Source organism: Kamptonema formosum PCC 10802, assembly GCF_000332335.1.
Lineage (GTDB): Bacteria > Cyanobacteriota > Cyanobacteriia > Cyanobacteriales > Oscillatoriaceae > Oscillatoria.
Genome location: NZ_KB235948.1, coordinates 2,730,440 through 2,788,110 on the forward strand (window position 1 = coordinate 2,730,440; position 57,671 = coordinate 2,788,110).

The window sequence follows — 57,671 nt, forward strand, 5'->3', positions numbered from 1 at the left end:
GGGCTTCAGCCCAAAAGTTCGTAGTTGGGCTTCAGCCCAAAAGTTCGTAGTTGGGCTTCAGCCCAAAAGTTCGTAGTTGGGCTTCAGCCCAAAGGTTCGTAGTTGGGCTTCAGCCCCACACCGCCGGCAACCCCACACCCCCTGGTCCCCAAACCCCCTACCCCTTCCGCCCCAATCTCAGTCATGGGGCTGATCAGACCGGCTGCAGGAACTGAATGCGACGAACTCAGCTGAGCGCACCGGCTCTCAGGGAAGCAGAAAATTTGATACAAATTTCGCTTAAGTTGCCATATTCGGAAACATTATAATATAATCTGCTGTCGGAGGGAACGCCATCTAAAGTTGAATACGATCCAGGCGATTGGAAATCGCGGCTATACAGACGAAGCCCGCCTACGCGGGCTTTCATAGTAGAGCTAGACTCTCAAAATTTGCGGGGTGTTTCTCTCGTTTGATTCTCGCCGGCTTATACTGGAAATAAGCAACTGTTGCCTTGCCGGTTTTGGCAGCCGTGATTTTCAATCGCCGGCATGTCCCCCCAGAAGCCTACGAGGTATAATTGCCGGAAGGAATTGGCAATAAGCAACCCGCGCAGGCGGGTTTTGTCTGTATAGCCGCGATTTCCAAGAGACTGTTGGCGAAGTGATAGGGGGTTTTACCCCACCCCCAACCCCTCACCGTTAACGGGGAGGGGAGCTTTCTGGGAACCCTTGTTCTCCCCTTTCTCGTCTTTTATCGAAAAAAAACCCGCACATTTTGAAAGTCTCGCTCTACTCTTAGCCCGCGTTGAGCGAAGAGTAGATCGATACTCTCAAAAATTGCGGGGTGTTTCTCTCATTTGATTCTCACGGCTCACATTCTTGTGATTTCACTTTTTCTTTATAAATCACCCGCCCACCGGCTCTCTCTTTCGGTAGAATTTAGTAGCCGGCTCTGACAAATGTAGCCGGAGATACAGCCAGTTAAATCAATATGAGCTATAATCATAGAAGCCGGCGCAAACAGGCGTTGCAGATGTGTGGGATGATGGGGTTCCCCGGTGGTCTAAGATGTTAATTACATAACAGCCCCTGACAAGATAAAACAAAGGAAATCTCTCTTATGGCAGATGCAATTGAAAAGCAGCCCCCTCACCATGTCGTGATTGTCGGAGGCGGTTTTGGCGGACTTTATGCGGCGCAGGCGCTCCGTCGCGCCCCGGTTAAGGTGACGCTGATTGACAAGCGCAATTTTCACCTATTTCAGCCCCTCCTGTACCAAGTCGCCACCGGCACCCTGTCGCCGGCGGACATTTCCTCACCGCTGCGGGCTGTGCTCAGCCGCAACAAGAATACCACAGTCCTGCTGGGTGAGGTGACAGATATTGACGCGCAAGGGCAAAAAGTTATCATGCGCGGGGGAGAGGTGAGTTATGATACCTTAATTGTAGCCACCGGCGCGAGCCACCACTACTTCGGAAAAGACGAGTGGGAGCCGTTTGCGCCCGGTTTGAAAACGGTGGAAGGGGCGCTAGAAATCCGCCGGCGCGTTTTCATGGCTTTTGAAGCGGCGGAAAAGGAAACTGACGCGGAAAAACGGCAAGCGTGGCTGACTTTTGCCATTGTGGGGGGTGGTCCAACGGGTGTGGAATTAGCCGGCGCTATTGCGGAACTCGCCCACAATACGCTGAAGGACGATTTCCGCAATATTGACACAACGGAAGCGGAAATAGTATTATTGGAAGGGACGGATCGGATTCTGCCGCCTTACCCGACGGCACTGTCAGCAGAAGCGGAACAAGCCCTGCACCGGCTGGGGGTGAGAGTGCGGACAAAAACCCTGGTGACGAAGATAGAAGGCGATACGGTTGCGGTGCGCGAGGGGGAGAAAGAAGAGGAGATAAAAGCGCGAACCGTGCTGTGGGCGGCTGGGGTGAAAGCTTCTAAGCTGGGACAGGTTTTGGCGCAGCGAGCCGGCGCTCAACTCGACAGAGTGGGGCGGGTGATTGTGGAGCCGGATTTGAGTGTGGGGGGATATGGGAATATTTTTGTGATTGGGGATTTGGCGAATTATTCCCATCAGGAGGGGAAACCGCTACCGGGTATCGCGCCGGTGGCGATGCAGGAAGGGGAATATGTGGCGAAGCTGATTAAAGAGCGGCTGAAAGGCAACAGTGCGCCGGCTTTCCGGTATGTGGATACCGGCAGTTTGGCGGTGATTGGGCGGAATGCGGCTGTGGTGGATTTGGGGTATGTGAAGCTGTCGGGTTTCCTGGCGTGGCTGATTTGGGTGTTTGTGCACATCTACTTTTTGATTGAGTTTGACAATAAACTGGTGGTGATGCTGCAGTGGGGGTGGAATTATTTCACGCGCAAGGGCGGCGCTCGCTTGATTACGGGGGATGAGTCTGTGGGGCGCATCGCCGTGGATGAGGGGGGGAATTATTCCGTGCCGGTGGGTAAGAAAGAGCCGGTGGAGGTGTAGTGGTAGGAGGATTTTAACCGCAGATGCAGGCAGATAAACGCAGATGAAGAGGATTATCTGCGTTCATCTCCGTTTATCTGCGGTTTGAAAAAGTCCCGCACAGTTATCTGTGCCACCATCGGGTGAGCCGGTTGAGGATAGATGGGCGATTGTGCCAAGCTTGATAAAATTCCGGGTAGGGCATAGTTTGGGCGCAGTGCAAGATGAGTTTGTACCACTTCTCGAATCGCTCATATTTCATTATCTAACTTATCATTTATGCTGCTTTTCTGCGGGTATATTTATCCCGTTCTGACTCGATGACTCGCACTAACGTCTCCATAGCTATTTGATTGCCGGTGCCACAAACTCCAAGTGCTGCAGCGCCAGCCGCAGGGTATTTTTCTTCATATCCTTGATGCGATCTTTGTCCAGTTCGTTTAGCGCTCGCCGCGATTCGCAGCGCCAAAAGAAACAAAATACAAAAGAGGCGGCTGTTAATTGTTAAGAAAATTTACTGTTATTACAATAAACCTTTAACAATTAACAAGCCACCACCTATTAGGCTGGGCGACGCTCACCCTACCTGCAGAATGCTTCTGCGTAAGTCCTGGTCAACTCAGGAATAAAATAGCCCTGCCTTAAAATCAAAGGGGTGGTTTGCCTACCGGGGTATATAATTGACAATTATGTCAGCTTTTAGCCAGCCTCGTCCCAAGTAGTCTACGATTATGCCGCCTATTCTTCTGACTCCCTTTCCTTGCAAATGGGCGTACACGTCCACACAATTTGGTTGTCCGGCAACAATCTCAATCTTTTCAAAATAGGAATAGCCTCCATCAGAAATCATTAAGGGGGGTTGCCAATTCACAATCTCGCGGGCTTCTGGAACGCAAAACCTTTGAACGACTTGGCGATTGTCTGTATGATCTACACGCACGTCAAAGCGAAAGGTTCGCTGTTGCACTGGTGGTGGGGGAGGTGGGGGAAGTGGGGGAGCATCATGAAAACTTTTGAGGTTAGGGAACTCTTCAAAAATAACCTTTGTGGGCACTCCATACCCACCTAAATTACTATAAATGTTGCGACTATCACTAATAATGCCGCACACCTTTCCGGTGTTTTCATTTAGCAAGGGTGAACCGCTGAATCCAGGAGCAGCTTGCCCCTCAGTGAATTTGATCAATTCTGGGTTTCTCCCGCAGACACCTTCACATTTATACGTTGCTGATTCCCCCTTGAAATGACTAATTTCAGTATAGCCATAGGTGGAAAAGGAGTCACCGACTTGGAAAGACTCATCCAAAGACACGCAAGGTTGTCTGGGAATACTATTATTTAACCGGATAAGTGCTAAATCAACTTTAGCAGTATCTTCCGCTCTTCCCACAACTGTGGCGGGGTATTCTTGATTTTGCCAGTAAACCGTGACCGACTGCTGATCCTTAACCACATGAGCGCAGGTGAGAATCAGCCCCTCAGCAGCCACAAAAAATCCTGTTCCGCTCTCTGTATTTGCACTTATCCGCACAGTGCATTGTTTCAACTGCTCGCACAGCTCGTTCAGATCCGTCATCCCCTTCTTGCCTCGCTAATAGCCAAAAACTACATGTTGACCTTCAGTTGCTTGAAGCATCGCGTGTTGGAATGTCTTCCTTTGCCCACTCCATAGTAATTTCTAGGTTTCCCTTGCTAGAGCCTTTTACAATCAGTGCTGTTAGCTGTCCCGACTCTAGTGCAACTTCTAACCCTAATTTTACACTCGTTTTAGTAGGCTTTACCTGCTGCAAATGGTTGACTATCGCAGCGGCAATCCCCTCAATTGAATTAGTTAAATTATCCAAAGATAAGATTTGAGATGAAGAGCTAATCTTCTGAGAGCCACCCAGCATCCTTGCTTCAATGTTTACCTCCTGGCCATTCGGAAGCTTAACTCGAACAATTTCTGTGCGTTCTGCGCCAGATTGCATAATTTCTTCTCCTTAGAGATTGAGGTATTGTTTTGAATCTGTCCGTGAGCCCCCCACCCAAACCCATCCAGCCGAGCTGGGGAACTCATCAGCCTTTTTCCCACCACCCTCACCGCCATCCGGAAACTTTTTACATTTCTTCATCAACGAGCCTCCGAACCCCCCCAGCACCGGCACCCAACTCACTCCCCTCCCCCGCCCCCAGAATGCCGGCACGCCAGAGCCCCACCGGCTAAGTCGCTGGAGTCTTCAACCGGATGTCTTAAAATATCTGCCTTAGCCCAAATCGCGTAAACTCTACGCTGAAAGCATTTACGCTGCTAACGCCCGCAAAAGATTGCGTATTTTCCGGCAGAATACATAAGCAAACGCCCCCCACCGGCAGGCTCGCTCGGCGCACCGGCAGCCGGTGTGTTGCGCCAAGTTGCCGGTGGCTTCCCCAGCACCCAATATAGCGGCAAAGCCGGTGTTGCACAGAGCTGAAGAACCCCGTGGGGTTAAATCCTGTTGCTGTAAACGCGACTCCCGACACTATCCCTCTTTATACAACAAGCAAATTAAAAGCGCAACCCCTTGCGATCCCCACCCCCACCAAACAGCTACAGCTTATTCCAGAGAGAGCTCGCAGCTCTCCTCACTAACCGGCACAGCCTCCGGAGCCAGCAAGTTAACTTTCACGTTTTGCCGGATAGGAATTTCAATTGCAAACTCCGCTCCCCGCCCGGGCGCTGAAACACAAACAAGCCGCCCGCCGTGTTTTTTCACCACAATCTGGTAGCTAATGGACAGCCCCAAGCCGGTGCCGCTCCCCACCGGCTTAGTCGTAAAAAACGGGTCAAATATTCTATGAAGCACATCTTCACTCATGCCCGGCCCATTGTCAATAATCCGGATTCTCACGCAGTCAAAGGAAGACACTTCAGTGCGAATCCGAATGCAGGGAAAAAACCCTGACTTGTCACGAGAGGAACCATCACCCCCCACTTGCGAATTCCCACACCCCATCCCTTCTTCAAGGGCATCAATCGCATTCGTAAGAATATGCATAAACACTTGGTTTAGCTCGCCGGCGTAGCAGGTAACTTCTGGAACATCCCCGTACTCTTTAACCACTTCGATATCAGCCAGACGCCCGTCTTTTTTGAACCGGTGCTGCAAAAATAGCAGCGTGCTGTCAATGCATTCGTGAATGTTCACCGGCTTGATATCCGATTCATTCAGCCGGGAAAAAGTCCGCAAACTCAACACCATATTGCGGATGCGATCGGCTCCCACTTTCATCGAATCCAGAATTTTTTGCACATCCTCAACCATAAATTCCAGGTCGATGCTCTCAGTAGCCGCTTTAATCTCCGGTGCCGGATTGGGGTAAGTTTTTTGGTAGAGGTCGAGCAGATTGAGCAATTCTTGAATATAGCTATTGATCGGGAACAGATTCCCGTAAATAAAGCTGATGGGGTTGTTAATTTCGTGGGCGACACCCGCCACTATCTGCCCCAAGCTGGACATTTTAGCCGCCTGAATCACTTGCGCTTGGGTGGCGCGAAGTTCCGAGAGCGTTTGTTCCAGCGTTTTTGTCAGAGTGCGCATTTTGACGTGCGCATTGATGCGAGCCAAAACCTCCTCTTGCTGGAATGGCTTGGTAATGTAATCCACTGCGCCCATAGAAAACCCCTTCACCTTATCCACCGTCTCAGAAAGAGCCGTCATAAAAATCACGGGGATGTCTTTCGTTGCCTCATTTGCCTTCAGCCGCCGGCAAGTTTCAAACCCGTCGATTCCGGGCATCATCACATCCAGCAAAATCAGAGCCGGCGGGTCGTATTGCACCTTGCGGATAGCACTTTCTCCATCTCGCGCTACCCGCACACCAAACCCAGCTTGATTCAAAACCGCAGAGAGCAAACTCAAATTGGCCGGGGTGTCATCGACGATTAAGATAGCAGCTATATCACCCTTTTTATCGTTCATAGTTATTTTTTTATCGCTGTTTTTTATTTGAGAAAACGGCTGAGCGAAAGACAACAAAGGAGGGGACGAAGTGAGCCGGCGGGTTGAGGGCTCGAAGTAAGTCTGCCTAGCAAACGCAGAACCTGCGACCTATTTTACCACCAGTCGTCCCAAGATTTGCCACTTGCTGCCGGTGAGCCCAACAATCTTTCCCAAAACTCCCACTGCAGCCATTTCCGCCCCCTGCCGGCGCTACATCGCTCCGTGCCGGTGCCGGTGCGGGTGTCTTCTGGGAACCGAATTGTGTGCCGGTTTGACTGTTCATAGTTCATTCAACCCCCTCAATCCAGATTGCGGGCCCACTCCCCAATGCGAGCCTGAGCCATTTTAATTTATCCTAATGAATTTTTCACCTCTACCCCTTCAATCTTGATTAAGATTTATCCGCAATCCCTGATATTATACCCTCACTTCTCACTTAAACCCGATCCCCCGGTACAATCCAGGAATTCTCCCCCGCTTCCCATCCGTTCTATCCGTTAAATCCCTGATATCCTGTCGTTGAACTGCCGCAATCTGAAACCAAAGCCCAAAGCCCCACGCCCAATGCCCGACCCTCAAGATATTACCGGCATTCAACCTGATATAATATTATATCCCTCATTCCTAGCCTTTATATCGCCCCTTAGATAGAGGAACAAAATTGAACCTATTACTTCGCGTAGTTGCGCAGCACCGGCACTAAATACTGCGCCAGCGTAAACGCATCGACCCCCAGCTGACTCCGCTCCTGCGCCGCCAGAATGCCGGCGCTCGCGTGCCACCACACCGCTAGTTTGCATGAGTCTTCAACCGGCTTTTCCGCAACAGCCGCCTGCGCCCACAAGCCCCCCATCAGCCCCGTAAGCACATCCCCGCTGCCGCCGCGAGCCAAAGCCGGCGTACTTTCCGGCTGCACCCACACCGTACCGTCCGGATGCGCCACTGCCGTTCGCGCCCCCTTCAGCAGCACGACAGCCCCAGTTTGCATCGCCGCCGCCCGCACAGCAGCAATTCTGCCTCCGTATCTCCCCTCTCCCTCAATGGGAGAGGGGTTGGGGGTGAGGGTGTCTTCTGGAAACAAACGCTTGAACTCACCGAGATGGGGCGTCAGCACTGCCGGCGCTCGCCGCTCAGTCAGTGTTGCAATCGCCCCCAGATGCGCCAGCACATTCAGCCCGTCCGCATCCAAAACCAGAGGGGGAGAGCTCTCCAGCACCGCCTCCACCACCGGCGCAGCCCCCACCGTCAGCCCCGGACCGCACGCGATCGCACTGTAAGAATTCAAATCGGCACCTGGCGGCAGACCTGCGATCGCCCCCGCCTCCGTTTCCGGACACCCGACAATCAGCGCCTCTGGCAGCTGCAAACTCAGCAGCGGCTTAACCGACTCCGGAACCGCCACCGAGAGCATCCCCACCCCAGACGCCCGCGCCCCCAAACCCGCCAAAATTGCCGCGCCGGTGTACTTGCGCGAACCGCAAACCAGCAGCAAGTGCCCCATCTTGTACTTGTGCGACGCCGGCGGGCGGGGGATGGGGAGGTGCGACAGCGCGACTGCCGGTGTGATGCGCCGGATTGCCGGTGGCTCGCCGAGTACCGCCCGGATATCCGCCAGCGGCAAATCAAAATCAACCAGCTCCGCCTCACCAATATACTCTAGCGCCCCATCTTGCAGGAACGCCAGCTTCCACAGCCCCAAGCAAAACGTCCGCGCCGCCCGAATCGCAGTGCCCAAAACCTCGCCGGTATCCGTGTGCAGCCCCGAAGGAATATCCACACTCAGCACCGGCACCCCCCAGCGATTCACCTCATCGATCGCCGCCGCAACCGCACCGTCGAGCGAACGCTCCAACCCAAAGCCAAACAGCCCGTCAACCAGCAAGTCACACCCTTGCAGCGGCTCAACTTCCTGATAGAACGGAATTCCCAGACTCGCCACATACCGGGCGTGCTGTCCCGTCAGTTCCTTAAGCTTAGAAAACGGCGAATACACCGCCACCTCAAAACCCCGCCAGTGCAGCTCCCTAGCCACAACCAAAGCGTCCCCCCCATTGTGCCCCGGACCAACCAGCACACCGGCACGCACCGGCTGCCGGTATAGCTCCTGAATCCGCTTCGCAACCAGTCCCGCCACCTTTTCCATCAGCGCCGGCACCGGCATTCCCGCCTCAAACACGCGCCCCTCAATCGCACGCATTTGCTCAGCCGTCACAGCAAACTGGTGAATCTGCTCAACCCTGTCCTGAATTCGCCCCACTGCTTTACCCGAACGCCAACATTTTTAACATATCAGCGAGCCGGTTGCGATGGGAATTTTATTAATGTAAAATCCCAAATCTCAAAATTCTGTCCTGTTCAGGTAAGCTGTGGCGCATTGAATTTGCCCTATCCACCTCTATCCCCTCGTTACCATGCTCTGCCTGGTAACGCCCCTCGGGAGGCTCTGCCTCCTTTCTGCAACAAGCAGATTAAAAGCTTAACAGCTTATCGCACAGAACCGAGCAACTCGAAGATCCCCCCTCACCCCCGGGGAAAAATGGGGCAAACCGGCCAGCCCCCCCTTTTTCACTGGGATTGGCGGGATCTAGCCCCTGTGCGAAGTCGGGGGCTCTCCAGCAGGCAACTCTAAAAATTCCCGTAATAAACCCGTGCGTTCTTCAAACCAAAATCCTGGAGATAGAAGTTCCAGCGCTCTGCCGTATCCCGGTCAGCAAATGGGCCCACCAGAACGTATGGCCCCTGCGGGCTGTCTTGCGGGCTGACCCCGAAATTCACCAGTCCCAGCAGGCGCACTTGCTCTGCAGTCGCCTGCAAGTCCCTCTCGCGAGCGGGGATAACCACAAAATAGCCGGTGCCATAACTGACGGGGGTCGGTGTGTCCGGTATGTTCGGTATGTTCGGGATGTCCGGCACCGGCGGTCTTGCCTGCCGGCTCTCGATTGAGGCAATCTCAGCCTTGATGTACTGCGCTTCCAGATCCCTTTCGAGCCGCTTAGCCCGATCTTTATCGTAAAAAACATTGGCTTGGACGACCACCCGCCCCTTGTACTCCACCAGCTGTGCCTGGGGCTCTATCCTGCGCACCTGTTCCAGCAGTAGCAGGCTGTTCCCATTGACATAAACCAAGTAGTACCTGTCCGACCTTTGGGCTAGTATTTGGGACTGCGCAGCCTCTGGGAGAGGGGTTTGTCCGAGAGGTTGAGCCCCGGCGGCGGTATTCCACGCCAGTAACAAACACCCCCCCAAAAGCAGCCGAGCGGGGGTGAGCACAGAGGGGACCGAGCTTTCAGGCATATCAGTCGCGGATTGACCAAAACGAGGGGACGCCTGTATATACTTATTTCCGGGGGGAGCGCCAGCAAAAGTGCTGAGCGTGCTGGCGCGGGCGTCGCGCCGGCAAAGCCGGCAACAGCCAAAAAATCGAGACAGCAATCCGGGAAATTCATTTGGTTGGCTGTGCTCAGGGGAGCATCCCGGTTGTGGGAAGAAGTCCATATCAATGCGACAGTGATTTCAGCAGGGGGTAGGAGGAGAAGATTTTTGGCCAGCTGAATCCCGGCAACGGGATTGAAACACTATACCGAACGGGAGCATCCCCGTTGTGCAAAGAAGCCCAAATGAATGCGACAATGATTTCAGCAGGGGGTAGGAGCGGATGATTTTTGGCCAGCTGAATCCCGGAAACGGGATTGAAACGATTTTTTTTCTCTGCCCCGCTCCCGAAGAACCCCTCTTCCCCCGCCACAACATTTTTGCTTGAGTGAGATTGTGCCGTGCTCTGCTCTCGCACGCACCCTTTGCCAATCTGCAGGTACTGTAACATAGAGTGCGACAGTTTTTGTTTGCCGGTGCTAGCTTAAAGATATAGCGAACTTCTTTGCACTTATTCAAACTTCGATGCACAAAGTTGTGGTGGGCCTCTCCGGTGGGGTCGATAGTTCAGTGGCGGCTGCAACCCTCCACCACCAGGGATATGAAGTGGTGGGACTGACTCTTTGGCTGATGAAGGGCAAAGGGCAGTGCTGCTCGGAGGGGATGGTTGACGCTGCCTACATCTGCGAACAGTTAGGCATCCCCCATCACGTCGTCGATATCCGAGAGGTCTTCCAAACCCATATCGTCGATTACTTGGTTGCCGGGTACAGTGCCGGTGTGACGCCCCTGCCCTGCTCGCAGTGCAACAAAACGGTAAAATTTGGCCCGATGCTGCAGTATGCTTCGGAAAAGCTGGGCGCAGACAGAGTTGCCACCGGCCACTACGCCCGCGTCAAATTTGACCCAGCCAGCGGGCGCTACCAGCTCAGCCGCGCCCTTGACCGCAACAAAGACCAGTCCTACTTCCTGTACGACTTGACCCAGGACTTGCTGGCAGGGTGCGTCTTCCCCCTCGGCGAACTTTGCAAGACCGAAACCCGCCGGCTCGCCGCTGAGTTCGGGCTCAAGACTGCTGACAAGCCAGAAAGTCAAGACCTGTGCTTGGTGGAAGCCAGCGGCTCCATGCGGGCGTTTCTGGACAAATACCTGGCCCCGGCAAAAGGCGACATTGTGGACTCGGACGGGCGAGTCCTCGGACAGCACGACGGCATCCACCACTACACGATTGGCCAGCGCAAAGGGCTGGGCGTCGCCGCTAGCGAGCCGCTGTATGTGATTGGGCTGGACGCCGCGCGCAACCGGGTGATTGTCGGCAATCGCGCCAGCGCCCACCAGTCCGAGTGCGGCGTCCACCGGCTCAATTGGGTGTCCATCCCAGACGCTTCCGCCCCCATCCGGGCCCAAGTCCAAGTCCGCTACCGCACCCCCGCCGTGCCCGCCACCGTCATTCCCCTGGAAGGTGCCGGTGCTCGCATCGTCTTCGACGAGCCCCAGTTCGGGATGACCCCCGGTCAAGCCGCCGTTTGGTACGACGGCGAGGTCCTGCTTGGCGGCGGCATTATAACACAAGCCTGATTAAACGTCAAGGGCGGCGCGCGACAGCGCGATTTGATTTTATAGCAGTAGCCAGTTAGGTTAGGACGTAGGACAGGCGTCTCGCCTGTCCCTGTCCTTACTAAAAAGTGAGATGCCCTGTCCTAAACTGACTGTGTGCTGCTGTATCGACAAGGGACAGGAACCGGGGTTCCAGAAAAGAAACCCGGTTTCTTTGGCGCTGCTGTCGCGAACGCCCCCAAGAGCAGTAGGATAAAAGATCGGGAAAATCGCAAAATTATAACCAGTCGCAGTCAACGCAAAGAGGGATTGCTTTGAGCTACCATCCAGACGGTATCGCGCCTCACGGGGGCCACCTGATCAATCGCACAGCCACAGCGGCTATGCGGCAAGAATTTCTCCAGCAAGCAGACGTTTTACCCCGCGTCGGGCTTGACGAGCGCAGTCTCTCGGATCTGATCCTGATCGCGATTGGCGGGTTCAGTCCGCTCACCGGCTTCATGGGGCAAGCGGACTACGCCTCAGTGGTGACTGACATGCGGCTAACCAGTGGGCTGCCTTGGTCTATTCCAATCACGCTCTCCGTCAGCGAAGAAGTGGCCCAAAACCTGAAAGAGGGGAGCTGGGTGCGCTTGGATGACCCCAATGGCCGGTTTGCCGGCGTCCTGGAGCTGACCCAAAAATATCGCTACAACAAAGCTCACGAGGCGATTAACGTCTACCGCACCGATGATTTCAAGCACCCCGGTGTGAGGGTCGTGTACGAGCAAGGGCCAGTCAATTTAGCCGGGCCGGTGTGGCTGCTGCAGCGGGACGCCCACCCTCTATTTCCGAAATACCAGATTGACCCAGCCGAGTCGAGGACGCTGTTCAAGCAGCGGGGGTGGAAAACAATCGTGGGCTTCCAAACCCGCAACCCCATCCACCGCGCCCACGAGTACATCCAGAAGTGCGCCCTAGAAGTGGTGGACGGCCTGTTCCTGCACCCGCTGGTGGGCGCGACGAAAGAAGACGACATCGCAGCAGACGTGCGCATGCGCTGCTACGAAATCATGCTGGATCGCTACTTCCCCAAAGACCGGGTGATCATGGCCATCAACCCGGCGGCCATGCGCTACGCCGGCCCGCGCGAGGCGATTTTCCACGCTATAGTGCGCAGGAACTACGGCTGCACTCACTTTATCGTCGGGCGCGACCATGCCGGTGTGGGGGACTACTACGGCACCTATGACGCTCAGAAGATTTTTGATGAGTTTGAGCCAGGAGAGCTGGGCATCGTGCCGATGAAGTTCGAGCACGCCTTCTACTGCAAGGTAACTCAGGGCATGGCCACCACCAAGACCAGCCCCAGCACCCCCGAACAGCGCATTCACCTGTCCGGAACAAAAGTGCGGGAGCTGCTGCGCCGGGGTGAGCTGCCGCCGCCGGAGTTTTCCCGTCCGGAGGTGGCCCTAGAGCTCGCCAAGGCTATGAACGTGATGACTTATGAAATCTGAAATCAGGGAAAAAGTCTCTTTCCGATACATTTTTGCTAACAACCTTTAACAGTTGCCAACAAATACTGTAGGGGCGGGTTTATCCAAAATGTCTCTGGGAAGTAGCTCCTGACTGAGCCGCTGCGCTATCAGATGCTGGTAAACCCGCCCCTACTTTAGCTCTCAACCAAGGCGTATCAACCAATGCCCACAGGTAAATCCCGCGAGCACAACAGCCAAGTTCATGATATTGCCTACTTGCTTTTAAGAAGAAGTCACTTGAAGCAGCTTGAAGGCCACTCATGCCTGAGTTTCAGGCTTTGTGGCATTTTTTAGAGCAGCCACAAAGCCTTTGCTTCTCAGGTTCAGATGACTGTCTTGAGCCTTTCAGATCAGCCACCCGCCTTTGGTTTTCAGGTTTGGGTGCCTGTCTTGAGTAAAGTATAGCATAGATTGGAAGATGTTAGCAAATCACTTGCTGTTGCCAACCTCTCTCGTTCCGATCCCGCGCCCGGTCAGGCCCGCACTTTGGGGGGCTGCCGGGCGGCGATCTCACAAGGAATCTCCTACCGAAAATCTATTAGTTTCCGGTAAATTCCGGTCAGCCAAGGCAGGATGCAAAGTCAGTCCCAGCAATGGGACTCCGTTGGGGAGAGCCCACAGATTATGAAGCGGCGGGAATTTTTGCAACGAACTGGCTGGGCGCTGGCAGCCCTGGGAATGACTGAGGCGGGCCTGTCCCGCTTGACCGATCGCTATTACCGAGCCCTGGCACAACCGAGCGCGCGCAAGTTGGCCCTGCTCGTGGGCATTAATCAATACGGCACCGGCAGCCCCCTCAGCGGCTGCCTCACGGATGTGGAGCTGCAGCGGCAACTTTTGATTCACCGGTTTGGCTTCAAGCCGGCTGATATCCTGACGCTGACCGACAGCCAAGCCACTCGCAAAAATATTCAGGACGCCCTCACCAGCCACCTGCGTGAGGCGGGTGCCGGGGATGTCGCTGTCTTCCACTTCAGCGGCTACGGTCGCGCCCTCAACTCGCCCCACTCCTCAGGGGCGGCTGGGGCGAGGCAAAATACCTTGGTGCCCGCAGATGGCGGGCTCGCCCCAGACGCGAACACCGCCAGCGACCTGCCGGAAGAAACCCTGCTGCTGCTGCTGCGCGAGCTGCCAGCAGAGCGGGTGCTGGCTGTCCTCGACACCAGCTACACCTATACCGGCACCAATTTGCTGGGCAATCTGCGGATTCGCTCTCGCCCCAGCCCGCCGGCGGTGGCCCTCGCCCCAGAGGAACTGGCTTGGCAAGAGCAGCTGCGGCGTCAAACCCCCGACCGGCGCAGCGGTGAGATGCCCGTCGCTATCTTTAGCGCAGCCCGGCCAAACCAGCAAGCCGCAGAAATGCAGTGGAATGGCTTCAGCTGCGGTCTGCTCACCTACGCCCTCACCCAAAACCTTTGGTCGGCCACACCGGCAGCAACCCTGCTTTTCACCCTCCAGCAGGCGGCTTGCTCCATTGAGCAAATGGCCGGTTTTGAGCAGCCGCCGCAGTTTATGGCGGAAGGCGGAACGCAGAACGCAGAATTCATTCCTGTGTCCTCCTTGCTATTTGACGCTTCTGATGTTGGGGCGGATGGCGCAGTGACTGCTGTGGGCGAGGACGGCAAAACCGCACAGCTGTGGCTGGGGGGACTCCCCGCCCAGGTGCTCGATTCCTACGGGGTGAATTCCCTGCTCAGCCCGGTTCAGGAGGCCGGCACTGCCGGTGCGCCGGCTCTCTCGCTCAGCGACACAAATCCCTCCGCGATCCTCCAGATTCGCTCCCGCACCGGATTGGCGGCGCAGGCGCAATTTTTGGGTGCCGGCAGCGCCACAAAGCCCCTGCAGGTGGGACAGTTGCTTCAGGAAGCTGTCCGGGTTTTGCCTCGCAATACCGGCCTGACCGTGGCCCTCGACACCAGCTTGGAGAGAATTGAGCGCGTGGACGCGACCAGCGCCTTTGCCAGCATTCCCTACGTCTCGCCGGTGGTGGGGGGCGATCAGCCGGCTGACTGTCTTTTCGGTCGCGCCCGGGAGATGCTGCTCGCCCAGACGCCCTCGGCTGCTCTGCCATCCCTCTCGCCGGCTAGCTACGGCTTGTTTTCTCTCGGTCAAGATTTAATCCCCAATACGGTTGGGGAGGGCGGAGAGGCGGTGCGCAGTGCCGTGCGCCGGCTCCTCCCGCAACTGCAAACCCTTCTGGCAGCTAAGCTGTGGCGCTTGACCGGCAATGAGGGCTCGTCGCGTCTGGGAGTGCGAGCCACTCTGGTGATGGTGGAGGGAAGCAAAGAGCGCGTGCTGGTAGAACGCGCCACTCTCCGGGGCACAGGCGAGGGCGCGGTTGCCGCACCGGCAGAGCAAACAGACTCTCCGGTTGGGCTCCTGACTGTACCCGCCGGCAGCCGCATCCAATACCGGCTGCGCAACGAGAGCAACCGCCCTATCTATTTTGTCCTTCTGGGCACAGACAGCAGGGGTCGGGCTCACGCCGGCTCTGGATCGGAAGCCATTGACCGGAAAGATGTAGCCCAAAACCTTCCGAGAAGCGAACAGAGTGCGATTTTACCCGGTGAAACGGTGATGATTCCCGCAGCAGCTTCTGCCTCGGCTTGGGTGATTGGCAGCACTGCTGGACTTGCGCAAACCCAACTGATCTGCAGCGCCGCCCCCCTCACCCGAACATGGGCGTCTCTGGCTGCCGCAATGCCCCAACGGGGTGACTACCGGTCTGTTAGTGTGCTGTCCAATCCTTTGCCGGTGGCGCAAGCTCTCCTGCAAGATTTGCACCAAGCCAGCTCGGGCGGCTCCCTCCAGGCTGCTATGCCGGCAGATGTCTACGCTCTCGATGCCAGCACTTGGGCAACTCTCAGTTTTATCTATCGGGTGGTGTGAGAAGTTATGAAATTTTAATTGTTAGAGCGCTCCGGTTTTGATCTGTGATTTCTTTGTTTATAAACCGCCAAGACGCCATAGACGCGCCAGCGGCTTGCCCGTTGGGGAGAGCGCCAAGGAAGAGGATCGCTAGAATTTCACAAATCAGTTAGGCCGGCTATAGAATTTTGAAGAAATTGAGAATGCCCACTTAAGAAGTGAGAGTTTTTCGATGAGTTCGCAATGGGATAACTTTTTGCAAAATCTTGGGGAGTGGCGGGGCTCTTTCACCAAAATCTCACCGGCAGGTGAGGTTTTGGGGAACTCTCCCACGATCCTTTCTCTGGAAGGTTTGGACTCAAACGAGACGGTTCGCCTGACGCTGCGCTATTTCTCGCCGGCAGATGAAAATTACGCCCAACCCCCGGTTAGGGAGCTAGTGCGGGAATACCGCTCTATCGGACGGGACATGCTGTATTTTGAGACCGGCGCTTTCTCTCAGGGCACGATTCAGCTGGCACCTTTTTCCGAGTTTGGCGGGGAGTTCTGTTTGATTGCCGGCAACCGCCGCCTGCGTCTGGTGCAGCTCTTTAACCCCGATGGGGAGTTGGCTTCTTTGACTCTGATTCGGGAAAAGCGAGCGGGATCTGATGCTGCGGAACGCCCGCCCCTGACTCTCGACGGGCTGCTTGGCGAGTGGCGCGGAGAGGCGATTACTCTCTACCCAGACTGGCGGTCACCTGACACTTATTCGACTGTACTGAAATTGCAGGATTTAGGTGCCGGTCGGGTGGCGCAGCAGCTGAGTTTCGGCACCGGCTCTGTCAGCTCGACGGGTCGGGTTGAGGGGAATATGATTAAGTTTGAGGACTTGGCTGCTGTGCCGGTGCGCGTGTTGCTGCTCCCGGATGGGGCTTCCGCGACTTGCCCGCAAAAGGTTCAGCTGCGCCAGCCCCTGTTTCTGGAGTTGGGCTGGCTGATTGAACCCAATCTCCGCCAGCGCCTGATTCGCCGGTATAGCGAAAAAGGGGAATGGGTTAGCCTGACTCTGGTCACTGAGCGCAAAGTGGGGTAATACTAATTTTGGATTAAAATAGCTATCAGCTATGGGCCAGTGGCGACTGGCCGGCGAGCCCTCAGTGAAGGAAGCACCTGCGTCTCAATGCTTTTTTGAGCAGGGTTTTATATTCTCGGTCGCTCACAATGTAAGATCCAAATCGCTCGAGATGGGGGTTGCTCATTTGGGCGTCGAAGAAGATAAACTGGCGCTCTCGCAGTCGCTCGACTAATTTCACCATTGCGACTTTCGAGCCTTCGGGAATCCGATAGAACATGGATTCGCCAATGAAGGCTCCGCCGATGACAATTCCCAGGATACCGCCGGCAAGTTCATTTCCCCGCCAGGTTTCAAAGCTGTGAGCTATGCCGGCGAGGTGCAGCTCCCGATAAATCTCTTTGAGTTCTGGGGATATCCAGGTCGTTTCCCGGTTGGCGCAGCCTTCCACTACGGCGGGGAAGTCCCGGCTGACCGCAACCGTAAAGCGCTCCTGGTTGAGGACGCGCTGCAGCGAGCGCGGGTAGCGAAATCGCTCGTCCAGGGGAATCAGCGCTCGCTCCCGGCTGGAATACCAGCCCAATTTGCCGTCAGAGCCATTGGCCATCAGGAAGTAGCCATGTGCGTACCCCTGGACAATCGCCGGAATGTCAAATTGCAGCATCAGACAAATATGGTATTATTTTTACAAAGTTCCAGTAACTTTATAGCGTTTCTCATATTACGTGAGGGACTGAGAAACCCGGTGAGCGTAGGGGCGGGTCCGAGTGCCACTGGTGTCAACTTAAGCTCCCGGCGATTGGAAATCGCGGCTACACAAACCAAGTCCGCCTGCGCGGACTTAAGAGAAGAGCTAGAATCTTAAAACCCAAGCCGAAGCGGGTGCAAGTCTGTATAGCTGCGGTTTCAACCGCCTAGAGACTGCGGGACACAGCTTAAGTTGACACCAATGGTCCCCGTGCCCGCCCCCTTCCGGGTTTCTGGGCAATAGTTCATCGAACTGAGAGCCGCTATCTCTATTAAACGCTATTTTGAAGCCATTCTGGGGGTCTATGGAAGAATTTGAGAATTGTCCGCTGCTTGAGAGTACCTTAAGCAAACTCCTCAATAAAACCGAAAAAAACTGGGGCTATCTACAGATTGAAAAAAAAGAGGAGAATATCTATGTCTTGCGCCTTGCTGGCAGCGACGAAAATATGCTAACCCTGTATTTTGATGAAAATCATCTTTTTCGTTTGTACTGGTATAGCAGCTCTCAGTCCTCAGTATCTGTAGAGGCTAAAATTAACAGATTTTATAACAAAACCACCGGAAAATATAGGACAGAAAAAGTATACAAGGTGGGCTATAAAGAAACCACCCATCCCATCCAGACTGCGATTAATAAAAGGTTCGCTCAACTCATCCGAGAGAAAATCACAGATTACTTTCGCTCTCAACTGTCAGAAAAAGACACTCAAAAAATCCCATCTGTTCTATTGGTCGCACTGTAATATCAGTAAGGCTACCCACAAGAGACACTGCCCTTGAAACAGTAAATTAAGAGGATGATTATGCCTGAAGCCATTCCACCCGTCACACTGCCTCCTGCTGAAAATCCCCAGCAGGAAGGCCAATGGTTGCAACATGCTTTGCATAACTGGCTCGACCGGGAGTTTATCCCAGAGGCAGTCAACCAGGAGATTGCCCGCCGAGCTGCCCAAATCTATGTCCGGCACCGGATGGAAGGGGAAAATGATGTTGGCGCTCTCACGATCGCGATAGTCACGGAAATGCAGGCGTTTGACTTTTCTAAAAGTTTCTATGGCGAGTTTGCCGTTGCCAATGCGGTGAGCGACTTGCTGCTGGAGAGCTTGGGCATAGACCGGTGCTGCGGACAGTAAGATTTTAGATTTTAGATTTTAGATTCCCAATCCAAAATCCAAAATCCAAAATCCTTGCATCCCAACTACCAGCTGGACTTGACAACGCCTGGGAGCAACCCTTTGTGGGCCATTTCGCGAATGGCGTGGCGGGAAAGGCCAAAGTCCCGATAGTAGCCTCTGGGCCGGCCACTGAGCCAGCAGCGGTTGCGCAGGCGGTGGCGGCTGCTGTTGCGAGGCAGCTGTTGCAGCTGCCGGTGCAGTTCAATTTTATCGTCCAGCGTTTCGGCTTGGGAGAACTGTTCCTTGAGATCTTCCCGCTTTTGAGCGTACTTCTCCACCAGTTTCTGGCGTTTCTTTTCCCGCTCAATCATGCTCTTTTTGGCCATGAATGACTTTCTCAGCCTCGATTAAAGACACCATTCTCTATGGTATCAGGTTTGGGGGGGTGATGAACCGCCCCCGTGAAGAGTCGCCAAGGAAGAGGAAGAGAGGGGGCGGGGGGAGCGGGGGTTTGGGCACCGGCACCTTCAGCGAAGGGCAGAGGGGCACAAATCAGCGAGGGCGCAAGTCTGGCAGGCCGGCTTGCGGGCGTTACAGACGGCTCGCCCGTGGTAAATCAGCCGAATTGACCAATTTTCCCAGTCTTCTTGGGGGAGAAGCGGCATTAAGTCTCGCTCGACGCGCACCGGATCGTCGTGTTCAGTCAAGCCCAAGCGCTGGCTGAGGCGCTTGACGTGGGTGTCCACGGTGACGCCCTGATTGATGCCGAAGGCGTGGGCCATCACCACATTGGCGGTTTTTCTGGCCACTCCGGGCAATTCCAGCAGCTGTTCCATCCGTTTGGGCACTTGACCGCCATATTTCTCAACAATCATCTGGCAAGCGCCCTGGATGTTTTTGGCCTTGTTGCGGTAGAAGCCGGTGGAGCGGATTAAGGTTTCCAGTTCTGCTAAACCGGCACCGGCAATGGCGGCGGCGTCGGGGAAGCGCGCGAAAAGTGCCGGTGTCACCTGATTCACCCGCTCATCTGTGCACTGGGCCGAGAGGATAGTGGCCACCAGCAGCTGCACCGGCGTCTCGTAGTTGAGCGTGCATGTGGCGTCTGGATACAGGCGCTTCAGGCGAATCAGGATTTCATTAGCCCGCTGCTTTTTTGCAGACCATTTATCAGTGACGCTCACTGGAATAACTTCTGAATTGCCTCCAACTGGGTGGTGTCGCGGATGATCAAAAAGATGCCCAACCCCAGCAGCAGCATTAATCCCGTCTGCATGACCCCGTCTTGAATGTGGGTGGGCAGGGGTTTGCCGCGCAGCCCTTCAATCAGCAGGAAGGCCAGCTGCCCGCCGTCCAGTGCCGGCAGGGGCAAGATATTGATAATCGCCAAGTTGACGCTGATAATCGCCGCAAACAGGAACAGGTTGCCGGTGTCACTTTGGGCGACTTTGGCACCTTCCTCTACAATTTTCACCGGCCCGGCGACCTGGCCGACGGTTTCTTTAAAGTGGGTGATCAGCTGGTAAAACCCCTGCACCGTGCCGACAACGATCGCCTGAAACCTGTCAGCGGCCAGGCTCAACACCTCGAAAGTGCTGTTGGCCCGCCGGTAGGTGGCCGTGCCGTTGGGAGCGAGCTGGACACCAATGCGACCTGTGCCGTCTGGTGCCGGTTGCGGCGTCACCCTCACGGACAGCTTGGCCTTGTTCCGCTCCAGGGTCAGTTCCAGAGGCCGGTCGGCATGGGATTGGATGGCTTCCTTCAGGACGGGGATGGCCTCTTTGGAGGAGCCCAGTTCCTTCCCGCCCACTGCTATAATAATGTCTCCTGATTTAATCCCCGCTCTAGCTGCAGCGGAGTCTTGCGAAACCACTTGGGGCACGAGAACCCCAGGCTGGTAGTTAAATCCCGCCGGCACGCCGTAAGTGCCGAACTGAGCGACTAGCACCAGATAGGCAAAGATTAAATTGGCAATCACCCCAGCGCTAATGACAATGGCTCGGTCTAGGATGGGCCGGTTGCGCAACAGATTGGGGTCATTTTCAGGAATGTTGCTCTCCTCGGGATCGTCATCCGGGAAGCCGACAAAGCCACCCAGAGGGATCGCCCGAATCGCATACTCGGTTTCTGGCCCTTGATATTTCCACAGAATGGGGCCAAACCCGATAGAGAAGCGATTGACGTGAATTTTCTGCAGGCGAGCCGCCATGAAGTGGCCCAGTTCGTGTACCACAATCAAAAGCGCCAGAACCGCGATCGCTGCCAAAACTGACATGTACTAATCCAGTGATACTACGCTATATGTGCTGCCGGCTCCCGCATTCGGGAACCTTTAATTATTGTGACGTATTCTACGGTTCTGCGCCTGTTTCCAGTCCGGACAGACTAAAGAAGGGACTATAGCATATTAATGTTCTTTTGTCAAGGGATTTTTTTCTCGTTCCCAGGCTTCCCGTAAGGGTGCCTGGGAACGAGGGGAATTTCTTGACCGGCGTTACAGCACCTCGCGCCCCATTGTCGGCTGCAGGGCTTCCGGGATGCGGACTGTGCCATCCGGCTGCTGGTAGTTTTCCAGGATCGCCGACATGGTGCGCCCGATGGCCAAGCCAGAACCGTTGAGGGTGTGCGCGAACTGGGTGCCCTTCTTCCCGGCTTCCTTAAAGCGAATATTGGCCCGTCGCGCCTGAAAGTCGCCAAAATTCGAGCAGCTGGAAATCTCGCGGTATTTGCCGGCAGAGGGCAGCCACACTTCCAGATCGTAGGTCTTCTGCGATGAGAAGCCCAAGTCGCCCGCGCACAGTTCGATCGTCCGGTAGGGCAACTTCAGGGCTTCCAAGATAGCTTCGGCATCTCGCACCAGGGTTTGATGCTCCGCCTCAGAGGTGCTGGGGTGGACAAATTTCACCAGCTCAACTTTATTGAATTGGTGCAGGCGGATTAGCCCCCGCGTGTCTTTGCCATAACTGCCGGCTTCCCGCCGGAAGCAGGGGGTGTAAGCGCAGTGATAGATGGGTAACTGTTCTGCGGGGAGGATTTCATCCCGGTAGAGGTTCGTCACCGGCACCTCAGCGGTGGGAGCGAGCCACAAGTCATCTTGGGCGCATTTGAAGCTTTCTTCGGCAAATTTGGGCAACTGACCGGTGCCGGTGAGGGAAGCGGTGTTAATCAAGATCGGCGGCAGCACTTCTATATAGCCGGCTTGGATCTGCCGGTCGAGCATAAAGCTAATCAGAGCTCGCTCCAGCGCCGCACCGGCACCGATCAGCGTCACAAACCGGCTTTGCGCCACTTTCGCCGAGCGCTCAAAGTTGAGGATGCCCAGCTTTTCGCCGATTTCCCAGTGGGGGAGGATGCCGGCATTTTGGGGGATGTACTCGTCACCCCAGCGGCGCACCTCCACATTGTCATTTTCATCTTTGCCTGCCGGTGTCGAATCGCTGGGCAAGTTAGGGATGGACAGCAGCAGCTCATCGATCTGGGATTTCAGCTCTTTTTCCTTTGGCTCCAGTTCGCCTAGCTGGGATTTGAGCTGGTTGCCTTCCTCTTTCAAGGCTTGAATTTCTGGATCGTCCGGCTTAGCACCGGCCTTCATTTTTTGGCCCACCAGTTTGCCAATTTCGTTGCTGCGAGCTTGCAGCTTGGAGCGCGTCGTCTCCAGTTCCCGCTGCTGGGCGTCAATGCTGAAGAGCGGCTGTAAATCGTAGTTTCCGCCGCGCCGGTTGAGGCGCTCCTGCACTGCTTGTGGATTTTCCCGGATTTGCTTGATATCGAGCACGGATGTTCCCCAGACTCTCTCAAAGAGTGTTTTTCTGCTTCCTTACAAGGATTATCGTATCGCGCCTGCCGGCGGACCCTCACGCCCCGCTCGCTCAGGATGGGACGAGCCGGCAGGCAAGCCGGCTTCCGGGGCTCCCACGAGATAATAACCCATTTTGGGTTTATCCCGCATTGGGTTTTAGCATCGAATTCGCACATTAGTCAGCCAGAGGGACGCGCCCGCTATCGAAACCGAGGAAACCGTCGCGGCAAACAAGGCATCCGTCAAGTGACCAAATCTGTCTTTAGCGAGGAATACTACCGGTTTCGCCGCCTGCTTATCGAGGCTCGCCAAGCCGCTCAGCTCACCCAAGCCCAGCTTTCCGCCAAGCTTTCGCGTCCGCAGTCCTACGTTTCCAAGTATGAACGCGGCGAGCGCCGGCTAGATTTAATCGAGTTCTTGGAAGTGGCACAAGCCCTGGAGCTTGACCCGATAAGGTTCATCGAAAAATTGCTTAGAGAAAAAGAGGGTGAGTAGCCATGCTCATTCAGTTTACAGATTTCAACAATGCCGATCTAGTCATCAATACCCACTGCAACGCTGAATGGAATGATATTGAAAGCGTACTAACCGCCATGCCATTACACCTTAAAGCTTCCCGTCAGGCTGGGATTGAGGGAAATCCAGTCTTTGACCCCGTAGGAACGAACCAATACATCAAAGCTGCCTTGGTCAAGATCGGGTGGCAATCTAACCTGCCGATTCCAGCACCATACAGATTTTTGGGCACAGACATTGACCTTGGCAAATCGGGTGTGCTTGTCGAGGTTCAGTTTTCCCACTAAGCGTTCCTGCCAAACAACACCTTACGCTCCGAGTTGTTTTTCAACGCTCAGACCCTACTAACAGGGCAGCCCACTAGGCTTGTGGTTCTGATTGCGAAAGCCCAGATGTTTCCGGCTTCCAACAGCAGTCTCTACTACGAGACTGCCGTCCAGCAGCTGACAGCTTTAGCCGGTTATGCGTTCAAGGTGCCAATGAGAGTTGTAGGGTTATTCGAGCCAAAGAATACAACCGTACAAGTCAAATGCACTGTGTATGAGCAAGCTACCTCTCGAAAGATTGTAACTCAGGAAGACAGGCAATGTCAAATAATTGCGGGTCGTTCAGCACGCAGCCGCTGTCTTCTTCGCCTCCTGTGAGGAGTAATCGGTTAGAGCGACAAGTCGAGTTCCATTTGCTCCCCTATTTGAGCCGGCACCGGCTTTTTCTTTCCCTTGCCGTTGAGCTTAGCATCCACAGGACGCTCCTCCCCCCGAATACCAGCCCCAAAAGCCGCTTCCTCATACAGCAATCGCTCCTGCATCTCCTGCAAGTGGTATTCTTCCGAGCAGATTTTTGCCTCACTCCGTTCTGTCGCTCTTTTTCCCACTTGCACGTCAAACCGGAATTTTTCGATTGGCTCGCCGGTCCGCCCCACATAATCCCGCAGAGTTTTCAAATTGGGAAAACAGCCGCTCTCATCCGGCTCCCCACTCAGACGCCGCAGCGCAACTTGATGGTATCTCGGCTCCAGTTCCGCCCCCATGAAATGCCGCCCGAACTCTCTCGCCACAACCGCCACAGTGCCGGCTCCCATGTACGGGTCAAAAACCACCTCACCTTGATTCGTTGTCGCTAAAATAATTCTAGCGACCAAATCTTCCGGAAATTGGCAGGGATGTATGGTTTGCTCCTCATGGTTGTGCTTGACGTTGCGAAACAGCCAGATGTCGCCAGGATTTTTCCCGTCTGGGTTGCAGGATAGCTGCCCTTTGCGTTCGCCCCGGTAGTGCTTCTTGTTCTGGTACTTTTGCGGCACCCTGATAGCATCTAGGTTAAAGGTATAATCATCGGATTTGGTAAACCACAGCAGGGTTTCATGCCGGCAAGAGAATTTCTTTTGCGCGTGAAGTCCGTGCTGTCTCGCCCACACAATCCGGTTGCGGGAAGCCCACAAGATTCTAAAATAGGAAAGAAGCGAATGTCAAGGGTAATCAGCATCCCCCGGTCGGAAAAAGCCCCGACTTGCCAGAACAGCGAGCCGGTCTTTTTCAGAATGCGGCTGCACTCCCGCAGCACGGCTGTCTGTTCTTCCAGGTAAATCTCCAGCGCCTTCTTAGCTTCGTACTCTTTCCCCAGATTGTACGGGGGCGAGGAGACAACCAAGTCAGCACATTCCGCCGGCAAGCCGGTCAGCAACTTCCGACAGTCCCCCAAGAAGATACTATTCAAGGGGAGATTCTCTCTATTTCCTCTCACTCAAACACCTGCCCACTACACTCCTGAAACTTGGTCGCACGCCAGAAACCGGGTTTCTTTTAGAAACCCGGTTTCTCCCCCAGCGGTAAAGAGAACATCTTAACACAAAATATGCTATCTGTCAACTGTGCTATCACTGATTTTTAGCCCCGCTGTTTTATGCGAGGGGGCGGGTTTATTCATAGTCTGCCCTGTGCCAGAAATATCTTGGCTGAACCCGCCCCTACTTATTAGGTGCAGCCACCGGCTCAAAGGGCACGCTCTTCCCGCCCAAAGCGTCCACAATCGCCCGCGTATTCGCTACCATCATCTTAATATAAGAATCCCCCTCACTGCCGGCAGCGCCAATTGAGTCAGAATACAGCGGTTTCGGCGCTAATTTCACCGAAGCTTCCTCAGCCACAGTCTTAATCAGGGCTGGGTTAATCGTGGTTTCCGCAAAAATTGCCGGCACCCCCGCCGCCTTGACCGCCTCTACAAGTTTGCGCACGGTTTGAGCGCTAGGTTGCTCCTCGGTACTGATTCCTATCAAAGTTCCAACGACTTCCAGCCCATAAGCGCTTGCGTAATATTGAAACGCATCGTGCGTGGTCACCAACCGGCGCTTGTCTGCAGGGAGAGTTTCCAGCTGCTGGCTTATCCAAGTGTCCAGCAGCATCAGTTCGCCGGTCAGTCGCGCCGCATTCTCGGTAAATTCCTCCCTATCTTCTGGCGACAGCTCAATTAAAGCATCCCGAATAGCACTCACCATCGCTATCGCATTTCCCACATCCCCCCAAACGTGCGGATCTGGCACTTTTTCGCCTTTTTTTTCCATCTGCAGGGGCTTGACGGTTTCTCCCACCGGCACCTGACGCGCCCTCACCCCAGCAGCTTTCATCAATTTAATCAGTCCGGGTTCCAAATTGTAGCCATTATACAGAATTAGCTTTGCTTTTTCCAGGGCGATGCTGTCCGCCGGCACCGGCTCGTAAACATGGGGATCTGCGCCCGGTTTGAGAATGCCGGTGAGCTGAATCTCATCCCCCCCGACACGCTCAGCCAAGTCCTCGATGATGGTGCTCGTGGCCACCACACTGGGCTTGTCCGGCGATTCTGGACTGGTGCGGTTGGGTGCCGGTGGCGCACACCCGCTCAAAACCGCCAGCAGCAAGACAAAGCCCAGCTTCAGGGGGTGAGTTTCCAGCCTCATACTTGGAGCGAGAAGCGTCAAGAACCCCACCCCCAACCCCCTCCCCGCGAGCGGGGAGGGGGCTGTGTTGCTCGTCGTCGGGTGCGTTGCGCCGTCGGAAACGCACCCTGCAGCAGCAAGATCAGGCTCTGCCTCAGGGTGCCCATTCCCAGGCTCCATTTGGGAACGAGTCTTGCAAGGGGAGAGGAGATTAGCTCCCCCAACCCTTTTAGCAAAGGGGGTTAGGGGGTTAGGTCTGCTGCTAGAGCTGTGAGCCATCACCATTGCCTATCTTTAGTATTATTCCCACTTATAGATTTTTTCATATTTCTTTCATTTTTAGAGTACGCTGGAAAAAAGCCAACCCAAGAAGAGCCTATGAACACCCTCAAGCTGTCGTCCAGTGCCGGTGAGCCAAGTCACCCCGAACCCCTTCGCAACCCGCACCCAGCCGGTCTTGAGAGAGGGGAGCCAGCGATTGCCGTCAGCCATCTAGGGGTGAAATACCGCAGCGTAGAGGCGCTGCGGGATGTCAGCGCCGTGGCCCACAGCGGCAGGCTCACCGGCATTATCGGGCCCAACGGTGCCGGGAAAAGCACCCTCCTGAAAGCCATGCTGGGATTAATTCCCACCAGCAGCGGACAGGTGCTGTGCGGCGGGAAACCGCTGTCTGAGCAGCTGGAGCGGGTGGCTTATGTGCCGCAGCGCTCGCAAATTGACTGGACCTACCCCGCCACTGTCTGGGATGTGGTGATGATGGGGCGGGTGAGGAAAACCGGCTGGTTCCGCCGCTTCAGTGCGTTGAGCCGGCGCACTGCCGCCGCAGCGCTAGAGCGCGTGGGCATGAGCGACTGCCGCCACCGGCGCATTGGCGAACTCTCTGGCGGACAGCAGCAGCGGGTATTTCTCGCTAGATCGCTGGCGCAGGAAGCGGATATCTTCTGCTTTGACGAGCCCTTTGCCGGCATTGACCAAAAAACCCAAAGCGTCATTTTCAACATTTTCCACGAACTCGCCGCAGCCGGCAAAATCGTCCTAGTAGTCAACCACGACTTAGGAGAATCCATCACCCACTTTGACGACCTAATCTTACTCCATACAGAAATAATCGCCACCGGCCACCGGCAGCAAGTCCTAACACCAGAAAACCTTTACCGCGCCTACGGAGGTCAGGTCATGTTCTTTGACGACGCTGCATAAGAAAGCGTGTTTGTCAAGTATCTTTTCTCTCTTTATCTCTCATTCTCAGCCCGAAGCTGGGAATGAGAATTAACTCTGCGCCTCTGCGCCCTCTGCGGTAAAAAAATATTCCTCTTGCTTCTTGGCGTCCTTGGCGTCTTGGCGGTTCATTCTTAAGTTCATTCTTAAGCCAAAAAAACATTCCCATGCTAGAATCCTTAATAGAGCCGCTGCAGTACGGCTTCATGCAGCGCTCACTGATCGTAGCCATCCTAGTCGGACTGATCTGCGCCGTCACCGGCAGCTACTTAATGGTGCAGAGACTGGCGCTCCTCGGTGACGCCATCAGCCACTCGGTACTTCCCGGATTAGCCATCGCCTTTCTCCTGGGAGCCAATATCTTCCTGGGCGCTTTCATTGCCGGTGTTCTCAGCACAATGGCGATTGCCTGGATACGAACGCGCTCGCCCATTAAAGAAGACGCGGCAATGGGGATTGTCTTTTCTGCCTTTTTCGCCCTGGGCATTACTTTAATTACCATTATCCAAAAAGACAACAAAATCGACCTGAATCACTTTTTGTTTGGCAACATTCTGGGGGTTACGGCTGAGGAAGTGCGCGACACCGGCATGATTGCGGCGGTGGTGCTGCTCGTGGTGGTGCTGCTGTACAAAGAATTGCTGTTTTACACGTTTGACCCCACGGGAGCTCAGGCGGCGGGGCTGCCGGTGAACCTGCTCAATTTTGGCCTGATGGTGCTGATCGCTCTCACGGTTGTGGCGAGCATGAAAGCTGTCGGCGTCATCCTGGTCCTGTCGCTGCTGATCGCGCCGGGAGCGACTGCTTATCTGCTGGTTCCGCGCCTGCACCAGGTGATGGTTTTAGGTGCCGGTATTGGGATTTTTTCCAGCATTGCCGGCATGTACCTCAGCTATTTCTACAATCTTCCTTCCGGCCCCGCTATTGTATTAGTAGTGTCGGGATTATTTGTGCTGGCGCTGCTGTTCAGTCCCAGTCATGGAGTCTTCACCCACCGCAGGTCAGGTTCTGGGAATTCCCAGATTTGGCGGGAGCTGAAGGGTTTGATGCGGTGGCATTCCTCAAGGTAATAGGTTGGGCGGACGCCCAACCCTGTTTTATGCTTTTTTCACGGCTTTCTTTCTTTGCAAAGCTATCCCACCCAGTACCCCAGCTAGACCTAGCATGGTGCTGGGTTCCGGTACTGGCTTCGGATCGTAGTCGTAGGTAATGTTGAGATCCGCTTTGGCAAATGTGTCGATAAAAGAGTTGATGTTGCCCGGTCCTGTAACCGCTGATTGAGCTGTAGCGGTGAACAAAAAGTCGAGCATGCCACTGCCGGTGAACCACTGCAAGATGCTGGCATCGGTGAAAACTTGCGTTCCGGATGTTTCGGCTGTCAGTCCTTCAAACGTCCGCCCACTCGCGCCGGCGTAATCTAGTCTGCCATCGTATCGAGCGACACTGTAAGTGACATTCTTTTGCGGGTTTAACTCAAACAGATTCGCACTATTTTGCCCACTCAATGAAAGCAAACCGCTGAGATTCACTGACACTGCTCTCGCTGTGGCTGAGCGGTTTTCAAAGGCCCCCTGTCCCTTCAGGCTGCCGGTAAATGACAGCGTTACACTCTTGAGCGTGCCCAGAGCGGAGTCGAACTTTTCGATGCTGATAGGCGCTTCGATATCTGTGAGGCCATACCCCTGACTCAGGTAAGGGTCAGGCACGTAATCTCTGTCAAAATCAGTCTGTTGATACGAAGCCGAACGCGAGAGGCTCGCCGCGTTAGCGATGCCGGCAGTAGATACAATCCCTGTGAACAGGGTTGCGGCGGCAATCCCCGTTAAACCTTGCACTTTCATTGAATAAGCCCAGTTTATAGTTATCATTGCATTTGGCTATGATTTGGCAATCAATCTCTGGGAGAGTCAGAATATTCTATGCGGTTTCACAGCCCACCCATATCACTACTATAAGGACGGGTAGCCTTGATTTCAAGCGTTTTAATTTAAAGATTTGGTAAAGTTAGCCCAGCTCTCCTGGGAATTTTTAGGGTTTATAGGCTGGAAGCCAATCTTTACAAGCCTTTGGGCGATCTCAGCTTTGCCCGCTGGCCAGTTCCCCCAGTCGTTATAGCAGTAGGCACTTAGGTTAGGACAAGGGGTTTAAGATGATGTAGGGGCGGGAACACCGACAAAGAGTGCCACACAGCTACAACACTGATAAACCCGCCCCTAACCTCTGATATAGCAGCCGGCAATTGGGCCATAGCGTGTCCTAACCAATATGACTGCTGCTATAAAGGCCAAGACCGGCGCGGGCCTGCGGGGCCGCGCAGATGGCCCGAGTTGCGCTAGCATAACAAAAGTTAACATTCCGCTCAGGATGAGTTGCAGCTACCCGCGATGACAGTCAAAATAGGAGACAGCGCCCCCGATTTCACCCTGCCGTCCCAGAGCGGCGAGCCGGTCAGCCTCAAGGATTTCCGGGGCAAAAAGGCCGTGGTCCTGTATTTTTACCCAAAAGACGACACGCCGGGATGTACGGCGGAGTCTTGCGCCTTCCGGGACAGTTACGAAACGTTCACGGATGCCGGTGCTGAGGTGATAGGCATCAGCGGCGACTCACCGGCGTCGCACCAGCAATTTGCTGCCAAGTACAAGTTGCCGTTTACCCTGTTGAGCGACACCGGCAACGAGGTGCGGAAGCTGTACGGAGTGCCGGCGGCGGCTTTCGGCTTGCTTCCCGGGAGAGTGACCTATGTCATTGACCGGGAGGGAGTTGTCCAGCACATCTTTAACTCGATGATGAACTTCAGCGCTCACGTTCAGGAGTCGCTGAAAACCCTGCAAGCGCTAAAAAACTAGCAGCCAAGCGGCATGTAGGAAAAACCAAACCCCCCTCTCCCGCCGTCCCGGTGTGGGGAAGGGGGCTGGGGGGTGGGGCTATACCAAGTTGGCATAAATAGTATTTTTTGGGGGATCTGAAAAGGGTTTACAGCAGCCTTTTTCAATCCAAAATCCAAAATCCAAAATCCAAAATTGGTATTAACTGCCGGTTGGGCTTAGCTCAGGCGAGCCCGGACTTGGACTTTTCTGGCACCGCAGCGCTGCTGGCCATCTTGCCATTTTTGCTGCTGGTGTGGCCATTGCCGTTACGGGGTAAAATCAGCCCGTAACCGCCGTGGTGTTTGCGCTCGTAGATCACGTTAATCTCGCCGGTTTCGGCATTCCGGAACATGTAGAAGTCGTGATCGATCAGCTGTAGCTGTTCCAAGGCTTCTTGAACGCTCATCGGCGGCATCGCGAAATACTTGGTTCGCACCACTTCGCTGGGAAGTTCCGGGGTGCGGTTGCCAATTATATCGGTCGCCACTGGCTGTTCGGCTGCAACCACAGTGGGTGTGGGCTGGGCCTGGGTCTTTTGGTCGTGGCGCTTTTCTTTGTATTTGCGCAGCTGACGAGCAATTTTATCCGCGACTAGGTCGATGCTGGCGTACAGGTTTTCGCTGCTTTCTTCGGCACGGATGACAGTACCGTTGGCGTAAATAGTGACTTCAGCCGCCTGCTTGGGGTTGATCCGAGGATTGCGAGCCACTGACAGGTGCACGTCAACTTCCATCGTCAAATTTTGAAAGTGGCTGACCGCTTTCTCAATTTTTTGATTGACGTACTCGCGAATCGCATCGGTGATTTCAATATTTTTGCCGTGGATAACAAGCTTCATAACTGATTGTCCCGCTGAAAACGCCCACTTGTCAAAAAGGTGGAAGGCTCTCCTCCCCACTTCGGGGGGAGGGCGTTGGGTGGGAAGGGAAGGTGGAATTAGTTCATCCCATATCGCTGTATCCTTCATCCTTTCAGAGTGGGGGGAAAGCGGGGCGGGGATTGCCGCTTTCCTCAAACCAATCGTGGAGCCCGTTTTTAGCTTAGCCCCTTACAGCAATTTACCCTGACTTTTGGTTGGTGGTTGCTGGCGGGAGCGCAGATCCCAAGAACGGAGCCGAAACTTTTCAGGATTGACTGCTCTTTGCGCTAAAGCGACGAAGATTCCCCGGAGGGATTTCAGAACTTCCAGTCAGACTGGATTCCTAGGCGAAGTCAATACGCCCCTATGGTTTGCCCGAGGGCTTCCCTTTACTTTTAGTTTTAAGCTCATGCATGTCTCTCGTCGATGGAACGCCATAGCTTACCGACATTTTTGCGCCTGCTTTTTGCTACGCACCTCTGTCCTCACGGGATGTTAAGCCCCTTCCATTCGAGTCAATGAGAAGGCTCTTAAATTATAACGGTTCACAGAGGCTAAAGCCGCCGTGTCGCTTTTCCGCCCCGCTCGCTCACCAGACGCGGCGTGACGCGAGCTCCCGCGCTATTTTTCGTGTGGGCCACTCACTGTTTTAAGGCCCTGCCTCTTCTGCCCGTTTGTCCGGGGGAACAGCCCCTAGCGGTCTGAGGGTTGGCCCGCACTTCCGGAAATAGTGTTCCCGGCTGCACTCCGCTCTCAGGCACTCTCGGGATTTGTCCCAAAAGGGTTATGGAACCAATTCTACATAACTATCTCGCTGCGAAAGCCACTCTCACCGCCTTGAGATGGGGCTGTTGAAACTTTCTCCTCCCCTGGAATTATTGCCTCTACTATCACCGATACATTTTTGCTATCAACTGCTGTCAATTGGTAACAAATACATAAGCTGGGAGGCTAGCTCTCAGCCAAGGCGTATCAACCAATGCCCGCAGGGAACCCGCGAGCACAACGTCCAAACTCCAGACAAAGTGACTTCCTTTGAGAAAGAAGCTGTCTCCATCAAGTCTAAAGGCCATTTGCCTTTGGGTTTCGGGCTTTCAGGCGATTTAGACACAGCCACCTACCGAGTGGAAATCGGATTTAGATAGCTGTTTTGGACTTTTCAGAGCAACCACCCGCCTTTGGTTTTCGGGTCGTGGTGGCTGTCTTGAGCAAAGTATAGCATAGATCAGCATATGGGGGCAAATCGCTTGCTGCTGCCAGCCCTATCACTTCGTATTCTGGAGAACAGAGACTTTTGGCTTCTGTTTAAAATCTGTTGCATTCCTTGAAAATTCTTGATGTTACTCCCCCAGTCTTGGGGCTAAAATTGCGTCTAATTACTCTTGATTTTTTGCAGGTTTTCGAGTATGTACCCCACTTCAGCGGCAGAGACCGGGCCGCACCGGCATCGCGGTAGGCTATACAACCTAGGACAGGTGCCCTACACTGTAGCTTGGGCCTGGCAGCAGTCACTGGTGGCGGAACGCCAGAGGGCTCCCGAGTTAGAAGATGTTTTGATGTTGCTGGAACACCCGCCGGTATATACCTTGGGGCGGGGAGCCAGTCTGGAATTTCTCAAGTTCGACATAAGCCGTGCCGGTGTGGGAGTCCACCGAGTTGAGCGCGGGGGCGAAGTCACCTACCACTGTCCGGGCCAGCTGGTGGGCTACCCGATTTTGAATTTGCAAAGGCACCGGCAAGACTTGCACTGGTATTTGCGCCAGCTCGAAGAAGTCTTGCTGGAGGTGCTGGCATGTTGGGGGCTCGACGGTGAGCGCCTTGCGGGCAAAACCGGCGTTTGGCTGGAGGGGCGAAAGGTGGCGGCGATCGGGATCAAGGTCAGCCGGTGGATTACCATGCACGGCTTTGCGTTAAATGTCTGTCCGGACTTGCAGGGATTTGAGCGCATTGTCCCTTGCGGGATTGCGGACAAGCCGGTGGGCAGTTTGGCGGAGTTTGTTCCGGGAATCGAGATCGACTCGGTGCGCCGGACCGTGGCTGAGGCTTTTGCCCGAGTGTTTGATGTCCAACTTGACTTTCAAGAGGGTTCCCCACTCCTGTCAAATCCGGTTGCGGCGGATTCGTAAAAAATAGGGTCAGCCGGTCCGCCCCCTCTGGGCGGATCCCGCAAAAAAGAGGAGCCCGCTGGCTTATTGCCCGAGCGCCCGCAAGCAGCAAAACTTTTTAGAAGGGAATGTCATCGCGGTCCACTTCGTTCCCGGGGGGGCTGGGATCGTCGGGTGACTGCTGATAGGCTGAATAGGTTTGGGAGGCGGGAGGGGGGGACTGATACCTGGACTCCGCTGGGTCAGACTCAGCGGAGGTCTCAGTCAGCTTCCCCGTGCCAGCTTGGTTGCGAGAGGTAAAGGACACCACGTTACTGGGGGTGGGGGTTCGGGTGCTCGCCTGTGTCCTGCCGGCATTCCCCTGCAAGCTGTGTATCCGCTGAGCGGTTAATTCAGCGCGTTTTTCCTTGAACCCCTCGGGCCGGTCAACAGTATTCATGCTCAAGCGGCCTTCTATGACCACCCGATCTCCTGGGCCATAGCGATCGTAAGTTTCTTGGGCGAGATTCCCCCACACCACCACCTTCAAGGTTTCCGGGGGGTCTTCCTCCTTTGGCCCTGGAAACTGAACCAGCATTTCAGTAATCTGAGTTTGGTTGTCTGCCGTATAGCGCAGTTGCGGTTCTTGGACAATTTCCGCCATTAAAATGCAGCTGTTCATCTGAAAAACCCGCTGGATACTCCGTCTCAATCCGATATTTAGACGGTGAGGAAAGCGGGGCGGGGTTTGTCGGTTTGACCGCTTTCCTGGTGTGCGTTCGGAAAGCCCTCTCCCTGTGCGCCGGCAACCGGCTGGCACGAGGGCCGGACTGGCGTTGCGAGTCTGCCCGCTAGCCTGTTTGGGTGCTGTACTGGAGACAACCACTGGGAGCCGGCTCTTTTTTGGGCGGTTTTTCCATCCTGCCACCGATATAATTTAGCTTTTCTTGCGGGGGGCTAACCAGTAGGCCAAAGCTCGCCCCCTGGCGGGCGCGTGCGGCAGCACCCACTTCCCACTGCGTTTCTCAGGGTTCCCAGCCGCACTGTCCGGGGTGAAACCGGCCCGGAGTGCGAGCCGAAACACTGTCATATCCTGACGTTTTCCAGCCCAAAACATTTCGGCTTGCCGCTGTTGCATGTCCCCCAAAGAGCGCTGGGGCTTGCCGCTTTAACTAACAATATAACCTATTTTTCCCAGTGTTTAAAGAAAATAAGCTCCTCTGGAACTGCCTCTCTCAACAAAGCTTTGGCAGTCGCCCGTTTAAGTTTTTGGTTTCAGAGTGGTGAGCGTCTTACTTTCTTTTGCTCCGCCGCCTGAGGACAGCGAGGGCGTCAGACTTGGCAGGCGGGATTTTTTACAGTAGAGGTGGCAGCCAATAATTACGAGAGATTAGCGATTAGCTAGCGTGCTGGCCTGGGAGCCCTACCTGGCGGCTGCGCCCTTGGGGCAACGGCTTTCGGAACCTCGCTCTTGCGGCACGGGAGCCGTGGTCTGCTGGCTACTGTTGCTCTACAAACCTTTGAATGCGGTTGCGGTAATCCCTCAAGTGGTAATCCACCCAGTCCCCATCATTACTGTTAGCAAAAATATGCACCAGGGGTTCTCCGGCATCGGGCAAAATTAACACCCAACTGTCGCTGCGCCGGTCAAATATCTTAACGCCATCCACTAACTCCAAATTATCTGCCGGGTGGGTTTCTACGAGGTGGCGCATTAGGCCTCCCTTCACCGTCCAGGGGCAGCGCAGGGTGTAGGTGCGGTGGGAGACGCGGGGCAAGTCGGCGCGAAGTTGAGCCAGGGAGCGCTCCTGCAGCGTCAGCATCTCAATGATCTTGGCGATGCAGAACATGCCGTCAAATCCCGGATGCAGCTGCGGGAAAATAAAGCCCATCTCCCCACTGCCCCCCAGAACGACATTGGCATGGGTGTGAGAGGCTTCCATCAGGGCTGTGGGGTTGGCCTTGGTGCGAATCACCCTGCCGTCGTGGCGGCGGGCGATCTGCTCAACCGCACTGGAAGCGTGCACCGGCACCACCACCGTGCCTCTGGGATTGGAGGTGAGAATCAGGTTGACCATCAGGGCGGTCAGGGTTTCGCCGCGAATGGCGCTGCCGGATTCATCCACTAATATCATCTGCTCCCCGTTTCCCGACACCTGGACGCCAAAGGTGGCCCTGAGAGCCTCGACGACGTGACCGAGCTGCAGCAGCAGGCTCTCCCGCTCGTCTGTGGAGGGTGCCGTCTGGTTGAGACTAGCGTTGAGGACTACGGCGTCACAGCCATACTTGGCGAGCAGCTGTGGCAGCACCGCTCCCGAAACCGCATACACATAGTCTATTACAACTTTGGCGCGACTGTGACGAATCGCCTGGATGTGAAGATTTTTTTCAAAGGCGGTGCTGTACAGATCGAGCACCTGGCTGGGGTAAGCCATATTGCCTATTTCCTGTATCTGAGCCCGGCGGAAGTCTTCTTTAAAATAAGCCCCCTCAATTTTTTTCTCTAAAGATTTAGAGATATTAATTCCCTTGCCATCAAAAAATTCAATCAGGATCGAATCGTGCCGGTCGGGGTGGACGCGCACGTGGACGCCACCGGCCACCGACAGGGTGGGGGCAACGGTGCGAGCGATGGGAATTGCCGTGGATTCTAAGTTCTGAACGTGTGTCCCTACTGACATCAGCCCGGCAATCAGGGACCGGGTGACCATGCGGGAGATATTGCGCTGGTCGCGGGAAACGGTGACTTGGGAGCCCGGTTTCAGGGTGGAGCCATAAGCCGCCCCCAATTTGACGGCGAATTCTGGGGTGATGTCGATATTTGCCAGTCCGGACACGCCCCGCTGGCCAAACAGGTTGCGCTGCGCCGCTTGCCCCCAGATCAGGTTGATGTTCAAAGTCGCCCCAGATTCAACCTTTTTACTGGGCCACACTCTCACGTCGGGGCTGATTTGGGCTTCTTCTCCTATGCTGGACAGGGCACCCACTACGGCTCCTTCCAAGACGTGGGCTCGCCGGTCTATCCGCACCCCTCTGGCGGTGACGCAGGCCCTCAGGTGGGCCTCTTCGCCGACGATCACCCCATTCCAGACGATCGGTCGCTTGATGTCTGCGTCAGCGCCAATCGTAACGTTGTCCCCTATTGAGGTTCCCGCTTCGATCTGCACCCGAGAGCCAATGCGGCAGTTGTGGCCAATCAGAACTGGGGTTTCTATTTTTGCGCTCGGATCGATATATGTGTTTTGACCCACCCACAGTCCGGGGGAGCGCTCTTCGTAAGGAAATTCCAGTTTTACTTTGCCGTACAAGCCGTCGTACTGGGCGTCGCGGTAGGCGTCGAGGTGGCCCACATCGCACCAGTACCCCTCGGCGATGAAGCCGTACATGGGCTCACCTTTTTCCAGCAGCAGGGGGAACAGGTCTTTGGAAAAGTCACACTCTTTGTTTTCTGGCAGGTAGTCCAGGACTTCCGGCTCTAAGATGTAGATGCCGGTGTTGACTGTATCGGAAAAAATCTCGCTGGTCGATGGCTTTTCCAAAAACCGCCGAATGCGGCTGTCTTTATCGGTAATCACGACGCCGAATTCTATTGGATTGGGGACGTGCGTCAAAACTATCGTCGCTTTGGAGCGCTTGTGCTTGTGAAAGGCCATAGCGGCGCTCAAATTAAAGTCGGTGATGCTGTCTCCGCTAATCACCAGAAAGGTTTGGTCGAGCAGTTCGGCAATATTTTTGACGCAGCCAGCCGTCCCCAGGGGCTGGTCTTCCTCCACCGCATAGGTCATCTGCACGCCAAAGTCACTGCCGTCTTGGAAGTAGTCGCGCATCACGTCCGGCAGATAGTGCAGCGTGGCAATGATTTCTGTAATCTGGTGCCGTCTGAGAAGATTGATGATGTGCTCAGCAATCGGGCGATTCAAAATCGGCACCATCGGTTTGGGCAGATCGCAAGTCAGCGGTCTGAGCCGCGTCCCCGATCCTCCAGCCATCAGCACTGCTCGCATAAGTCCTCCTTAGCTTTTCGCACGCTTGGTTGCATCGAGCGCGATTCCTGCGCGTTCGGCTTGTCTCTACTCTAGTTTCCTATGATGCTGGGTCTTGTGGCATGCCGCTCAAATGCGCCCTTGCGCCAGAACTGAGTTGCTTTCAGCCCCGCCAAACTGCTGTGGATAAGTAAATCTACTTAAAACAAGCTGACAGTTGATGGCTCGAAGATGGCTCCCGCAACCAGCCGCACGACCGCAGCGTCTGGGGAAAGAGAATTTTGTCGGTGCGCCAAAAGCTATCCATAGCATAAAACTGAATCTATGATATTTCCAGAATCTTGAGGAGGGTTTAACCTCGCTGCTGCGGGGGCTTTCCATCTGCCCAAAGCTCGCCCTTGCGCCGGCGGCACCCAAGGGGTGGCAAAGTACGCACAGCCCCCCCCCAAAGCGTGCCGGTGGCCGGCAGACCGGACCGGAACATCAAGGGTTGCGCAAAAAAGCTCAAAGGAATGCGATAATGATTTCAGCAGGCGGCAGGAAAAGAATATTTTTGGCCATGAATCCCGGCAACGGGATTGAAACAGTTGCTTCGAGAATCGATCATGAATTTAATCTTATTGGCGTTGGTGGTCGGTTATGGAGTCGGGATCTGGAAGTTCTGGAGTGGGTTTGAGCGGACGAACTTCGAGCGAAGTCTGCCCAACCGGCTGAAGCTGTCCGTGCTGTGGCCGGTACTGTGGGTGGCCAACCAGAGCTATCGCAAAAACTTTACCAAAGCTCTCAAGGGGCGCTAGGGGCTGAATGTCTAAAAAGCCCGCTCCCGGCAACCTCTTTGCTGCCGGCACCTCCGACCGCTGGCAGCCAACAGTGGCCCAGGTCGCCTCTCGCTTTAACCGGCAGTATGCCGGCGAGCCCTTCGACCTGCCCTCCGAAGTCGAGGCTATGCCCATCTTTCGCGACTGGGCTGCCGGCACGCTCCAATCAAAAATTGCTTCCCCTTTCTGGGAGATCGCCCAACCCCAAAAAAACCAGCGCTGTTTGGATATCGGCTGCGGTGCCAGCTTTCTCATCTATCCCTGGCGCGACTGGGGCGCTTTCTTTTACGGTCACGAAATCAGCTCCGTGGCGCGCGACACCCTCAACGCTCGCGGACCCCAGCTCAACTCCAAGCTCTTTAAAGGAGTGGAACTCGCACCGGCTCACCAGCTCCACTGCGAGCCGGCTCAGTTCGATCTGGCTATCGCCACCGGCTTGAGCTGCTATTTCCCTCTCGATTACTGGGCTGCTGTTATGGCTGAGGTGCAGCGGGCTCTCAAACCGGCAGGCGAGTTCGTTTTTGATGTCCTCGACCCCGATCCCCCCTTAGCGGAAAACTGGGCCATCCTGGAAACCTATATGGGCGCTGAGGTGTTCCTCGAACCTCTGCCCGCTTGGGAAAAGCTGATTAAGGCTGCCGGTGCTAAGGTGGTTAAACGTCAGCCGGGCGAGCTTTTCGGGCTTTATAAAGTCCGATTTTGAGAGAAAAACTTGTTGACATATTTGCTTTTTTGTGGTAAGGGAAACGAACCGCCACAGAGGCGATAGCGGCTTCCCGCAGTGCAGACGCCAAGGACGCCAAGAATAGAAGAATGCCTGACGCTGCACAATGCCTGGATGAACCCCACCCCCGAACCCCTGCCCCTTATCCCCAGAGGGGCCCCCCCTTCCCCGCTGGCGGGGAGGGGGAGTAAGAGCAAATAAACATAAGAGTGGAAAAAATTTCAATCATTCTTCTACTATCCAACGCCCCATGCCCCACGCCCCATGCCCAATGCTCAATGCCCCATGCCCAACTATCAGCGCGTCTGGCTGATTGGCGGGACGAGCGAAAGTGCCCTGCTGGCAAGCGCGATGGTGGCGGCACAGTTGCCCTGCACGATTTCTGTTACCACAGAAGCGGCTAGGGCCCTCTACCCACCGGCACCTGTGCTGCGGGTGTGGGTGGGGCGGCTCGATGCCGGTCAAATCCGGCAGTTTTTGCAACAGCAGGGAATTGTTGCGATTTTGGACGCCTCCCACCCCTATGCGGTGGAGATTTCCAAGCTGGCGGTGGCGGCGGCGAGGGAGTGTCACATCCCTTACCTGCGCTACGAACGCCCGGCGAGTTCCGACGGGCCATCCCAAATCCCCAAATCCCCCAATCCCGGCACCCAAAATCCCGAATCCCCAATCATTATAGAAGTGGACAGTTTTGAGACGCTGCTGGCGGGCGAGTGTCTGGCGGGAGAGCGGGTGCTGCTGGTTGCCGGCTACCGGCCCCTGCCGCTGTTCCGCCCCTGGCAAGAGCGCTGCACCCTGTTCGCCCGCATCCTGCCTTCGCTGCCGGCGCTGCAAGCGGCTCTGGATGCGGGGTTCACGCCTGACCGGCTAGTGGCCTTGCGCCCGCCGGTGTCGCCTGAGCTGGAACGGGCGCTGTGGCAACAGTGGCAAATTTCGCTCGTGGTGGCGAAGGCGTCTGGAACTGCGGGGGGAGAGGATGTCAAGCGGGCGGTTGCGGCTGAGTTGGGGGTGCCGGTGGTGCTGATAAAGCGACCGGCTGTTGAGTACCCCCAGCAAACCAGTCAGGTGGCGGTTGCTGTGGAGTTTTGCCGGCGGTCCCTTTCAGGCGAAGCGCAATAATCTTCAAGACGCAGCACGAGCGCCTGCGCCCACTGTGCCGGTGTCTGGGGGCGTGGGTGGGGAAATATGATAGAGTTAACCTGCAATCCAAAAAAACTGGCAAGTTTTTCATTAGGAACGATTGGATATGAGGCATTTTCTGCGATTTGCGGCCATTGCTCTGGCAATTTTTATTCTTGTTTCCCCCCTGCCGGCACAAGCGGCAAGTTCTTCTTCCATCAGAGCGGGCAAAATCGACTTAGAGGAAATCGGAAAGGATTTTTCCGGCCAAACTTTAATAGGGGCAGAGTTTGGAAATGCCTATCTGGAGGGGGCGAACTTTAGCAATGCTGACTTGCGCGGTGCGGTTTTTAACGGTGCGCAACTGATTCAGGCGAATCTGCAGGGCGCGGATTTTACCAATGGAATAGCCTATTTGGTTAACTTCACCGGCGCTGATTTAAGGGATGCGGTTTTGGTGGAAGCGATTATGATGCGCTCTAAGTTTGAGGGGTCTGATATTACCGGAGCTGACTTCACTGATGCGGTTTTGGATCGCGAGCAACTGAGTAAACTCTGCGCCAGAGCGGCGGGTGTCAATTCCCAAACGGGAGTGGCGACTCGCGAGTCTTTGGGATGCCGGTAAAGAAATTGGGCGTCGCACAATACCTCGTTCCCAGGCGGAGCCTGGGAGCGCGCGTCTGGAGGCTCTGCCCCCTCTCTACAAGAAGCATTTTAGAGCGGATCTCAGTTATATGAATTACGCATAAGAGCCCCGGTTTCTTTAAGAAACCGGGGTTTTCAGTACCTCACTAATATGAGAAACGGTATCAAAGCGTAACAGCTTGTCAGAGCGGATATAGCAGCAGTCATATTGGTTAGGACGTAGGACAGGCGTCTCACCTGTCAAGCGAGACCTTGAGGCCCGGCGAACGCCGTACCTACGTCTATACGTCGTATCAAGCGTGTCCTAATCTAACTGGCTACTGCTATAGATGTCAGTGATTTGTATCACTATTTGTGCTTAACATCATCCCTAGCAGCGATCTGAATCAACTTTCAGGCTAGGAAAAAGTTTATATAGCGCGTCCTATACCTTCGCGAAAATTTCAGAAACCCGGTTTCTTCAAGAAACCGGGTTTCTGGGCTTAAGCGCGGTTGCGCAAATCATTTATAACTGCTATAATAAGAAAAATGGCAGGAATAACTTCTGGGAGGTATTTTCAATGAAGGGCAGTGAGATAGTCGCTGAGAGTGCGAGAGAAAGTCCGGGAGTGGCGAGCGGCGTAATTCGCCTGAAGCCCCAGCAGTACATTCACGTTCTGGACAACAACACCGGCGTGACGAGGCTGGAGGTTGGCCCGCAAACAATTACGCTTCGCGATCACGAGCGTCTGGTCTTAAAACCCTCTCCGATGATAGTTGTGCCGCCCCGCAATTATTGTGCGGTTGCCAATCCGGTTCTCCGGGATGAGGAAGGCTCGCCGATTGCCGACCGGCACGGACAAATTAAACTGCGCTACGGCGATCGGGAAATTCGCTTCGCGCAAGAGCCTTTTCCCCTGTATCCGGGGGAAGCGCTGGAGCAAGAGGTGACGCGCTTGCACGTTGTGGAGACAAATCAAGCGCTGCGTTTGAGAGCGATTCGGGATTTTTCGGAGGCGGTTGCGGTGACGGTTGATGGCGAAACCGAGACTCAAATGATTAACCGTATCGCCGGCGATGAGTGGCTGTTTGAGGGACCGGGAACTTATCTCCCCCGGGTGGAAGTGGAAGTGCTGGAAACTGTGGCGGCTACGGTGATTAAACCGAACCAAGCGTTGCGCTTGCAGGCGCGGCAGAATTGCACGGACCGGCTGGGAAACCGCCGGCGTGCCGGTGAGGAGTGGCTGGTGAGAGAAGAGGGAGCCTATTTGCCCGGGGTTGATGAAGAAGTGGTTGCCATTGTTAAGGCTTATGTCCTGACAGAGCGGAAAGCGCTGCACTTGAGGGCGAAACGCACGTTTACTGATATGTTTCGCCGGCAGCGGAAAGCGGGCGATGAGTGGCTGGTGACAATCTCGGATGCAGAGATACACATTCCCGATGTCTATGAAGAAGTGGTGGGAGAAGTTGGGATTACGACGCTGGGCGATCGGGAGTGGTGTATTGTGGTCGATCCGATTGGTGAGGATGGCAAGCCGCAATTAGGAAAGCGAGAGGTCCGCCAGGGGAGAGCGTCTTTTTTCTTGCATCCGGGCGAGTCGCTGGAAGGGGGGATTCAAAAAGTCTATGTTCTGGGCGAGCGGGAAGCACTTTTGCTGCGAGCGAAAGAAGCGTTCAGTGAGGGTGAGGGCGACAGTGAGGTCGAGCGCCAGCCTGGAGATTTGTGGATGATTTCCGGTCCGCGAGATTATATTCCCCGCGTGGAAGTGGAAGTGGTTGAGCGGCGAAAAGCAATTCCTCTGGATAAGAATGAAGGGATTTATGTGAGGGATATTCAGACCGGCGAACTCAGGCTGGTGAGCGGTCCGCAGGCTTATATGCTCAGCCCCTATGAGGAACTTTGGGAGAAAGAGCTGCCGCCGGTTGTGGAGGAGTTGCTGGCGCTAAAAATCGATCCGGTTTCTGAGCGCAGTCAGAGTCACAGTACAGGGGGTTCCGAGCCGGTGCAAAAATCTGGAGCCTCGAAACCTGTCGCTAAACGGGATAAAACTAGGGCGGTTGTGTTTCACGTCCCGCAAAATGCAGCGGTGCAAATCCACGACTATAAAGACAGGACCGCCCGCACTGTATTTGGCCCGGATTTGGTGATGCTCGGACCTGATGAAGCATTTACGGTGCTGAGTCTGTCAGGGAGCAAGCCCAAGCGACCGAATGTGATTAAGTCGCTGGCTGTATTGCTGGGGCCAGATTTTATGACGGATATTTTCACGGTGGAAACATCAGATCACGCCAGACTGCAGATGCAGCTGTCGTATAACTGGTATTTTGATGTGGATAGAGCGAATGAGGGGGCGGCGGCAAAACTGTTTCAAGTGCCGGATTTTGTGGGGGATGCGTGCAAGGCGATTGCGTCTCGGGTGCGGGGCGCTGTGGCGGGGGTGCCCTTTGATGAATTTCACCGGAATTCTGCCCGGATTATCCGTCAGGCTGTGTTTGGAACGGATGCGGAAGGTCACGTTCGCGATGAATTTCGGTTTCGGGCGAATAATTTGGTGATTACGAATATTGACATCCAGTCGGTGGAGCCGGTGGATGAGCGGACTTTGGAAAGTCTGCAAAAGTCGGTTCAGATTGCGATTCAAATTACTACAGATGCGCAAGAAGCGGCGGCGAAGCGCGATGCGGAACGGATTGAGCAAGAGGCTAAAGCTCGGCTGGAACGGCAGATTATTGTGGATAAGGGTGCGGCTGAGCTAGAGCGGAAAAAGCTGCTGGAATTCCAGGCTGAAAATGCGGCGATTCAGTCTACGGGACAGGCGATTGCGGAGGCGAGGGCGAAGGCGGAAGCGGCTCGGATTCAAGGGGAGTTGGCGGTGAATCTGGCGCAGCAAGAAGCGGAGGCGGCTCGGATTCGGGCTGAAGCGGATCTGGCGCAATTGCGAGCGCGTCAGGAGGCGGAGCTGGCTCACCAGCAGGCGCTGGTGAATTTGGAGATTGACAAGGCTGAGCGGATGGCTGAAATTACCAGTGCGGAATTCGCGCAGAAAGTTGCGGCAATTGGGCCGGAAACGCTGAAAGCGATGGCTCAAGCAGGACCGGAAATGCAGGCTCGGCTCCTGCAAAGTCTTGGACTTCAAAGTGTGCTGATTACTGATGGGAAAAATCCGATTAATCTGTTTGGCGCTGCTAGCGGTTTGATCGGTTCGGTGACGCCTCCGCTGAGTTCGGAGTCGCAGCGCGGGGGTTGAGTTTTTGGGTGGGTTACGCTGTGGCGTTCCCCACCCTGCTCTTAACCCACCCCACTCTATATAGTGGGCTCCGCACGCGCACCTGTTCAGTCCAGAATCAGGCAAAAGTCCCAGCTGCAGCACAGGACTCGATAAATCGCGCCGGTACAAACCACCGGCGCTAAAACGCGCTCCGCTCCGACGCATTACGAATAAGTGTATATACATACAGTATTGCGCGATAAATCGCCTCTTTCCACGAACGAGGGGGATTTATCGCGTCTGTACAAGAGGCTCCCCCGCTCGTAATGCAAAAGAGGGATGCCCCACAGTTTTCCTCCCTCTCGACCGCTCACTGCCCTTAATTCGCCAAAAGTATGCGGCTAAAGGCCCGCTAACGACTCAATAATCAACAAAAACGACATGTGCTTATGGGAATTTGCTTTGTAATAAAAATCACTTTTTTTTTTAAGGTTTTTTTTCTGGTTCCTTGCGGGGTAGAGGTATAAACTTTGTAAGTGTAAGCAAAATGACTTACTTAGCTAACAGAACCCGCATTCAAAGCTAAGTATGAGGGATCTTTTTGGCTATTCAATCGGCACAATAATTGCTGAATTACTATGATCGCAATCGCAACAAATCTAAACCGGCAGCAACAAAGCATTGACACCCAAGTCGCTCGCAACCTAGCGGTCACGACGAATACCGTCCCGCAAATGACGGGGATTACACCCCGGTGGCTGCTGCACTTCCTGCCTTGGGTGCAAGTGCAATCGGGAACGTACCGCGTCAACCGCACCAAAGTCGTTCTCAAACAAAGTCCAAAAGTTCGGGTCAGTAACAGCAACGGCTACTCGAATGTCGCTCCAGAAGACCTGCGGACAATCCCCATGCTGTCAGATATCGCTATTTCTGACGCAGCGGCGCTCGCCAAGCGCTTCCAGAGCGTGTCTTTTGGGATGGGAGAAACTATAGTTACGGAAGGGCAAAAAGACGACAAATTCTATATTGTCGCGCAAGGGAAACTAGAAGTGTTAGTGCGGGGCGAACAAGGCCAACCCTTGCGCCTTGCCGTTCTGGGTGCGGGAGACTACTTCGGCGAAGTCGATCTCTATAAAGATATGCCCAGCGACGCGACTGTTCGCAGCCTCACCCCCTGCCGGTTGCTGGTGCTTTCTAAAGGCTGCTTCGACCAAGTGGTGAGTCACTCTCCCACCGTGCTGGAAAACTTGCGGCAGGCGGAGGAAAATCGCATGCGGTTAAAGTCCCTCCTCAACCTGTACGGGGAAGAAAAAGTTGCGCTCGCGGCTGGCTACGAGGGCGAAACTGAGTTACCGGCTTCTTTTGTGGACTACGAAAGCGAACCGCAAGAGTACGAACTGAGTATCGTCCAAACGATTTTGCGCGCTCACACCCGCGTTACCGACATTTACAATGAGCCGATCGACCAGTTGCGCGAACAGCTCCGCCTGACAGTCGAAGGCATGAAAGAGCAGCAAGAGTGGGAAATTATCAACAACCCTGCTTTTGGCTTGCTCAACGCTGCCGCGCCCTCAATGCGCGTTCAGCCTCGCTACGGTGCGCCGACTCCCGACGATCTCGATGAAATGCTGGCTCGCGTGTGGAAAAAACCGGCTTTCTTCCTGGCTCACCCGCGAGCGATTGCGGCTTTCGGACGCGAATGCACGCGCCGGGGCGTTCCGCCAGTCACCATCAATCTTTTCGGCTCTCCTTTTATAACATGGCGCGGCGTGCCAATTGTGCCCTGCGACAAATTGGAAGTGAAAAACCGCACCGGCAGCCCCTACGGTCCTGGCAAGACGAATATCCTGCTCGTGCGTGCCGGTGAAAAAGAACAAGGCGTTGTCGGCTTGCATAAAGTGGGCATTCCCGGCGAACAAATGCCCAGCCTTTCCGTGCGGTTCATGGGCATCAACGAGGTGGCAGTCGCGTCTTATTTAATGACGCTGTACTTCTCCTGCGCTGTCTTAACCGATGATGCTCTAGCCGTGCTGGAAAACGTGGAGGTGGGATACTACCATGACTATCAATATCCCAGCGCATAACGGTAAAAGCGGACATCACCCGCCTCAAGACGTGCCATTACCTCCCACCGGCGACAGTGGGATCTTTGACCCGCTCTCTGTAGAATCGCTCGCGAATCAGCTTTATAGCGCTTTGCCAAATGGGAGCGGCGTCGCAGCCCCAGCCGGCACCCAGCCGGCAGTGGAAACTATCGGGACTGTTGCGCCGTCTGAAATCAATAGTTCTGGCATGAGTGGGGTGGCATTAGTGGGGAACTCCGCACCGGCACCAGCCCTCAGCGAGGACGCATTAACCGCAATGGCCAAACAGTTGCGAGCGCAGATGCTTCCCGCTAACCTGGAAACTAACGTGTTTCAGGCATTCGCACAGCTGGAACCCGCCGCACCTTCCGGCGAAACGGCTGCTGCTCTGCCCACAACTTCCGCTTCCAGCGATGCCTTGAATGTGGAAACTTTGAAAGCGGTGGCACAGCAGCTGTACGCCCAGATTCCCCAGATTTACCCCAGCGGAATTCCGGGCAATTCGATTCCCGCGCCTCCAAGGCCAACTTCTATTTTACCGCTCAGCGAGCCCGATTTGCAAAGGGCTTTCGCGGATGCGGGAGCGCAAGCCAGCCAGAAGCCGGTGCGGGAAACATCCCAGCCGTCGTTCTATTTCCTGTCTCCCCCAGCAGTGGAAAACCTAGGGTTACAGTCGGGGGCAATTTTTGATGTCAGCGCCATCCGCAAAGACTTTCCGATTTTGCACCAGAAAGTCAACGGCAAACCGCTGATTTGGCTGGATAACGCCGCCACAACTCAAAAGCCGCAAAGCGTTATCGATGCTCTGTCGCTGTTCTACCAGCGAGACAACTCCAACATTCACCGAGCAGCCCACACTCTGGCGGCGCGTGCGACGGATGCCTATGAAGGAGCGCGGGAGAAGGTGCAGCGGTTTCTGGGTGCGAGTTCGTCGTCGGAAATTATCTTCGCGCGGGGAACCACCGAAGCGATTAATCTGGTGGCGCAAACCTGGGGTCGCAAGTACATTCAGCCCGGAGATGAAATTGTTCTCTCGACGCTGGAACACCACGCCAATATTGTTCCGTGGCAAATGCTGGCGCAAGAAACGGGAGCAATTTTAAAGGTTATTCCTGTTAGTGAGCGCGGGAAAATTCTGCAAGAGGAATACGCCCGACTCTTGGGACCGCGCACTCGCATCGTTGGGATCACGCAGGTTTCTAACGCTCTCGGAACCATCGTTCCAGTGCGGGAGATGACGCAAATCGCCCACCGGCACGGGGCAGTCGTCCTGGTTGACGGGGCGCAGGCTGTCTCTCACATGCCGGTGAATGTTCAAGATATCGGCTGCGATTTTTACACCTTTTCTGGTCACAAACTCTTTGCGCCAACAGGAATTGGTGTCCTGTACGCCAAACGGGAAATCCTGGAGGATATGCCCCCGTGGCAGGGTGGCGGAAACATGATTCGCCATGTGACGTTCGAGAGAACGATTTACAGCGATCCCCCGGCAAAATTTGAAGCGGGAACGCCTAATATTGCGGATGCGGTTGGACTGGGTGCGGCGATTGACTATATCACCCGCCTGGGGATGAGCAATATCGAACGGTACGAACACCAGCTCACCGAGTACGCAATGGGACGCCTGGCGCAGATTCCGGGGTTGCATCTGATTGGTACGGCACCGCACAAAGTCAGCGTGCTGTCGTTTATTCTGGATGACATCCCTGTGGAACAAGTTGGGCAGCGCCTCGCCCGAGAAGGGATTGCGGTGCGTGCCGGTCATCACTGCGCTCAACCGACGATGCAGCGGTATAATCTGACGGGTACGGTTCGGCCTTCACTGGCTTTTTACAACACTTGTCAGGAAATCGACACGCTCGTAGAAGTCCTGCGGACTATTCGCTTCCGCTAACTGGAATTTTTCGCACAAGGGGACATGATAAATGTCCCCTCACCCCCCCAAACCCCGCACTTTGGGGTGAGGGGGGAGCTGCTGCCTCGGAGCTTTTTTAGCAGAAATAAAGAGAACATCAAGAAACCAGGTTTCTCTCGTTCCCAGCCTCAGGCTGGGAACGCAATCTGGAGGCTCTGCCTCCTTTCAACGGAAAAGCAGGTTAAAAGCCTAACAGCTGAGTAAGTAAATTAATCGGACATATTTACTGGAGGTAATCGGAAAGTGCTGCTCGAAAACGCTCAAACCCCGACAGAAGTAGCCCAAAATAGTCAGACGGCAAATTATAATGACGCCTCCTCACTAGGAGAGAGTTTTCGCCCCGTCAGAGCTAACCCTATCAGTATTTTAATCGCTGATTGGCAAACGATTTCTCAGCGCGATCCAGCTGCCCGCAACTGGCTGGAGGTGCTGTTTTGCTATCCTGGATTGCACGCTCTGTGGTGCCACCGGCTAGCGCACAGGCTGCACATTATAGGCATTCCTTTTCTGCCTCGTTTCCTGTCTTTTTTGAGCCGATTATTCACGGGAATTGAGATTCACCCAGGCGCTAAAATTGGCAAAGGGGTGTTTATCGACCACGGGATGGGAGTGGTGATCGGCGAGACGGCTATTGTCGGCGACTATGTGCTAATTTATCAGGGGGCGACTCTGGGGGGGACGGGAAAGGAAAAGGGCAAGCGCCATCCGACGCTGGGGAATAATGTTGTTGTGGGTGCGGGGGCGAAGGTGCTGGGCAATATTCAGATTGGCGATAATGTTCGCATCGGTGCGGGGTCGGTGGTGCTGCGGGATGTGCCGAGTAACAGTACGGTGGTGGGGGTTCCTGGGCGCATCACTCGTCTGAATGGGGTGAGGGCTGACGCTCTGGATCACAACAGCCTGCGGGATGTGGAAGCTGAGGTGATTCGCGCTTTATTTGAACGGGTGAAGGAGCTTGAGAAACAGGTGGTCCAGTTGCAAGCTGGATTCAATCCGCCCCCGGTGCCGGTGGTTAGCGAAAAAACGGATAGCGAAAAGTGCTATTCTGATGGGGTGATTGAAGACTTTCTCGATGGGGCTGGAATTTAGGAATTCCAGAGGGTTCAAATGACTGAGTTTAACTGGGTGACCGGCTTGCTGGGCGGTTTGCTCATCGGCACGAGTGCGACTGTCCTGCTGGCATTCAACGGTCGGATCGCTGGGATTAGTGGCACGCTCAACAGCGCCCTCAATTTAGCGTCAGGCGAAGTCTGGCGCTGGCTTTTTCTGGGCGGACTGCTGGCGGGGGGCGCACTCTATGAATATGTCCTCGCACCGGCACCGACACCGGCATCTGAGTTCGCTCCCTTGGCAATGATTGCCGGCGGCTTTCTGGTGGGCTTCGGCACGCGCATGGGCAACGGCTGCACCAGCGGACATGGGGTGTGTGGGCTGGGCAGACTTTCGCTTCGCTCGCTGGTGGCTGTTCTGACTTTTTTGGGCACTGCGATTGTCACGGTTTTCGTGACGCGCCACGTCCTTTTCTTGTCAACCTGAGAAAGAGCCAGACGCGATAAAATAAATCGCGCTTTTACAAGATTGAAGGTTGAAAATATGAAACAAAATCTGGTAGCTTTGATTGCAGGTGTGCTGTTTGGTCTGGGTTTGGGTTTTTCCCAAATGATTGACCGGCAGCGGGTTCTCGGGTTCTTGGATGTCACCGGTGCTTGGGACCCGACGCTGCTTTTTGTGCTGGGCGGGGCTGTTGGCGTGACGGTGATTGCGTTCCGTTTCGTGTTGCGCCTCCCGCACCCATTCTATGCGGAAAAGTTTGAATTGCCTACTCGGAAAACCATCGACAGAAAACTGATTTTGGGGGCGGCTATTTTCGGTGCCGGTTGGGGAATCGCTGGATACTGCCCAGGACCTGGCCTCACGGCGCTGGTGCTGGGCATCTGGAATCCCGTTTTGTTTGTAATCGCGATGATTGCCGGTTCGCTGACTTATAAATGGTTCTCGACTCGGTTTGAGGGGCGAATGGGATAAAACAGTTAGAGGTTGGGGGTGCGTTACGCTTCGCTAACGCACCCTACTTTTCTTTGGACAGAATCAGGTTGAGGACGTTCAGCTCACTGGAAGTTAGGAGGTATTTGTCGGTAAAGATTTTTTCCCTCATCTCTTCTAAACTGTAGCTCCTGAAGATAAGAAATGGGAATTCTCCATACTTGCGACCGATGGGCAGGGTGTTGTATGCTGGGTACAGGGAGTGAACATACCTGGACATGAGCGTGCGAAATTCGGTGTCTTCTTCCTCTTCGGGATTGGTTTTGAAATAGTCCCGCATCGCCTCACCGGCAATAAAGGCAAATAGTGGTAAAGCATAATACTGATCGTCTCGCTGGCTGCTCTGCTCAAACCACTGAGTTCGGGTAACTTCCCCGCTGAGCAATTTCACCAACTCCATCGCGCCACCCCTGAGGGCGGTGCGCAGGTTTTCCGGGTACTCCAAACTGTGGCTAATCGCCCGCATTTTCGCGATCAGTTCGGGGGTGGCGTGCTTCCTGATCTGCTGCTCCAGCCGAATTTGGTAAGTTTCTTCCAGGGTTTTCTCACCCACCGGCACCACCAGCAAGCTGCCACTGATGTGCCCCGGTTCTATCTTACCATAATCTAGCAATTTGTCAAAACTTCCGCACAGCTGGGAAAACTGCCGGTTGAACAAGTCTCGCAAGGAAAGATAGGAAAGCTGTTCAGAAAGCCGGTTTCTTGGAGAAACCGGCTTTCTGGGTTTATCTGCATCGAGCAAGGTAAATTCGGCTCGGCTGAGAATTTCCTGCAAACTGGTATAAACCTGCTGAAGCGTCAGGTTGCTGGGACGCCGGCGGTGTTCGTTCTTCAGTTCTCGGATTAGATTCGTCATCTGACTGGTAAAGGTATCACCGGCTGCTGACACAGACTTCCCGCCGATAGGAATCATCATAAACTCTTTCCTGCCCAGACGCCAAGCCCCCACAATCCTCGTCATCACGGAAATCTTGAGAATCAGCAAGATATTTAACAAACTTAGCACGCTTTCCTGGATAGAAAGCTGGCGCTCTTTGGCATAATCCTCGAAAGACATATCCCGCTCTTTGGGGTAATATAGCGCTCGATCGGACAAGTAAAAAATCAGCTCCTTGTCTTCGCCGTCGAGCGTCTTGCTTTCCCCATTTTCCCAATACTCCCCACGCGCTCTGTAGATCACCTGGATAACTTCCATCAGGTTTCTCTCTACCTGGAAGCGGGGAATTTCCGCCAGGATGCGCTTCGCCTTGGGAAAGGACAGCCCCCGACTCGCGGAAGAGGTCATAAAGATTACCTTGACATTATTCTTGTGCCGGTGTATATTTTTCTTAGCCTCCTCGGAGAGATTGGCGTGTATTTCCAGGTAGTCCTCATTCTCCTTGAACTTTTCCCGCCGGCTGCGAAGTTTCTCAATTAGCTCCTGCAATCTCTTTTTGTCCTGGATGTACACCAGCAGCTGATCGGCGTCTGGATGTTCCAAGTAGGCGCTGATGTCCTCGGCTATCTTTGACTGTACGGCTTTCACCAAGCTGTTCCCTTTATATGAAAACGCCTCCTCGCTGTATTTCAAGCACTCGACAAACACCTTATAGGTGATTGACAAACTGCGAGCGGGGTAGGAGTTGGCGTTGATGGCGATAGCACCGGCTCTCTTAAACGGAAACCGCGACACAGAAATAGGCGCTGCGGTTTGTTTCGCCATCCGGAAATAGATTTTGTCGGGTTCCGGTGAGGCTTCCGAGAGGTGCTGGGTGATGACTTCTGGGTCAACAATAGAGGCGTCTGCAACAATGACTTTGGTGTTGAAACCGTGCTTCGCTAGCTGAAACCGGCTCAAGAACTGGCTGATTCCTTTCAGGAAGTTGACGCCGCTATCGTCGCCGGTGATTTCGTCTACCATTATGAAGACGTGCTTTATCCTTTGCGAGATTTGGCGCATCGCGGAGGGGATGACTTTCCCCTCGCGTTTATTGTAAGCACCTTTGAAGATTTTGTCAAGGTGTTCTAGGGTGTTGGCTCCATTCGGGGTTATCCGCAAAGACTGGATGGAAGCTGTGGCGACAATATTATTGCAGCTCTTGCTGTCGATGAGGGCGTGGATTCCTTCGCAGATGCTAGAGAGTACGCCGGCGGTTCGCTCGCCAATATCTCGAAAGGTGTCTTCAGTTTCTTGCTTGAGGCGCTGCGGTTGCTGTTCCCGGCGCTGGCGCTCTCTGGTGGCGTTGAGGAAGTGGATGGACTTGGCGGTAAAATCATCCTGGCGCTGATTGGAATGATACTCGACTGTGGGTTTTCCGCCGTTTTCTTTGATGATGCTGGCGTTGGTGTTGATGCAAAACAGCCGGCTGTCGGACAGTTGCTCGGTGTCTGGTGATTTGAATTTCTCGATAATGTCTAGGTTGACTTGTTTGCGGGGACTGACGTAGAAGAACAAAAACCCCTCATCGAGGTGAGCTTGTAGGAAGTTGGCGATGGCTGTGGTTTTGCCAATTCCGGGATTGCCGGTTAAAAATATATAGGTGTCGTCAGAAACCAGGGCTTTTCTGATAAGTTCAGCGTGAGCGTCTCTCAGGTGGGATTTGGGACTGATGTCTAGCTGAGATGCTAGGTCAGCCGATATGGTATCTATAGAGTTGAGAAAGCCATCCATCCGCTCGGTGTGAGTGATTTCTGCAATCCCGTCCTCTCTGAGACTGAGAGGTTTTTCTGACAGCGCCTCGACAAACAGCTTCCCATCAGTAAAACTCCGATTTGCATTTCGCTGGATAATCCCTAAAACCTCTCGGCGAGCGATGTTGATTTCCGGTTTTTTAGCTTCATTTTTGTAAATCTTGGCACAAGTTGCCAGTACGTTTAAGTTTTCTGGGCGCAGGGACATGGCGCTGATGCCCCGGTCACTGTACCCCACTGCATTAAACACCACCGGCGCACTTTCTGTCAAGATGCAGGTCTGTAACAGAAATCCATAGAAGCTGTGAGCGTAGGAAGCAGCTTGGATTAATTTGGCGCTTTCTTTGTCCTCCCGCTTAAAGGCGGTGAAGTACAGCTTCAAGTCCTCGGAAAACTCCACCCCCAAGTTGCCGGTGGAGCCGGTGTCTATCCGCAGTTTGGAGAAAAAGCTTTTGGAGCGCAAATAGCTAATCTCGCGCAGCAACATGCGCCGCTGATTCTCCAGTTCTCTGTCTTCCAAGTCTAAGAGGTCTTGTGCGGACTTGACAGAAAATACGGATAAGTCTAGGGAAAGAATCCTGTACTTATCTCGGTTTTTCAAGAGCATCAGGGTGTCCGCTTTCAAAAACTCTCCCTTGTTTTTGTGCCGGCGAATCACCGTATCCAGGTTATCTAGAGTGCCAAACTGAGACAGGAACTCGGCATATTCTTTATCATCAGGATTTTTGGAATAGGTTTTGATGCTGTTCTCCCCACAAAAGCTGCACTGGTAATAGAGAATTTCGGTATTTGGCAAGTGCCGGTCGTCCCAACCGGCAGCTTTGATGTACTCCCCGAAGAAGTTTAACCCAGAGAGGAAGCCTTTCTGGATCGTGTACAGGCTCCACTTTTCTACAATCCCGATATTCTCAGTGCTGATCAGTTCTTCATCCTCAACCATCCGCTTCAGCATTGCGGGGAAGTGCAAGTGCTGCAAATCGTGCCGGTACAGGTTGCCAAAGTTGTGCTTGATCTGGTGGTGTTCGATAAAGGCGAGGATGCCAATATTGAACCCCACCTCAAAGAGCCGGCCTAAGTTTTCTGCTATCATATTTTACTGCTTTGCTACGTTTATTATTTTACTCCAATTCCCCTCGTTCCCAGCCTGAGGCTGGGAACGCTGCTCGCTTAGGCTCTGCCTCCTTTTTACAACAAGCAGATTAAAAGCGTAATAGCTTATAGTCCTTCCCTCTTGGAGGGGAGGAGGGCTAAAGCCCTACTACGAACCTTTTTATCTAGATGCCTCCTCTATTAATGCTTTCTTAATCTCGGTCATAAAGGCCAAAGCGTTAAACTCAATCTCCCCTCTCATGTGGTTAAATATAGACAGCTTCCCAAAGGAATCATCCCCGATGATATTCTCGTAAGGGTCGAGTTTTAAACTGATGTTGCTGTTTTTCTCGAACCTCGAAAAGTGAAACAGCGTCAGGTATTGCAGCAAGTCAGCTTTCAGGGGAGTGTCCTCCAGCAATCCCCGCCGGATATCCATGTCATCGAGAATGCCTTCATAGATATTCACCAGTGTGGCGTAAGAAACAACGCCATTGTAAAAGCGCTCCTCGCTGCTCCCTACCGTAATCCCATTAAACAGGTTGAAAAACACAACAGCTTGCTGCTGGGGATCTCTGGACACACTTGTTAGCTGCTCGGTGTCTGTGACATACAGGGATTTAGCACGCCGTTCTCTTCTCTCCTTGTTGATGACGTAGTATTTATCAAAAAACACCGGGTATATCTTAATGTCCTGACGCTCTCCCTTCAACTCCTTGATTAGTTTGGGCGACATAAAATACAGTTCCTCTTCCCCCTGACTCCGGGTGATGTGCAGGGTGCTGGAATAGGGAGCTTGCGCGATATACAAAAAGTGCCGGTAGCCCTCACGATAAAGATTGTCCACCGTATTGATGAGCACCGGCGCGTCGCGATAGATCCGCCAATTCGGGTAATTGTCAGAGAAAGTCTTGAGAATCTCCAGCCGAACAGTACCGTCCGCTTGGCGCGTGACGCTCACCACTTCTCCCAGCAAATTGGAAATGCGGCTGTTCCGGTTCCTGCTCCCTGTCCTAGCGTCGCTCTCTACGCTGGATACTATAATAATAGCAAGTTTTTCTAGCGTTGGAAACTCATCGACGAAACGAAACTTTTTCGGAAGCACAGAGTACAGGGAACTCAGACCATTAGCAATGGTGTACCCTTTCAGGTTCTTCACCCGGAACCCTTGCGAACTGCACCGGCATTTCTCATTCAGCAGGTGGGACAGCCCTTTAGAAAGGTTTGCCAAAAACTTCTCAACCGGAAAAGGATTATTGTCGTCGCCCTCGTGCAACCGCAGCATCGGGACAAATAAATTGTCCGGAGCATTTTCCAGCAGAAGGTTCAGGCATATAAGCGCCAGCACGACCCAGGTGAACTGGTAAACAAAAGCCTGAGAGATGTCCAACCGATTCGGGTTATTCTCGTTTAGATGCCGGTTGTCGTAGGGAAACAGGATTAGCTTGTGATGCTGCAAATTTTTGGTGTATTTTTCCCAGCAGGGATCTTGTTTGGGAACCCAAGCCACCGCCAGCGCACTTACCCCTTTTATATCATATTCCCAGCTGAACTTTTCCCGCTCTTCAGCCGGAAAGTAGCGGATATCTTCTATCGTAATGCTAGCCGGCAGCTGGCAGAGAGCGCCCTCATCCACATGCGCCCCGCCAATCGAGATATATCTCAAGCATTCCTTGGGATTGCGCCCCAAAACCTCCCTTAAAAAAGCCCCGTTAATCATGCTGTCGATCTCCCCTGGCGGGTTCAGGATGCCTTTCCTCACCGCAATCTGGATGGGATAGGTTCGGGTTGCCAAAATCGTCTGTCTCTCCAGAAAGTTTTTCAGCAGTTCCTTCAGCCGGCTTATCTTGTGGCGCACATTATACTCATTGAAGCCTCGCACAATTCCCCGAAATAGTTTCTTTTTCGCCTCCTCATTATCCCCCCGCAACACCGGCAAAACTTTTTCAAAGCCGGCAATTGGATCGTACTCCAGCTCGGAGTCAGGACTGTAATTGGGGTCTAAAGGATTGCTGCGAGAAGCAAAGACAAAAAAGTACAGGAGCACTCGCCTCAACACCCGTTTAGCAAAGCTTTCCTGCTTAGAAGAGTCCCCGATTTCCTCCTGATGTTTCTTGCTGTCTGGATTGATGATATCCAGATTGTAGTCAAAGACTTCATCCCCTCCCAGCGCTTGCACCTTGCCGGCCAACTTCAATTTTAGGCCAAAAACAAACTGAATCTCTCCCCCGCTCCTGTCCGTATTTTCTCCCAAATACCCGCCTACAATAGGAATGATCGGAAGGGAGTCCAGAGCTTCAGCGCGGGAAAACGCATCTTTATAGTTAACCGTCGCCCCAGCATAGCTCACTTCATAATGGCCATCCGGTCTGTCAGCGCTGATATACTCTTCTATCAGCCTCAGACGCCGAATTAAATCTCGCAGATATATAAGTCCGGCGGTGTCTTGCGTCTCGATGCTGTCTCGCAGATACTCCAAATAAGTAATTTCCGCTTCCTTCTTCAGCTTCCCCAGAGTTTCTGTATCGACAATTTCCTGCAGCTGGTAAAATTCAGAAAATTCAGCGATTTCCAGACGGTCGAGAGCGCTATACAAATCTGCCCTGTCCTCTTCACTTTCCCAAGGCACTTCTTGCTCAATGTAGTTTTCCAATCCCCGCTTGAGATTTTCTTGAAACTCATCGATATTCCGCACCGCAATTGTGAGTTTGTGGAATTTCAGCAGGGACTCACCACCGGGACGGTCGAATTCTAGACTGAGTTTCTGTTTCACCAGGTTATCATACCGCTTGCCAAAGTCGTAGGCCAAACCCAACTGATCTGGTTTTCTCGTCGGAAAAGATTGCAAATCGCGCGTGATTAAACCGGCAACCAGTTCCTGAATAGAGCCGGTTTCTCCCAGTGCGGATTCTAGCTTCTCCCTCAAACACTCTCTTATCTCCCGCACCTTACCCGGAAAGACTTCTCGAAACCCCCGGCTAAAGTTGACACTTGCGGAGCGAACACTTTGCGAAGACTCCAGGGGATTCTGCACCTGCGCCGAAGTCGCGAGAGAGGCGGCTAATTCATCAATATCAACAAGCAACTTGCGGCGATCTCCCGATATCCTGAACGGATTGTGATTCCGCAAAGCCCGTAAAATCTTGTCCAGCAAATCGCTGTAGTTCACGGCGACTAAATCGCCGTCCCCCTGCTGTAAGATGTTCACTCCGTTCCCTCTTCAGAACACTTGAATCCACTCTTTCACATTATACTCCGTCCAGATGCCGTTTTGCCAGTACGGATCTGCCTCAACCAGCCGGCGCACCGTAGCTTCATCTTCCGCCTCGTAGATGCCAAACACCTTGGTCACATCCTTAGTTGGGCCAACTGTAATTATAACACCGGCTTCTTTTAGCTTCTTCAGCCCATCCAAGTGAGCTTGCCGGAAAGGCTCCCGCTTTTCCAGCACATTCTCACAGTAACTTCCCCACATCACATACTTAGCCATACTTAATACAAAATTTAGATTTCCCCTAGCGGGGGCGTCTGGAATTGCCGCCGGTACTATCCTACCACCCCCTCACCGGCAAGAAGTCACCCTTCCTGTAAAATTAACAAAAATTTACAGAAGTTTAGCATTTCCCCCAACACTGTCGCAGGAGGCAGAGCCTCTGATAGATGCGTTCCCAGCCTGAGGCTGGGAACGAGGAAGTCCGCGAAGGCGGACTTCGTTTGTATAGCCGCGATTTCAATCGCCAGGTAGCTAACTTCTCAAACTAACATCAAACTGTTTAACCAGAGCCTCCCGAACCTTTTGGTGCACCGGCTCAACATCAGAATCAGTCAGCGTGCGGTCGCCCACCCGATAAACCAGGCGAAACGCCAAACTTCGCTGACCCGAAGGCACATGCTCCCCGCGATACTCATCAAACACCTCAACCGACTCCAGAAGCGAACCCGCAGCCTTAACAATTGCCCCCTCAAATTCCGCCACAGACACCCCAACCGGCGCGAAAAACGCAATATCCCGGTCAGAAGCAGGATAGCTCGAATAAGCGCGGAACCTGCGTCCCAGCGCCCCCTCACCCACAGCAGCCAAAAGCACAGCTAAATCCAGCTGGAACACATACACCGCATCTGGCAAATCCCGCTCTTGGCGCAACTCCGGATGCAGCTGGCCAAAAATCCCCAACCGGCTGTCTCCCACCCACAGAGACGCCGTGCGTCCGGGGTGCAAGCGCTCTTCAGAACTCTCCTGTTTCCACTCCACCGGCACATTAAAGCGCCCAAACACACTTTCCAGCACACCCTTCGCCTCAAACCAGCTCAGCGCCTGCTCGCGACCGCCGCGCACCCACCGGCCCACTTCCGGATCGCCCCCAATAACGCCCGCCAGCGCCGAAGCTTCCTTCAAAACATCCCCGTCCTTCCAGAAAATGCGGCCAATTTCAAACCCATTCAGAGCGCCATTTCCTTGCTGCAAATTGTACTGAAAAGCGTCAATAAGCCCCGACAGCATC

General features: G+C 54.2%; 48 protein-coding genes (1 of these 48 cut by a window edge). 23 read left to right on the forward strand and 25 right to left on the reverse strand.

Annotation, left to right across the window (positions count from 1 at the left end):
• Positions 1–83 precede the first annotated feature (83 nt).
• A complete protein-coding gene (locus OSC10802_RS49540; protein ID WP_155967589.1) occupies positions 84–272 on the reverse strand; it encodes a hypothetical protein in 189 nt (62 codons plus the stop codon).
• Between the two features lie 829 nt (positions 273–1,101).
• Here OSC10802_RS49540 and OSC10802_RS39820 point away from each other — a divergent pair.
• A complete protein-coding gene (locus OSC10802_RS39820) occupies positions 1,102–2,463 on the forward strand; it encodes an NAD(P)/FAD-dependent oxidoreductase (protein WP_017716946.1) in 1,362 nt (453 codons plus the stop codon).
• A 103-nt stretch (positions 2,464–2,566) separates the two neighbouring features.
• Here OSC10802_RS39820 and OSC10802_RS49545 read toward each other — a convergent pair whose 3' ends face one another.
• The 8 genes from OSC10802_RS49545 to OSC10802_RS44285 form a co-directional block, all read right to left on the reverse strand.
• Positions 2,567–2,704: a hypothetical protein gene (locus OSC10802_RS49545; protein ID WP_155967591.1), complete on the reverse strand. Its 138-nt coding sequence runs from the start codon at positions 2,702–2,704 to the stop codon at positions 2,567–2,569.
• A 402-nt stretch (positions 2,705–3,106) separates the two neighbouring features.
• Positions 3,107–4,018: a S1 family peptidase gene (locus OSC10802_RS44280; RefSeq protein WP_017716947.1), complete on the reverse strand. Its 912-nt coding sequence runs from the start codon at positions 4,016–4,018 to the stop codon at positions 3,107–3,109.
• 43 nt (positions 4,019–4,061) lie between these two features.
• Positions 4,062–4,412: a CU044_2847 family protein gene (locus OSC10802_RS0111675; RefSeq protein WP_017716948.1), complete on the reverse strand. Its 351-nt coding sequence runs from the start codon at positions 4,410–4,412 to the stop codon at positions 4,062–4,064.
• Positions 4,413–4,732: 320 nt separating this feature from the next.
• Positions 4,733–4,873 carry a hypothetical protein gene (locus OSC10802_RS49550; protein WP_155967593.1) on the reverse strand — a complete coding sequence of 47 codons (141 nt, stop codon included), beginning with the start codon at positions 4,871–4,873 and terminating at the stop codon, positions 4,733–4,735.
• A 145-nt stretch (positions 4,874–5,018) separates the two neighbouring features.
• The gene (locus tag OSC10802_RS0111680; protein WP_017716949.1) at positions 5,019–6,383 is read right to left on the reverse strand and encodes a sensor histidine kinase; all 1,365 of its coding nucleotides are present in this window, start codon (positions 6,381–6,383) and stop codon (positions 5,019–5,021) included.
• 134 nt (positions 6,384–6,517) lie between these two features.
• Positions 6,518–6,694, reverse strand: coding sequence for a hypothetical protein (locus tag OSC10802_RS49555; protein ID WP_017716950.1), 177 nt, complete (start codon positions 6,692–6,694; stop codon positions 6,518–6,520).
• A gap of 380 nt (positions 6,695–7,074) precedes the next feature.
• Positions 7,075–8,661, reverse strand: a complete 1,587-nt coding sequence (locus tag OSC10802_RS0111690; protein WP_017716951.1) for a bifunctional ADP-dependent NAD(P)H-hydrate dehydratase/NAD(P)H-hydrate epimerase — start codon at positions 8,659–8,661, stop codon at positions 7,075–7,077.
• 368 nt (positions 8,662–9,029) lie between these two features.
• Positions 9,030–9,698 carry a hypothetical protein gene (locus tag OSC10802_RS44285; RefSeq protein WP_155967595.1) on the reverse strand — a complete coding sequence of 223 codons (669 nt, stop codon included), beginning with the start codon at positions 9,696–9,698 and terminating at the stop codon, positions 9,030–9,032.
• Between the two features lie 603 nt (positions 9,699–10,301).
• Between OSC10802_RS44285 and mnmA the strand changes: the two genes are divergently transcribed.
• The 4 genes from mnmA to OSC10802_RS0111725 all read left to right on the forward strand — a co-directional run bounded on the left by mnmA (position 10,302) and on the right by OSC10802_RS0111725 (position 16,793).
• Complete coding sequence (mnmA, locus tag OSC10802_RS0111705; protein WP_017716954.1) at positions 10,302–11,354, forward strand: tRNA 2-thiouridine(34) synthase MnmA; 1,053 nt, start codon at positions 10,302–10,304, stop codon at positions 11,352–11,354.
• Between the two features lie 293 nt (positions 11,355–11,647).
• Entirely contained in the window at positions 11,648–12,829 is a 1,182-nt protein-coding gene (sat, locus tag OSC10802_RS0111715) for a sulfate adenylyltransferase (RefSeq protein WP_026098389.1), read from the forward strand.
• A 645-nt stretch (positions 12,830–13,474) separates the two neighbouring features.
• The gene (locus OSC10802_RS0111720; RefSeq protein WP_026098390.1) at positions 13,475–15,739 is read left to right on the forward strand and encodes a caspase family protein; all 2,265 of its coding nucleotides are present in this window, start codon (positions 13,475–13,477) and stop codon (positions 15,737–15,739) included.
• A 211-nt stretch (positions 15,740–15,950) separates the two neighbouring features.
• Complete coding sequence (locus tag OSC10802_RS0111725; RefSeq protein WP_017716958.1) at positions 15,951–16,793, forward strand: DUF3598 family protein; 843 nt, start codon at positions 15,951–15,953, stop codon at positions 16,791–16,793.
• A gap of 61 nt (positions 16,794–16,854) precedes the next feature.
• Here OSC10802_RS0111725 and aat read toward each other — a convergent pair whose 3' ends face one another.
• Positions 16,855–17,436 carry a leucyl/phenylalanyl-tRNA--protein transferase gene (gene aat / locus OSC10802_RS0111730; RefSeq protein WP_017716959.1) on the reverse strand — a complete coding sequence of 194 codons (582 nt, stop codon included), beginning with the start codon at positions 17,434–17,436 and terminating at the stop codon, positions 16,855–16,857.
• 388 nt (positions 17,437–17,824) lie between these two features.
• On the opposite strand from aat, the gene OSC10802_RS0111735 reads away from it, so the two are divergent.
• Positions 17,825–18,265, forward strand: coding sequence for a hypothetical protein (locus tag OSC10802_RS0111735; protein WP_017716960.1), 441 nt, complete (start codon positions 17,825–17,827; stop codon positions 18,263–18,265).
• Positions 18,266–18,325: 60 nt separating this feature from the next.
• On the forward strand, positions 18,326–18,655 hold the full coding sequence (locus OSC10802_RS0111740; RefSeq protein ID WP_026098392.1) for a DUF8822 family protein: 330 nt from the start codon (positions 18,326–18,328) through the stop codon (positions 18,653–18,655).
• Positions 18,656–18,720: 65 nt separating this feature from the next.
• Here OSC10802_RS0111740 and rpsN read toward each other — a convergent pair whose 3' ends face one another.
• From rpsN to serS, 4 genes are all read right to left on the reverse strand, one after another.
• Positions 18,721–19,023: a 30S ribosomal protein S14 gene (gene rpsN, locus OSC10802_RS0111745; RefSeq protein ID WP_017716962.1), complete on the reverse strand. Its 303-nt coding sequence runs from the start codon at positions 19,021–19,023 to the stop codon at positions 18,721–18,723.
• A 141-nt stretch (positions 19,024–19,164) separates the two neighbouring features.
• On the reverse strand, positions 19,165–19,818 hold the full coding sequence (nth, locus tag OSC10802_RS0111750) for an endonuclease III (protein ID WP_017716963.1): 654 nt from the start codon (positions 19,816–19,818) through the stop codon (positions 19,165–19,167).
• Positions 19,815–20,909: an RIP metalloprotease RseP gene (rseP, locus tag OSC10802_RS0111755; RefSeq protein WP_017716964.1), complete on the reverse strand. Its 1,095-nt coding sequence runs from the start codon at positions 20,907–20,909 to the stop codon at positions 19,815–19,817. The genes nth and rseP overlap by 4 nt, the downstream gene beginning before the upstream one ends.
• A gap of 219 nt (positions 20,910–21,128) precedes the next feature.
• Positions 21,129–22,409: a serine--tRNA ligase gene (gene serS, locus OSC10802_RS0111760; RefSeq protein ID WP_017716965.1), complete on the reverse strand. Its 1,281-nt coding sequence runs from the start codon at positions 22,407–22,409 to the stop codon at positions 21,129–21,131.
• Between the two features lie 270 nt (positions 22,410–22,679).
• Between serS and OSC10802_RS54310 the strand changes: the two genes are divergently transcribed.
• A complete protein-coding gene (locus OSC10802_RS54310) occupies positions 22,680–22,928 on the forward strand; it encodes a helix-turn-helix domain-containing protein (RefSeq protein WP_017716966.1) in 249 nt (82 codons plus the stop codon).
• 2 nt (positions 22,929–22,930) lie between these two features.
• Positions 22,931–23,236 (forward strand): BglII/BstYI family type II restriction endonuclease, encoded by a 306-nt coding sequence (locus tag OSC10802_RS52835; protein WP_017716967.1) that lies wholly within the window; start codon positions 22,931–22,933, stop codon positions 23,234–23,236.
• Between the two features lie 368 nt (positions 23,237–23,604).
• On the opposite strand, the gene OSC10802_RS39840 is transcribed toward OSC10802_RS52835, so the two are convergent.
• The 3 genes from OSC10802_RS39840 to OSC10802_RS0111780 all read right to left on the reverse strand — a co-directional run bounded on the left by OSC10802_RS39840 (position 23,605) and on the right by OSC10802_RS0111780 (position 25,884).
• A complete protein-coding gene (locus tag OSC10802_RS39840; RefSeq protein WP_198525102.1) occupies positions 23,605–24,366 on the reverse strand; it encodes a DNA-methyltransferase in 762 nt (253 codons plus the stop codon).
• Positions 24,264–24,665 (reverse strand): DNA methyltransferase, encoded by a 402-nt coding sequence (locus tag OSC10802_RS55565; protein WP_255349189.1) that lies wholly within the window; start codon positions 24,663–24,665, stop codon positions 24,264–24,266. The genes OSC10802_RS39840 and OSC10802_RS55565 overlap by 103 nt, the downstream gene beginning before the upstream one ends.
• 250 nt (positions 24,666–24,915) lie before the next feature.
• Positions 24,916–25,884, reverse strand: coding sequence for a metal ABC transporter solute-binding protein, Zn/Mn family (locus OSC10802_RS0111780; RefSeq protein WP_017716969.1), 969 nt, complete (start codon positions 25,882–25,884; stop codon positions 24,916–24,918).
• Between the two features lie 357 nt (positions 25,885–26,241).
• On the opposite strand from OSC10802_RS0111780, the gene OSC10802_RS0111785 reads away from it, so the two are divergent.
• Together OSC10802_RS0111785 and OSC10802_RS39845 are read left to right on the forward strand one after the other, a co-directional pair.
• Positions 26,242–27,063, forward strand: coding sequence for a metal ABC transporter ATP-binding protein (locus tag OSC10802_RS0111785; protein ID WP_017716970.1), 822 nt, complete (start codon positions 26,242–26,244; stop codon positions 27,061–27,063).
• 185 nt (positions 27,064–27,248) lie between these two features.
• Complete coding sequence (locus tag OSC10802_RS39845; protein ID WP_017716971.1) at positions 27,249–28,151, forward strand: metal ABC transporter permease; 903 nt, start codon at positions 27,249–27,251, stop codon at positions 28,149–28,151.
• 27 nt (positions 28,152–28,178) lie between these two features.
• Here OSC10802_RS39845 and OSC10802_RS0111800 read toward each other — a convergent pair whose 3' ends face one another.
• A complete protein-coding gene (locus OSC10802_RS0111800) occupies positions 28,179–28,949 on the reverse strand; it encodes a PEP-CTERM sorting domain-containing protein (RefSeq protein ID WP_198525104.1) in 771 nt (256 codons plus the stop codon).
• 516 nt (positions 28,950–29,465) lie between these two features.
• Here OSC10802_RS0111800 and OSC10802_RS0111805 point away from each other — a divergent pair.
• Positions 29,466–29,927 carry a peroxiredoxin gene (locus tag OSC10802_RS0111805; protein ID WP_017716973.1) on the forward strand — a complete coding sequence of 154 codons (462 nt, stop codon included), beginning with the start codon at positions 29,466–29,468 and terminating at the stop codon, positions 29,925–29,927.
• Positions 29,928–30,129: 202 nt separating this feature from the next.
• Here the strand turns inward: OSC10802_RS0111805 and hpf are convergent, their stop codons facing one another.
• Positions 30,130–30,786: a ribosome hibernation-promoting factor, HPF/YfiA family gene (hpf, locus tag OSC10802_RS0111810; RefSeq protein ID WP_017716974.1), complete on the reverse strand. Its 657-nt coding sequence runs from the start codon at positions 30,784–30,786 to the stop codon at positions 30,130–30,132.
• Between the two features lie 1,427 nt (positions 30,787–32,213).
• Here hpf and lipB point away from each other — a divergent pair.
• Entirely contained in the window at positions 32,214–32,933 is a 720-nt protein-coding gene (gene lipB / locus OSC10802_RS39850; RefSeq protein WP_044170087.1) for a lipoyl(octanoyl) transferase LipB, read from the forward strand.
• Between the two features lie 97 nt (positions 32,934–33,030).
• Here lipB and OSC10802_RS0111820 read toward each other — a convergent pair whose 3' ends face one another.
• Together OSC10802_RS0111820 and OSC10802_RS0111830 are read right to left on the reverse strand one after the other, a co-directional pair.
• Complete coding sequence (locus OSC10802_RS0111820) at positions 33,031–33,573, reverse strand: single-stranded DNA-binding protein (protein ID WP_017716976.1); 543 nt, start codon at positions 33,571–33,573, stop codon at positions 33,031–33,033.
• A gap of 817 nt (positions 33,574–34,390) precedes the next feature.
• Positions 34,391–36,895: a mannose-1-phosphate guanyltransferase gene (locus OSC10802_RS0111830; RefSeq protein WP_017716978.1), complete on the reverse strand. Its 2,505-nt coding sequence runs from the start codon at positions 36,893–36,895 to the stop codon at positions 34,391–34,393.
• Positions 36,896–37,479: 584 nt separating this feature from the next.
• On the opposite strand from OSC10802_RS0111830, the gene OSC10802_RS0111835 reads away from it, so the two are divergent.
• The 10 genes from OSC10802_RS0111835 to OSC10802_RS0111880 all read left to right on the forward strand — a co-directional run bounded on the left by OSC10802_RS0111835 (position 37,480) and on the right by OSC10802_RS0111880 (position 49,392).
• A complete protein-coding gene (locus OSC10802_RS0111835; protein ID WP_017716979.1) occupies positions 37,480–37,671 on the forward strand; it encodes a hypothetical protein in 192 nt (63 codons plus the stop codon).
• Between the two features lie 7 nt (positions 37,672–37,678).
• Positions 37,679–38,395 (forward strand): class I SAM-dependent methyltransferase, encoded by a 717-nt coding sequence (locus OSC10802_RS0111840; protein ID WP_017716980.1) that lies wholly within the window; start codon positions 37,679–37,681, stop codon positions 38,393–38,395.
• Between the two features lie 285 nt (positions 38,396–38,680).
• Positions 38,681–39,535, forward strand: coding sequence for a cobalt-precorrin-6A reductase (locus OSC10802_RS0111845; protein WP_232731667.1), 855 nt, complete (start codon positions 38,681–38,683; stop codon positions 39,533–39,535).
• A 127-nt stretch (positions 39,536–39,662) separates the two neighbouring features.
• Positions 39,663–40,160: a pentapeptide repeat-containing protein gene (locus OSC10802_RS0111850; protein ID WP_017716982.1), complete on the forward strand. Its 498-nt coding sequence runs from the start codon at positions 39,663–39,665 to the stop codon at positions 40,158–40,160.
• Positions 40,161–40,740: 580 nt separating this feature from the next.
• Positions 40,741–43,407 (forward strand): Major vault protein, encoded by a 2,667-nt coding sequence (locus tag OSC10802_RS0111855; RefSeq protein ID WP_017716983.1) that lies wholly within the window; start codon positions 40,741–40,743, stop codon positions 43,405–43,407.
• Positions 43,408–44,006: 599 nt separating this feature from the next.
• Positions 44,007–45,452: a family 2B encapsulin nanocompartment shell protein gene (locus tag OSC10802_RS0111860; protein WP_017716984.1), complete on the forward strand. Its 1,446-nt coding sequence runs from the start codon at positions 44,007–44,009 to the stop codon at positions 45,450–45,452.
• Positions 45,427–47,346, forward strand: a complete 1,920-nt coding sequence (locus tag OSC10802_RS56140) for a family 2A encapsulin nanocompartment cargo protein cysteine desulfurase (protein WP_017716985.1) — start codon at positions 45,427–45,429, stop codon at positions 47,344–47,346. The genes OSC10802_RS0111860 and OSC10802_RS56140 overlap by 26 nt, the downstream gene beginning before the upstream one ends.
• A 378-nt stretch (positions 47,347–47,724) precedes the next feature.
• Positions 47,725–48,456, forward strand: coding sequence for a serine O-acetyltransferase (cysE, locus tag OSC10802_RS0111870; protein ID WP_304412229.1), 732 nt, complete (start codon positions 47,725–47,727; stop codon positions 48,454–48,456).
• 18 nt (positions 48,457–48,474) lie between these two features.
• On the forward strand, positions 48,475–48,903 hold the full coding sequence (locus OSC10802_RS0111875; protein ID WP_017716987.1) for a YeeE/YedE family protein: 429 nt from the start codon (positions 48,475–48,477) through the stop codon (positions 48,901–48,903).
• A gap of 57 nt (positions 48,904–48,960) precedes the next feature.
• Complete coding sequence (locus tag OSC10802_RS0111880) at positions 48,961–49,392, forward strand: DUF6691 family protein (protein ID WP_017716988.1); 432 nt, start codon at positions 48,961–48,963, stop codon at positions 49,390–49,392.
• Positions 49,393–49,435: 43 nt separating this feature from the next.
• Here the strand turns inward: OSC10802_RS0111880 and OSC10802_RS0111885 are convergent, their stop codons facing one another.
• The 4 genes from OSC10802_RS0111885 to pheT form a co-directional block, all read right to left on the reverse strand.
• Positions 49,436–53,170, reverse strand: coding sequence for a helicase-related protein (locus OSC10802_RS0111885; protein WP_017716989.1), 3,735 nt, complete (start codon positions 53,168–53,170; stop codon positions 49,436–49,438).
• 180 nt (positions 53,171–53,350) lie between these two features.
• Entirely contained in the window at positions 53,351–56,377 is a 3,027-nt protein-coding gene (locus tag OSC10802_RS0111890; RefSeq protein ID WP_017716990.1) for a hypothetical protein, read from the reverse strand.
• A 12-nt stretch (positions 56,378–56,389) separates the two neighbouring features.
• Positions 56,390–56,659 carry a YciI family protein gene (locus OSC10802_RS0111895; protein WP_017716991.1) on the reverse strand — a complete coding sequence of 90 codons (270 nt, stop codon included), beginning with the start codon at positions 56,657–56,659 and terminating at the stop codon, positions 56,390–56,392.
• 255 nt (positions 56,660–56,914) lie between these two features.
• A protein-coding gene (pheT, locus tag OSC10802_RS0111900) for a phenylalanine--tRNA ligase subunit beta (RefSeq protein ID WP_017716992.1) crosses the window boundary here: on the reverse strand, positions 56,915–57,671 show its 3' end. Its footprint extends 1,673 nt past the window's final position; the window shows 757 of its 2,430 coding nt (coding positions 1,674–2,430); its start codon lies beyond the right edge, outside the window; it ends in the stop codon at positions 56,915–56,917.

Bases quoted from the DNA above. Each gene is read 5' to 3' on its own strand.
- OSC10802_RS39820 (WP_017716946.1), top strand. From the start codon at position 1,102: ATGGCAGATGCAATTGAAAAGCAGCCCCCTCACCATGTCGTGATTGTC.
- OSC10802_RS49545 (WP_155967591.1), bottom strand. From the start codon at position 2,704: ATGAAATATGAGCGATTCGAGAAGTGGTACAAACTCATCTTGCACTGC.
- OSC10802_RS44280 (WP_017716947.1), bottom strand. From the start codon at position 4,018: ATGACGGATCTGAACGAGCTGTGCGAGCAGTTGAAACAATGCACTGTG.
- OSC10802_RS0111675 (WP_017716948.1), bottom strand. From the start codon at position 4,412: ATGCAATCTGGCGCAGAACGCACAGAAATTGTTCGAGTTAAGCTTCCG.
- OSC10802_RS0111680 (WP_017716949.1), bottom strand. From the start codon at position 6,383: ATGAACGATAAAAAGGGTGATATAGCTGCTATCTTAATCGTCGATGAC.
- OSC10802_RS49555 (WP_017716950.1), bottom strand. From the start codon at position 6,694: ATGAACTATGAACAGTCAAACCGGCACACAATTCGGTTCCCAGAAGAC.
- OSC10802_RS44285 (WP_155967595.1), bottom strand. From the start codon at position 9,698: ATGCCTGAAAGCTCGGTCCCCTCTGTGCTCACCCCCGCTCGGCTGCTT.
- mnmA (WP_017716954.1), top strand. From the start codon at position 10,302: ATGCACAAAGTTGTGGTGGGCCTCTCCGGTGGGGTCGATAGTTCAGTG.
- OSC10802_RS0111720 (WP_026098390.1), top strand. From the start codon at position 13,475: ATGAAGCGGCGGGAATTTTTGCAACGAACTGGCTGGGCGCTGGCAGCC.
- OSC10802_RS0111725 (WP_017716958.1), top strand. From the start codon at position 15,951: ATGAGTTCGCAATGGGATAACTTTTTGCAAAATCTTGGGGAGTGGCGG.
- aat (WP_017716959.1), bottom strand. From the start codon at position 17,436: ATGCTGCAATTTGACATTCCGGCGATTGTCCAGGGGTACGCACATGGC.
- OSC10802_RS0111735 (WP_017716960.1), top strand. From the start codon at position 17,825: ATGGAAGAATTTGAGAATTGTCCGCTGCTTGAGAGTACCTTAAGCAAA.
- OSC10802_RS0111740 (WP_026098392.1), top strand. From the start codon at position 18,326: ATGCCTGAAGCCATTCCACCCGTCACACTGCCTCCTGCTGAAAATCCC.
- rpsN (WP_017716962.1), bottom strand. From the start codon at position 19,023: ATGGCCAAAAAGAGCATGATTGAGCGGGAAAAGAAACGCCAGAAACTG.
- rseP (WP_017716964.1), bottom strand. From the start codon at position 20,909: ATGTCAGTTTTGGCAGCGATCGCGGTTCTGGCGCTTTTGATTGTGGTA.
- OSC10802_RS52835 (WP_017716967.1), top strand. From the start codon at position 22,931: ATGCTCATTCAGTTTACAGATTTCAACAATGCCGATCTAGTCATCAAT.
- OSC10802_RS0111780 (WP_017716969.1), bottom strand. From the start codon at position 25,884: ATGAGGCTGGAAACTCACCCCCTGAAGCTGGGCTTTGTCTTGCTGCTG.
- OSC10802_RS0111785 (WP_017716970.1), top strand. From the start codon at position 26,242: ATGAACACCCTCAAGCTGTCGTCCAGTGCCGGTGAGCCAAGTCACCCC.
- OSC10802_RS39845 (WP_017716971.1), top strand. From the start codon at position 27,249: ATGCTAGAATCCTTAATAGAGCCGCTGCAGTACGGCTTCATGCAGCGC.
- OSC10802_RS0111800 (WP_198525104.1), bottom strand. From the start codon at position 28,949: ATGATAACTATAAACTGGGCTTATTCAATGAAAGTGCAAGGTTTAACG.
- OSC10802_RS0111805 (WP_017716973.1), top strand. From the start codon at position 29,466: ATGACAGTCAAAATAGGAGACAGCGCCCCCGATTTCACCCTGCCGTCC.
- hpf (WP_017716974.1), bottom strand. From the start codon at position 30,786: ATGAAGCTTGTTATCCACGGCAAAAATATTGAAATCACCGATGCGATT.
- lipB (WP_044170087.1), top strand. From the start codon at position 32,214: ATGTACCCCACTTCAGCGGCAGAGACCGGGCCGCACCGGCATCGCGGT.
- OSC10802_RS0111820 (WP_017716976.1), bottom strand. From the start codon at position 33,573: ATGAACAGCTGCATTTTAATGGCGGAAATTGTCCAAGAACCGCAACTG.
- OSC10802_RS0111830 (WP_017716978.1), bottom strand. From the start codon at position 36,895: ATGCGAGCAGTGCTGATGGCTGGAGGATCGGGGACGCGGCTCAGACCG.
- OSC10802_RS0111835 (WP_017716979.1), top strand. From the start codon at position 37,480: ATGAATTTAATCTTATTGGCGTTGGTGGTCGGTTATGGAGTCGGGATC.
- OSC10802_RS0111840 (WP_017716980.1), top strand. From the start codon at position 37,679: ATGTCTAAAAAGCCCGCTCCCGGCAACCTCTTTGCTGCCGGCACCTCC.
- OSC10802_RS0111845 (WP_232731667.1), top strand. From the start codon at position 38,681: ATGCCCAATGCTCAATGCCCCATGCCCAACTATCAGCGCGTCTGGCTG.
- OSC10802_RS0111850 (WP_017716982.1), top strand. From the start codon at position 39,663: ATGAGGCATTTTCTGCGATTTGCGGCCATTGCTCTGGCAATTTTTATT.
- OSC10802_RS0111855 (WP_017716983.1), top strand. From the start codon at position 40,741: ATGAAGGGCAGTGAGATAGTCGCTGAGAGTGCGAGAGAAAGTCCGGGA.
- OSC10802_RS0111860 (WP_017716984.1), top strand. From the start codon at position 44,007: ATGATCGCAATCGCAACAAATCTAAACCGGCAGCAACAAAGCATTGAC.
- OSC10802_RS56140 (WP_017716985.1), top strand. From the start codon at position 45,427: ATGACTATCAATATCCCAGCGCATAACGGTAAAAGCGGACATCACCCG.
- OSC10802_RS0111875 (WP_017716987.1), top strand. From the start codon at position 48,475: ATGACTGAGTTTAACTGGGTGACCGGCTTGCTGGGCGGTTTGCTCATC.
- OSC10802_RS0111880 (WP_017716988.1), top strand. From the start codon at position 48,961: ATGAAACAAAATCTGGTAGCTTTGATTGCAGGTGTGCTGTTTGGTCTG.
- OSC10802_RS0111885 (WP_017716989.1), bottom strand. From the start codon at position 53,170: ATGATAGCAGAAAACTTAGGCCGGCTCTTTGAGGTGGGGTTCAATATT.
- OSC10802_RS0111895 (WP_017716991.1), bottom strand. From the start codon at position 56,659: ATGGCTAAGTATGTGATGTGGGGAAGTTACTGTGAGAATGTGCTGGAA.